Source organism: Pseudomonas sp. GW821-FHT07B01, assembly GCF_059419065.1.
In genome coordinates, this window is the sequence record NZ_JBWKRA010000025.1 from 1 (window position 1) to 57,671 (window position 57,671).

Below are 57,671 nucleotides of genomic sequence, written 5' to 3' on the forward strand. Positions count from 1 at the left end.
CGCTCTGCTGAAAGGGCAAAGCGAATATCAGCCAAAAGTTGGTTGAGGGTTGCCCCTCAACCATAGAATCTCCCACAGGAGATCACCTTTGAGATATCGACTTGTATTTGCCCTGCTGTTCATCAGTGCCAGTGCGAGCGCAGCGCCGCCTACGCTGGAACCCCTGCTCAACAGCATCGCCGAACGCCTGGAGATTGCCGACCAGGTAGCACTGAGCAAGTGGGACAGCCACAAGCCCGTGGAGGACAAGAAGCGCGAGCAGGAGGTGATCGCCAGCGTCACTGCCCAAGCACCTGGCTACAAGCTGGACTCGGCCGCTGCCGAGCAGTTTTTCGCCGCACAGATCGAAGCCAATAAACTGGTGCAATACACCCATCTGTCCGATTGGCAGTTCCAAGGCAAAGCTCCCGACGACCCGCGCCCGGACTTGATTCAGCAGATCCGCCCGCAATTGGACGATCTGCAAAAAAGGCTGCTGCAGCAGTTGGCCGACTTCACGCCCCTGCGCACAGACCCCAAATGCCCCCAATGGCTGGCCGAGGCCGTGCACGAACCGCTGAATGATCCGCTGCGCCAACTGGCGATGATCCGCGCCACCGCCGAGCTGTGCATCTACAAAGGCGAGTGACTGCAACCCCATTCAAACATGCGGGAGCTGGCTTGCCTGCGATAGCGGTGTTGAATCACCACAGCTATCGCAGGCAAGCCAGCTCCCACACTGACTGCGATTTGCCTTAAATCTTCAGTCGCTGAACAACCTTCACAAAACCGCACTATATTGGTGCGATAGCATGCACCCTTCTCAATTGCCCAGCCCATTTTGGTTCGAAACTTCCCGTTGAGGCTGGCAGAACGCCACAGTTTCGCGCCTGAACCCCTTATTTCAGGGCATTAGCGCTTCTTTTCGGAGCCTTGGTTTGGTTTTTGCATTTTCCTTGTATCAGCGTGTGCCTCAAGCCCACGCCTTGCTCCAAAAGAGGTCCCGATGACCATCAGCGATGCACTGCACCGTTTGTTACTCGACAACCTGACCACCGCGACCATCCTGCTCAATGCCGACCTGCGCCTTGAGTACATGAACCCGGCGGCGGAGATGCTCCTGGCGATCAGCGGCCAGCGCAGCCATGGGCAGTTCATCAGCGAATTGTTCACCGAGTCGGCCGAAGCCTTGAGCTCGTTGCGCCAGGCCGTGGAGCAGGCACACCCGTTCACCAAGCGCGAAGCGATGCTCACCGCGCTCACCGGACAAACGTTGACCGTCGACTACGCCGTGACCCCGATCCTGAGCAATGGCGCGACCCTGCTGCTGCTCGAAGTCCACCCCCGCGACCGCCTGCTGCGCATCACCAAGGAGGAAGCGCAGCTGTCCAAGCAGGAAACCAGCAAGATGCTGGTGCGCGGCCTCGCCCATGAAATCAAGAACCCGCTGGGCGGCATTCGCGGCGCGGCACAGTTGTTGTCCCGCGAGCTGCCGGACGAGCACCTCAAGGACTACACCAACGTCATCATCGAAGAAGCCGACCGCCTGCGTAACCTGGTGGATCGCATGCTCGGCTCCAACAAGCTGCCCTCCCTGGCGATGACCAACGTGCATGAGGTGCTGGAGCGGGTCTGCCAATTGGTCGAGGCCGAAAGCCAAGGCTGCATCACCTTGGTGCGCGACTACGACCCAAGTATTCCCGACGTGTTGATCGACCGCGAACAGATGATCCAGGCCGTGCTCAACATCGTACGCAACGCCATGCAGGCCATCAGCAGCCAGAATGAGCTGCGCCTGGGCCGCATCAGCCTGCGCACCCGCGCCCTGCGCCAGTTCACCATCGGCCATGTGCGCCACCGCCTGGTGACCAAGGTCGAGATCATCGACAACGGCCCCGGCATTCCTGCGGAGCTGCAGGAAACCATCTTCTTTCCCATGGTCAGCGGCCGCCCGGACGGTACCGGGCTGGGCCTGGCCATCACCCAGAACATCATCAGCCAGCACCAGGGCCTGATCGAATGTGAGAGCCACCCTGGCCACACCACGTTCTCGATCTTCCTGCCATTGGAACAAGGAGCCCCCACGACATGAGCCGTAGTGAAACTGTCTGGATCGTCGATGACGACCGTTCTATCCGCTGGGTCCTCGAGAAAGCCTTGCAACAGGAAGGCATGACTACCCAGAGCTTCGACAGCGCCGACGGGGTGATGAGCCGCCTGGCACGTCAGCAACCGGACGTGATCATTTCCGATATCCGCATGCCTGGGGCCAGTGGCCTGGACTTGCTGGCGCGCATTCGCGAGCAGCACCCGCGCCTGCCGGTAATCATCATGACCGCCCACTCGGACCTGGACAGCGCTGTCGCGTCCTACCAAGGCGGCGCCTTTGAATACCTGCCCAAGCCATTCGATGTGGATGAGGCGGTGGCGCTGGTCAAGCGCGCCAACCAGCACGCCCAGGAACAACAGAACCAGGAAGCGCCGCCGACCCTGACCCGCACCCCGGAAATCATCGGGGAAGCGCCGGCGATGCAGGAAGTGTTTCGCGCCATCGGGCGCTTGAGCCATTCCAACATCACCGTGCTGATCAATGGCGAATCGGGGACCGGTAAAGAACTGGTGGCCCACGCCCTGCACCGCCACAGTCCACGGGCGGCCTCGCCGTTTATCGCGCTGAACATGGCGGCGATTCCCAAGGATTTGATGGAGTCCGAGCTGTTCGGCCATGAAAAAGGCGCGTTCACCGGGGCAGCCAACCTGCGTCGCGGACGCTTTGAACAGGCGGACGGCGGCACGCTGTTCCTCGATGAGATCGGCGACATGCCGGCCGATACTCAGACTCGCTTGCTGCGGGTGCTGGCTGACGGCGAGTTCTACCGTGTGGGCGGGCATACGCCGGTGAAGGTGGATGTGCGCATCATCGCGGCCACCCACCAGAACCTGGAAACACTGGTGCATGCGGGTAAGTTCCGTGAAGACTTGTTCCACCGCCTCAACGTGATCCGCATCCACATCCCGCGCATGTCGGACCGCCGCGAAGATATCCCTACCCTCGCCCGCCATTTCCTCAGCCGCGCTGCCCTGGAGCTGGCCGTCGAGCCCAAGCTGCTCAAAAGCGAGACCGAGGAATACCTCAAGAATCTGCCGTGGCCCGGCAACGTGCGCCAGCTGGAGAACACCTGCCGCTGGATCACCGTAATGGCCTCCGGGCGCGAAGTGCACATCAGCGACCTGCCGCCGGAGCTGCTGAGCCTGCCGCAGGACTCGGCTCCCGTGACCAACTGGGAACAGGCGCTGCGCCAATGGGCCGACCAGGCCTTGGCACGCGGCCAGTCGAACCTGCTGGACAGCGCCGTGCCAGCGTTCGAGCGGATCATGATCGAGACCGCGCTCAAACACACCGCCGGCCGCCGCCGTGATGCCGCCGTGCTGCTGGGTTGGGGGCGCAATACCCTGACGCGCAAGATCAAGGAACTGGGAATGAAGGTGGATGGTGGGGATGATGATGAGGGTGATGAAGCCTGAACCCCAAGACCGCTGAAGGCCCCGTGTGGGAGCCGGGCTTGCCCGCGATGACGGTGTGTCAGTCACCCGGTATAGGGCTGACACGCCGTCATCGCAGGCAAGCCAGCTCCCACATTGGTTTTGTGCCTGCAGACTGTGCACCGCTTCAATGCACGATGAACCGGCATTGAGCACAGACCAAAAAACTCGCCTATCGCTTTCGCTACAAATTTCTTGGCAGTAGAAACAAACAAAGCCCCGTATTCCGGGGCTTTGCGCTTTTTGGCATTTTTTTCCAGCAGCAATTGCAAGTTTTGGCACGCCCCCTGCAATAACCCCAGTACTACCCAGTTTCGGGGACCTTGGTACAGGCAGGCCGAGAATCCCCTCTTTAACACCGAAGCCTTAGGCTTCACCCCGTTTTGGGAGCCCTGGTACAGGCAGGCCGGGAACTCCCTCTTTTATTGCTCTTGGAGATGGATCTCCAGCCGCCAGCGGCCATCGACCTCTGCACCGCTCCACTCCCCACGCAACGGCCGAGCCGCCACCAGATTCAGCAGCAGGCCAGCGTCGGTCTTGCGGATGCGCCAATTCACGTCCTTGTCATTGACCTTGAGCTGCCCGCTGGCAGCCTTGCCCTGGGCGTCAAACAGCAACGCCACGGTGCCGTCGATATGCTCGCCGTGCAGCTTGGGTTCGTCGTTGAACCACACCACCAAACCATCCGCCGCAGGTTCTACCTGTTGCAGCTCAAGCGGCTCGGGGGTGGTCAAGCGACCGATCATCAAGCCAATCATCAAGCCGACAATCGCCAATGAGCCCAACACCCTCGGCAATAGCTTCGGTCTCGGGTCGTCTTCGGGGGTAGAATGCAGCGCATCTTTGCCTTCGGAGCCGTGCATGTTTCACGTCATCCTTTTTCAACCAGAAATTCCGCCGAATACCGGCAACGTTATCAGGCTGTGCGCCAACAGTGGCTGCCACCTGCATTTGATCGAGCCGTTGGGCTTTGACATGGACGACAAGCGCCTGCGCCGTGCCGGGCTGGACTACCACGAGTATGCCACCCTCAAGCGTCATGCCGACCTGGCCAGTTGCCTGGAGAGCCTGGGCCACCCTCGGCTGTTCGCGTTCACCACCAAGGGCTCGCGGCCGTTTCATGATGCCAGCTTTGCCGAGGGCGACGCGTTCCTGTTCGGCCCGGAGAGCCGAGGCCTGCCGGCCGAGGTGCTTGACGCATTGCCCGATGGCCATCGCCTGCGCTTGCCGATGCGTGAAGGCTGCCGCAGCCTGAACCTGTCGAACACCGTAGCCGTTGCCGTCTATGAAGGCTGGCGCCAACTGGGCTTTAAATAACACCGCATAACAAATGTGGGAGCGGGCTTGTGTGGGAGCCGGGCTTGCCCGCGATGCAGGCACCTCGGTGTGTCAGTCACACCGCAGTGATGCTATCGCAGGCAAGCCAGCTCCCACACAAGCCCGCTCCCACATTTTAGAACGGCATCGCTCAGCAAATTACTGAACGGTTGGCGCGCCTTCCTGTTGCATGCGCTGCAGCTCTTGGGCGTACAGGGCATCGAAGTTCACCGGAGCCAGCATCAGGGCCGGGAACGAACCACGGGTGACCAGGCTGTCCAGGGTCTCACGGGCATACGGGAACAGGATGTTCGGGCAGAACGCACCCAGGGTGTGGCTCATGGACGCTTCGTCCAGGCCCTGGATCAGGAAGATACCGGCCTGTTGCACTTCAGCGATGAAAGCGACTTCTTCACCATTCTTGACGGTGACCGACAGGGTCAGCACGACTTCGTGGAAGTCACCTTCCAGGGATTTCTGACGGGTGTTCAGGTCCAGCGCAACGCTTGGGGTCCACTCCTGACGGAAGATGGCCGGGCTTTTCGGCGCTTCGAACGACAGGTCACGCACGTAGATCCGCTGCAGCGAGAACTGTGGGCCTTGAGCTTCTGCTGCTTCGGTGTTCTGTTGATCAGTCATCGCAGATCCTTCTTTATCTTGGGTTCTTGAGGGTTTAGGCGTCAGGCGGACAGCAGCGCATCAAGTTTACCGGCGCGCTCCAGAGCGAACAGGTCGTCGCAACCACCGATATGCCGGGTGCCGATCCAGATCTGCGGGACCGACGTGCGGCCAGCCTTCTGGGCCATTTCGGCGCGCACCTGGGGCTTGCCATCGACCTTGATCTCTTCAAAGGCAACACCCTTTTTCTCAAGCAAGGCCTTGGCCCGCATGCAGTAAGGGCACCAATCGCTGGAATACACGACAACCTGGCTCATATCACTTCACCAACGGCAGGTTATCGCCACGCCAGCTGCTGATACCACCCGACAGCTTGGCGGCGGTGAAGCCGGACTTGAGCATCTCACGGGCGTGGGTGCCGGAGTGCTGGCCCTGGGCATCGACCAGGATGATGGTCTTGGCCTTGTGCTTTTCCAGTTCGCCCAGACGCGCAATCAGCTTGTCCTGGGGAATGTTCAGGGCGCCAACGATATGGCCGGCGGCATAATCCTTGGCCGGGCGAATATCGACGACGACGGCCTCATCCTTGTTGACCAGCGCGGTCAGCTCCGACGTGCTCAGGCTGCGACCACCGCGGCTCAGTTCGTGAGCGATCAGCAGCGCCAGCAGGATGACGAAGGCGCCCACAAGCAGGTAGTGGGCAGTGGCAAATGCAATCAGGTGATCAACCATCAAGGAGGTTCCAGGGCGTTAAAATGGCGGTAAGTATACACAGCCGCCAGGGGGGGCCAACCCCCGTAAAGCGGTGACGTGGTTGGAACTTCGCTTTAAACTGCCACTCCCTTTTCAATTGTCTTCCTTTATTAGCGCCGCGAGAGGATCTATGACTACCACGCCTAAACCTTTGGTCCTGATAATTCTCGATGGCTTCGGACACAGTGAAAGCCACCACGACAACGCGGTGTACTCGGCCAACAAGCCGGTACTGGACCGCCTGACCGCTACCGTGCCCAACGGCCTGATCTCAGGTTCCGGCATGGACGTGGGCCTGCCGGACGGCCAGATGGGCAACTCGGAAGTCGGCCACATGAACCTCGGTGCCGGACGAGTGGTGTACCAGGACTTCACTCGTGTCACCAAGGCGATCCGCGATGGCGAGTTCTTCGAGAACCCGACCATCTGCGCCGCGGTCGATAAAGCCGTTGCCGCGGGCAAGGCCGTGCACTTCATGGGCCTGTTGTCGGACGGCGGCGTACACAGCCATCAGGATCACTTGGTCGCCATGGCCGAACTGGCGTTCAAGCGCGGCGCTGACAAAATCTATCTGCACGCCTTCCTCGACGGCCGCGACACGCCGCCTAAAAGCGCGCAATCCTCCATCGAACTGCTGGATACCACCTTCGCCGCCCTGGGCAAGGGCCGTATCGCCAGCCTGGTGGGCCGTTACTTCGCCATGGACCGCGACAACCGCTGGGACCGTGTCGCCCAGGCGTACAACCTGATCGTCGACGGCCAGGCCGAATTCAACGCAGCCACCGCCCAGGAAGGCCTGGAAGCGGCCTACGCCCGCGGTGAAAGCGATGAATTCATCAAAGCCACCACCATCGGCGAACCGGTGAAGGTCGAAGACGGCGACGCCGTGGTGTTCATGAACTTCCGCGCCGACCGCGCCCGTGAACTGAGCCATGTGTTCGTCGATGAAGGCTTCAAGGACTTCGAACGCGCGCGCCAGCCGAAGGTCGAGTTCGTCATGCTCACTCAATACGCCGCCAACATCCCGGCCCCGTCGGCATTCGCCCCGGGCAGCCTGGAGAACGTGCTGGGCGACTACCTGGCCAAGAACGGCAAGACCCAACTGCGCATCGCCGAAACCGAGAAATACGCCCACGTGACGTTCTTCTTCTCCGGTGGCCGCGAAGAGCCGTTCCCCGGCGAAGAGCGCATCCTGATCCCGTCGCCAAAAGTCGCTACCTACGACTTGCAGCCGGAAATGAGCGCACCGGAAGTGACCGACAAGATCGTCGACGCCATTGATCACCAGCGTTATGACGTGATCGTCGTCAACTACGCCAACGGCGACATGGTTGGCCACAGCGGCAACCTGGAAGCGGCGGTCAAGGCCGTGGAATGCCTGGATAAATGTGTTGGCCGCATCGTCGACGCGCTGGAAAAAGTCGGCGGCGAAGCACTGATCACCGCCGACCACGGCAACTGCGAACAGATGTCCGACGAATCCACTGGTCAGGCTCACACAGCCCACACCACCGAGCCGGTACCGTTCATCTACGTCGGCAAACGTGACCTGAAAGTGCGTGAAGGTGGCGTGCTGGCGGATGTGGCGCCGACCATGCTCAAGCTGATGGGGTTGGAACAGCCGAAGGAGATGACCGGGACCTCGATCCTGGTCTGATCCAAAGTACGCCACAAAACAGTGTGGGAGCGGGCTTGCCCGCGATAGCGGCTAATCAGTCGACATCTATGTCGCTGACCCACCGCAATCGCGGGCAAGCCCGCTCCCACATTGGTTTTGTGGTGTTTGATAGATGTCTTTTTGCCATACCATCGCCACTCGGCGGCTATCTTGCCCTACCGCCCCAATTGGGCGTTTTTTTTGCAGCGCTTGGCGGGCATACTAGGCCGTCCTTTTCCCCTGGTGTCGCCCGCCTCTATGCTTCGCGCCTTGATAACCCTTGCTCTTGTCTGCCTGCTCCAACCGGCGTTTGCCGATGAGCGCGCACAAACCCAACAACAGTTGGACGCTACGCGTCAGGACATTACCGAGCTGAAAAAGCTGCTCGGCAAGCTCCAGGAAGAAAAATCCGGGGTGCAGAAAGACCTGCGCGGCACGGAAACCGAAATGGGCAAGCTGGAGAAGCAGGTCCAGGAGCTGCAAAAAGAACTAAAGAAGAGCGAGTCGGAACTGGAGCGACTCGACGCTGAGAAAAAAAAACTCCAGAGCGCACGCGTTGAACAGCAACGCCTGATCGCGATCCAGGCCCGTGCCGCGTACCAGAGCGGCCGCCAGGAATACCTCAAGCTGCTGCTCAACCAGCAGAACCCGGAAAAATTCGCCCGTACCCTCACCTATTACGACTACCTGAGCCAGGCGCGCCTGGCGCAATTGAAGGGGTTTAACGAAACCCTGCGCCAATTGGCCAATGTCGAACAGGAAATCGCCGACCAGCAATCGCAGCTGCTCGACCAGAAAACTGCCCTCGACACCCAGCGCGACCAGCTCGATAAAGTACGCAAGGAACGCCAGCAGGCCCTGGCCAAGCTCAACAGCGACGTAAAAGCCCGCGACGCCAAGTTGCAGGCCCGCGAGCAAGACCAGGCCGACCTGGCCAAAGTCCTCAAGACCATTGAAGAAACCCTGGCCCGCCAGGCACGCGAAGCCGAAGAAGCGCGGCAAAAAGCGCTGATCGCCCAGCAGGAAGCTGAAAAAAAGCGTCAGCGTGAGGCCGAACTGGCTGCCACCAGCGACGCTCCGGCCCCGCGCAAACCGGCGCGTGCAGCGCCTGGCCCGTTGGTTTCCAGCAGCGGCGAGTCGTTCGGCGGCCCTTTTGCTTCAGCACGAGGCAAACTTCCATGGCCGGTTGATGGTCGATTACTGGCACGCTTTGGGGAAACCCGTGGCGATGACACCCGCGCCAAGTGGGATGGCGTGATGATCAGCGCCTCTGCCGGCAGCCAGGTCCACGCGGTGCACGGTGGGCGCGTGGTGTTCGCCGATTGGTTGCGGGGCGCCGGCTTGCTGGTGATTCTTGACCACGGTAATGGCTATTTGAGCCTTTACGGCCACAATCAGACACTACTCAAGTCGGCAGGTGATGTTGTAAAAGCCGGTGAATCCATCTCCACTGTCGGTAACAGTGGCGGCCAGGACACCCCGGCGCTGTACTTCGCTATTCGTCAGCAGGGCCGCCCGAGCGACCCTGCACAATGGTGCCGGTCCCAAGGATAGGGTCGCATCTACATTAGGAGTTCGTTCGACATGCTGCATTTGTCCCGCCTCACTTCGCTGGCCCTGACGATCGCCCTGGTGATCGGCGCGCCTCTGGCTTTTGCCGACCAGGCCGCACCGGCTGCACCTGCCATGGCTGCGACGACCAAGGCGCCATTGCCGCTGGACGAGCTGCGCACCTTTGCCGAGGTCATGGACCGGATCAAGGCAGCGTATGTCGAACCCGTAGACGACAAGGCCCTGCTGGAAAATGCCATCAAGGGCATGCTCAGCAACCTCGACCCGCACTCCGCCTACCTGGGCCCGGAAGATTTCGCCGAGCTGCAGGAAAGCACCAGCGGTGAGTTCGGCGGCCTGGGCATCGAAGTGGGCTCCGAAGACGGCCAGATCAAAGTGGTCTCGCCTATTGACGACACCCCGGCGTCCAAGGCCGGTATCCAGGCCGGCGACCTGATCGTGAAGATCAACGGCCAGCCGACCCGTGGCCAGACCATGACCGAAGCCGTCGACAAGATGCGCGGCAAGCTCGGCCAGAAGATCACCCTGACGCTGGTACGCGACGGCGGCAACCCGTTTGACGTGACCCTGGCCCGTGCGACCATCACGGTCAAGAGCGTGAAAAGCCAGCTGCTGGAGTCGGGCTACGGCTATATCCGTATCACCCAGTTCCAGGTCAAGACCGGCGACGAAGTGGCCAAGGCACTGGCCAAGCTGCGCAAAGACAACGGCAAGAAGCTCAACGGCATCGTGCTTGACCTGCGCAACAACCCAGGCGGCGTGTTGCAGTCGGCGGTCGAGGTGGTCGACCACTTCGTCACCAAGGGCCTGATCGTCTACACCAAGGGCCGTATCGCCAACTCCGAATTGCGCTTCTCGGCCACCGGCAATGACCTCAGCGAGAACGTACCACTGGCGGTATTGATCAACGGCGGCAGCGCCTCGGCTTCGGAAATCGTCGCCGGCGCCCTGCAAGACCTCAAGCGCGGTGTGCTGATGGGCACCACCAGCTTCGGCAAAGGCTCGGTGCAGACCGTATTGCCGCTGAACAACGACCGTGCACTGAAGATCACCACGGCGCTGTATTACACGCCGAACGGCCGCTCGATCCAGGCCCAGGGCATCGTGCCGGACATCGAAGTACGCCGCGCCAAGATCACCAACGAGATCGATGGCGAATACTACAAAGAGGCTGATCTGCAAGGTCACCTGGGCAATGGCAACGGCGGCGCCGACCAGCCAACCGGCAGCCGCGCCAAGGCCAAGCCGATGCCCCAGGACGATGACTACCAACTGGCCCAGGCACTCAGCCTGCTCAAGGGCTTGAGCATCACCCGCAGCCGTTGATCATGCGCTTTGCCCTGATCTTCGCTGTGCTGTGCAGCCTGGCAGGGGTCGCTCAAGCGGCCCCTGCCGGCGAACCGCACAAAGCCTACCTGACGCTGATCATCGACGACCTGGGGCAAAACCTGCCTCGGGATCGTCGCGTGCTTGCGCTACCCGGCCCGGTGACCGCCGCCATCATGCCGGACACGCCCCACGCCGCCGAATTCGCTCGTGAGGCCCACAAGGCTGGCAAGATCGTGATCCTGCACATGCCTATGGACCCGGCCACCGGCCCATTCGCCTGGCACCCGGAGCTGTCCATCGAAGAACTGGGCAAGCGCCTGGACGCGGCATTTGAAGCCGTGCCCTACACCGCCGGTATCAACAACCACATGGGCAGCCGCATGACCGCACAACCGGCGGCGATGGCCTGGCTGATGGGTGAGTTGCAACGGCGCCACAAGTTCTTCGTCGACAGCCGCACCAGTGCGCAAACCGTCGCCGCCGCCGAGGCACAGAAGATCGGTTTGGCCCATGTGTCGCGGGATGTATTTCTCGATGACGAACGCACCGAGGCGGCGATTACCACGCAACTGCAGACCGCGATCAAACTGGCGCACAAGCAGGGTTCGGCAGTCATGATCGGGCATCCTTACCCACAGACGCTGGCGGTACTGGAGCGCGAATTGCCCAAGCTCAAGGCGCAGGGCGTGGAGTGGATCGATATCAAGTTGATGATCAGCGTGCGCAGTAATCGGGCGATGAGTGCCCACGGCAAAAACGGCATCTATCGCTGACAGTCACTGTGGCGAGGGAGCTTGCTCCCGCTGAAGCGCGAAGCGCTCCCACGATTTTAGGGCCGCCACGCAGCCCAGCGGGAGCAAGCTCCCTCGCCACAACAGCTCACTTACAGATATTGCGCCATGATTTCGTCTATACGGCCGCTGTTGCGTAACTCATCCAATGCGGCCTGGAGCCTGGCCACCAGCTCATCCGACACGTCTTTGTTCAACGCCAGGTAAAGCTGCGCACTGTTGAAGCGCAATACCGTCTTGAGCCCGTTCACCCCCACCTGCCGCGCCAGGTAACGCCCAGCAGGGTCGCCTGTGGCCCAGAGGTCGATCTGGCCTTCCATAAGCTTTTGCGCATTATCCTGGTCACGCAGGGCGACCATCGGCTTGAGCCCCTGCTTGTCCAGGCTTTCGGCAATGGCATCGCCTTTGTAGGCGCCAATCTTGTAGCGGCGCGCTTGCTCCAGATTTTCCAACTCGATCTTGCTGTCTGCCCTGGCCAGCAACACCCAATCGTCCGGGCCGATAGGGCCGACCCATTTGAACAAGGCTTCACGATCTGGCAACCGCGCCATCACAAACACGCCGTAACCCGGCTGTTCCAGGGCGAGCTTGTAGATTCGCTCCCAAGGAAAACGCAGAGTGAGGTTGTAGGAAATGCCAGCGCGCTTGAAGGTTTCGCGCACGATGTCCACGGCAATGCCTTCGATGTTCTCGTCCTTGGCGAAGTTCTTGCCGTTTTTCGCCATGTTGTAGGGCGGGAAATTTTCCGTCAGCAACACCAGGGAGGCGTCAGACGGTTGTTCGGCGTGTACCGTAGCCACCATGAACATGGAGGAACTGGCGAGGGCGAGCAGCAGGTGTTTGAACATGAAGGCTACCGGAATCCATGGCAAGCGCAGAGAGTGCCGCGAGCCTGCCATGGTGTCCAGCAGCGTTTAGCGCACGACGATACCGCGCGCTGCCATGTAGGCCTTGGCCTCGGGCACGGTGTATTCGCCAAAGTGGAAAATACTCGCCGCCAGCACCGCGCTGGCGTGGCCTTCAAGCACGCCATCGGCCAGGTGTTGCAGGTTGCCGACGCCGCCCGACGCGATCACCGGGATGCCCAGGGCATCGCTGATGGCGCGGGTGACGCCCAGGTCGAAGCCGTTTTTCATGCCGTCCTGGTCCATGCTGGTCAGCAGGATTTCACCGGCGCCCAGGCCTTCCATCTTCATCGCCCACTCCACCGCGTCCAGCCCGGTAGGCTTGCGCCCGCCGTGGGTGAAGATCTCCCAGCGCGGGGTTTCACCCGGGCCGGAGACCTTCTTGGCGTCGATAGCCACCACGATGCATTGCGAGCCGAAGTGTTGCGCGGCTTCGCCGACAAACTCAGGGTTGAACACGGCGGCGGTGTTGATCGAGACCTTGTCCGCACCGGCATTGAGCAGATTGCGGATGTCTTGCACGGTGCGCACTCCGCCACCCACGGTCAGCGGGATAAACACCTGGCTGGCCATGCGCTCGACGGTATGCAGCGTGGTATCGCGGCCATCGACGCTGGCAGTGATGTCGAGAAAGGTAATCTCGTCGGCACCTTGCTCATCGTAGCGACGGGCAATTTCCACCGGGTCGCCGGCGTCACGAATGTTCTCGAACTTGACGCCCTTGACCACGCGACCGTTGTCGACGTCCAGGCAAGGGATGATGCGTTTGGCCAGCGCCATGGTCAGTCCTCAGCCGTTGTAGGCATCGCAGTAAGCCTGGGCTTCGGCGACGTCCAGGGTGCCTTCATAGATCGCACGGCCGGTGATGGCGCCGATGATCCCAGGCGCCTTGGCGTCCAGCAGCGACTTGATGTCGCCCAGGTTGTGGATGCCGCCGGAAGCGATCACCGGAATCTTCGTGGCCGCTGCCAGGGCTGCGGTGAAGGGTACGTTGCAGCCCTGCATCATGCCGTCTTTGGCGATGTCGGTATAAACGATGGCGGACACGCCGTCGGCTTCGAACTGCTTGGCCAGGTCGATCACTTGCACGGTGCTGATTTCAGCCCAGCCATCGGTAGCGACGAAGCCATCCTTGGCATCCAGGCCTACGATCACTTTGCCCGGGAACGCGCGGCAGGCTTCGGCGACGAAGGCTGGGTCTTTCACGGCCTTGGTGCCGATGATCACGTAACTCACGCCCGCTTTCACGTAGTGCTCGATGGTCTCCAGGGAGCGGATACCGCCGCCGATCTGGATCGGCAGGTTCGGGTAGCGCTTGGCAATGGCGGTGACCACCTCGCCATTGACCGGCTGGCCTTCGAAGGCACCGTTCAGGTCCACCAGATGCAGACGACGGCAGCCCCCTTCTACCCATTTGGCAGCCATGCTCACCGGGTCATCGGAGAACACGGTGGAATCTTCCATGCGGCCTTGGCGCAGGCGGACACAAGCGCCGTCCTTGAGATCGATAGCGGGGATAATCAGCATCTGGCAAACCTTATTCGATATTCAGCAATGCTTGGGAAATCAGGGTTTCTCAAGCGACCACAAGTCGCTTTCGATGCTTTCGAACCTTTCTTTAAGGAGCGTCTGCGTGTCGAAAATCGCCCTGTTGTAATAATGCGGCGCCACTTCGGTGGTGAACAACTCAAGAATTTCGGCGACCTCGAACGAGCCCAGCTTGAGCTCGAAGCGGTCTTCCATGAACCGCTTGATCTTGTCGGTAGCCTCACGCTCCTGCTCGGGCGCGAGGTTCAAGATCGGCGGCTTCGGCTTCCTGGCCATTTACCAGCGACCATCCCACGCGGCGAAGTTCTGCAGCAATTGCAGGCCATGGGTATGGCTCTTCTCCGGGTGAAACTGCACGGCAAAGCGCGAACCATCGGCCAGCGCGGCGGCAAAATCGACGCCGTAATGCCCGCCACCCACCACCTGGCGCGGGTTACCGGCGGCGATGTAGTAGCTGTGCACGAAGTAGAAACGCGCCATGTCCGGGATGTCGTGCCACAGCGGGTGGTCGACGGTGCGGCGCACTTCGTTCCAGCCCATGTGCGGGACCTTGAGGTGCTCGCCATCTTCATGCAGGTCTTTGCCGAAGAACTTCACCTGGCCCGGAAACACCCCGATGCAGTCCACACCGCCGTTCTCTTCACTGCTGTCGAGCAAGGCTTGCATGCCCACGCAGATACCGAGGAAGGGGCGGTCCTGGCTGACTTCGCGCACCAGGCTGTCAAAGCCCAGGCGGCGGATCTCGGCCATGCAATCGCGAATCGCGCCAACGCCGGGGAACACCACGCGGTCGGCTTCGCGAATCACGTTGGCATCGCTGGTGATCAGCACCTTGCCGGCACCTACATGCTCGAGGGCCTTGGCCACCGAGTGCAGGTTGCCCATGCCGTAGTCGATAACCGCGACCGTCTGCATTACAGAACGCCCTTGGTCGACGGCATTTGCCCGCCCATGCGCTCATCGACTTCCACGGCCATGCGCAGTGCGCGGCCGAAAGCCTTGAACACGGTTTCGATCTGGTGGTGGGTGTTGGTGCCGCGCAGGTTGTCGATGTGCAGGCTGACCAGTGCGTGGTTGACGAAGCCCTGGAAGAATTCCTGGAACAGGTCCACATCAAAGCCACGGCCCACGTTGGCGCGGGTGTAGGGTACGTGCATCTGCAAGCCAGGGCGGCCGGAGAAGTCGATGACCACCCGGGACAGCGCTTCGTCCAACGGGACATAGGCATGGCCGTAGCGACGGATGCCCTTTTTGTCGCCGATGGCCTTGGCAAACGCCTGGCCGAGGGTGATGCCCACGTCTTCCACCATGTGGTGGTCGTCGATATGCAGGTCGCCTTTGCCGACGATATCCAGGTCGATCAGCCCGTGACGGGCGATCTGGTCCAGCATGTGCTCAAGAAAAGGGACACCGATATCGAATCGGGCCTTTCCGGTGCCATCCAGGTTGATCGAGGCTTTGATCTGGGTTTCCAGAGTGTCGCGCTCGACAGATGCCTTACGTTCGGCCATCACCAGCTCCGCAAAATCATTGGGCGAAAAAGGCAGCCATTATAGGGGCGCAGGCGCTAAACAGAAACAACGAAGGGGATAAGACTGACGAGTTGGAGCGAGGAATGTCGGGGATAGACATGTGCATACATGTGAGCATGGGCTTATGTGGGAGCCAGCTCCCACACAAGCCCGGCCCCACAGGAGCCGGGCCCACCCTTATTGCGGTGTCAGTGGAACAGTACCGCCGTCTTCTGCAGGGTCACCCACACCCCCCACGCCAGTGGAATACCCACTACCAGCCACGCGGCAATCGCCAACGGCTTGCTGGCGGCGGAGGCCTTCCATTCCAGCACGGTGCTCGCATCAGCACCTTTGTCATGGCCCAGCGCCTGTTCGGCGGCAAGTTCCGCGTCGGTCATGAAGTACTTGTCGGCCACCGGGCGCACCAGCAGGTTGCAGATGAAGCCCAGCACCAGCAGGCCGGCGAGGATGTACAAGGTGATGTCGTAGGCCGCGGCGCGTTCAACGCCGATGCTCAACTGGTATTCACGCAGGTAGTTCACCAGCACCGGGCCCAATACGCCCGCAGCGGCCCAGGCGGTCAACAGGCGACCGTGGATCGCGCCAACCATCTGAGTGCCGAACAGGTCGGCCAGGTAGGCCGGAACCGTGGCAAAACCACCGCCGTACATCGACAGGATGATGCAGAACGCAGCCACGAACAGCGCCACGTTACCCAGGTGCCCCAGGTTCGGGATCAACGCATACAGGGCAAAGCCCAGGGCGAAGAACACGAAGTAGGTGTTTTTGCGCCCCAGATAGTCGGAGAACGACGCCCAGAAGAACCGGCCACCGATGTTGAACAGGCTCAACAGGCCGGTAAAACCAGCGGCAATGGCTGCAATGGAGGCCAACTGGCCCGCATCCAATTGACCAAATGGCACATCAACACCCAACAACTTGCCGCCGAACACTTCCTGCAGCAGCGGCGAGGCCATGCCCAGGATGCCGATACCGGCAGACACGTTCAGGCACAGCACCAGCCATACCAGGCGGAACTGCGGGGTTTTCCACGCCACATTCACATGCACGTGACGGTGAGTAATCATCGCATTGCTGGCTTTTTTCGCCGGCGCGGTCCAGCCCTCAGGCTTCCAGCCGGTCGGCGGTACGCGATACAGCAGGGCGCCACCGATCATGAACACGAAGTAAATCGCCGCCATGACCACAAAGCTCTGCCATACGCCCACGCTGGTGGGCGAAGAGAAATGGCCCATCAGTGCCGCAGCCAGGGGCGCACCCACCATCGCGCCGCCGCCGAAGCCCATGATCGCCATGCCGGTCGCCATGCCGCGCTTGTCCGGGAACCACTTGATCAAGGTCGAAACGGGCGAGATATAGCCCAGGCCCAAGCCGATACCGCCAATGACCCCGGAGCCGATCCACATCAGCCAGATCTGGTGGGTATAGATACCCAAGGCCGAGATCAGTAGGCCACCACACCAGCACAGCGCCGAGACAACACCAGCCTTACGCGGCCCGGCGTGTTCCAGCCAACCGCCCCAGATCGCTGCGGAGCAGCCCAGGAAGATGAAGAACAGGGTGTAGATCCAGCCCAGCATGGAGATCGGCCAGTCGCATTGGGACGAAAAGACTTGGGCGATAAAGCTCATGTCCGGCGCGCAGGCCACCGGCGCGGTGATACCCAGCGCCTTGGACAAGGGCAGCCAGAACACCGAGAAGCCGTAGGCCATGCCGATGCACAAGTGGATGGCCAGCGCGGCCGGTGGAACTAGCCAGCGGTTGAAGCCCGGCTTGGCGATGATGCGTTCCTTGGACAGGAACGCAGGCTGTGCGGCGGCATTGCCGGCCACAGTGCTAGTGCTCATTGGTGTTTCCCCCAGTTATTGGTATGCGTCCGTCAGGCGCTCTCTCCCTCGGCCTTGCACGCAAAGCGTGGCCGTTTTGTTGAGTGAAGCTCCCTTTAAGGCGCGACGTTAAGTCGCAGAAGGCGGACGAACGTGCAGAGATTAGCACCAGTGGATGACAGAAAAATCAAACTGCCACTACCTTTTTTGGATTATCTGTATTTTTCTGACGTCAAAATCCCATTTCCGCGCCGGTGGATACAATGTAACGATCCGTGAACTGACGCCGGCCTTCGGGCGTTATACTCTGCGGCTAAATTTTGAAATCGACATACAAGGACTCGCCCATGAAAGCGTTCGGCAAAATCCTGGGTCTGGTACTTCTCGGGCTGTTGCTGATCATTGTGGCGCTCGGCTTTGCCCTGACCCACCTTTTCGATCCCAACGACTACAAAGAAGAAATTCGCCAGATAGCCCGCGACAAGGCCCACATCGAGCTGACGCTCAATGGCGATATCGGCTGGAGCCTTTTCCCCTGGCTGGGCCTGGAACTGCACGAGGCCAGCGTCGCGACCCTGACCGCACCCACCCAACCTTTCGCCGACTTGCAGATGCTCGGCCTGTCGGTGCGCGTACTGCCGCTGCTGCGCCGCGAAGTGCAGATGAGCGATGTGCGTGTCGAGGGCCTGAACCTGCGCCTGAACCGCGATAAGCAAGGCCACGGCAACTGGGAAGACATCGGCAAGAACCTGCCCGACGAAACCGCCGGTGCCCCCGCTCCCGCGCCGGTCGAACCGGTGGCTGAAACCAAGCCGGAAAAACCGCCGCAGCCGATCCGCCTGGACATCGACAGCCTGACCATCAACAACGCCCGCGTCGAATACACCGATGAACAGACCGGCAAGCAATTGAGTGCCGAAAGTATCCAGTTGAGTGCCGGTGCCATCCACGAAGGCGCCAGCATCCCGCTGAAACTCACGGCGTTTCTGGGCAGCAACCAGCCGCTGATGCGGGTCAAGACTGAGCTGAACGGCAACTTGCGCATCCAGCGCGCGCTCAAGCGTTATCAGTTCGAAGACATGCGCTTGAGTGGCGAAGCCACCGGTGAGCCGTTGCAAGGCAAGACCGTGAGCTTCTCCACCCAGGGCCAACTGCTGGTGGACTTGGCGGCCAACGTCGCCGAATGGACCAACCTGAAACTGGCGGCCAACCAACTGCGCGCCTTGGGCGAACTAAAGGCCAATGACCTGGACAAAACCCCGCAGATCAGCGGCGCCCTGTCGGTTGCCCAGTTTGACCTGGCCAAGTTTCTTGAGAGCGTCGGCCACCCACTGCCTGCCATGGCCCCAGGCAGCCTGAGCAAGGTCGAACTGGTGAGCCGCCTCAAGGGCACGCCCACCAGCGTCGCCCTGGAAAACTTGAACCTGAAGCTCGATGCCAGCACCTTCACCGGCCGCATCGCCGTGGATGATTTCGCCAAGCAGTCCCTGCGCGTGCAACTCAAGGGCGATACCTTCAATGCCGACAATTACCTGCCGGCCAAATCCGAAGCCGCCAAAGGCGCAACCGCCGCACGCCAGGCCGAAGTACAGAGCAGCGAAGCCGGCGCCATGGCGGCAGGCGGCAACACACCATTGCCGGAGGCGCCAACCAGAGTTGCCTGGAGCAACGACAAACTGCTGCCGCTGACGCGCCTGCGCAGCCTGGACGTGAATGCAGACCTGGCCTTTGGTGAACTGACCCTGAGCCAGTTGCCCATTCAGAACGCGGTGCTCAAAGCCTCTGGCATTGACGGGCAGCTCAAGCTCGACACCCTCAGCGGCAGTCTCTACAACGGCACATTCCAGGCCAACGGCACACTCGACGTACGCCAGGACACGCCAGTGCTGGCCCTGCAAAGCCACATCAAGCAGGTGCCCGTTGAGCGCATCCTGCAGGCCCAAGGAAAAAACCCGCCGGTCAAAGGCCAGCTCACCCTCGACAGCAACCTCACCGGCCGCGGCAACAGCCAGAAGGCCTTGATCGACAGCCTCAACGGCACCACCAGCATCGTGATCAACAACGGTGTGCTGCTCAATGCCAACATCGAGCAGCAACTGTGTACCGGCATCGCCCTGCTCAACCGCAAGGCCCTGAGCGCCACACCAGGCGGCAAGGACACGCCCTTCCAGGAACTGCGCGGCAACCTCACGTTCCGTAACGGCGTGGCCAGCAACCCCGACCTGAAAGTACGCATTCCTGGCCTGACGCTCAACGGCAACGGTGATGTGGATTTACGCGTGCTGGGCATGGACTACCGCGTCGGCATCATCGTCGAAGGCGACAAGCGCGACGTGCCGGACCCAGCCTGCCAGGTCGGCGCCAACTTCCAGGGCATTGAGGTGCCACTGCGCTGCCGAGGCCCGCTTGAGCTTGGCGCCAAGGCCTGCCGCCTGGACAAGGACGGCCTGGGCCAGGTCGCCCTCAAGGCTGCCGGCAACCGCCTCAACGAGAAGCTGGAAGAGAAACTCGACAAGGTTAACCCCAAGCTCAAAGACGCATTGAAAGGCCTGTTCAACCGATGAGAAACGAGCAGTTTTCACAAGCGGTGCTGGACTGGTACGACCGCCATGGCCGCCACGACCTGCCCTGGCAACAGGGCATCACCCCTTACCGGGTGTGGGTGTCGGAGATCATGCTGCAACAGACCCAGGTCAGCACCGTGCTCAACTACTTCGACCGGTTCATGGCGTCCCTGCCGACGGTCGAAGCCCTGGCCGCCGCGCCGGAAGATGAAGTGCTGCACCTGTGGACGGGCCTGGGCTACTACACACGGGCGCGCAACCTGCAGAAGACCGCCAGGATCGTGGTGGCCGAACACGGCGGCGAATTCCCCCGCGACGTGGAAAAGCTCACCGAGCTGCCGGGCATCGGCCTGTCCACCGCGGGTGCGATTGCCAGCCTGAGCATGGGCCTGCGCGCACCGATCCTCGACGGCAACGTCAAACGCGTGCTGGCGCGCTTTACCGCCCAAGAGGGCTACCCTGGCGAACCCAAGGTGGCCAAGCAGCTGTGGGCCACCGCAGAGCGCTTCACACCCTTTGAGCGCGTCAACGCCTACACCCAGGCCATGATGGACATGGGCGCCACCCTGTGCACCCGCAGCAAACCCAGTTGCCTGCTGTGCCCGCTGGAAAAAGGCTGCGAAGCCCACATGCTGGGCCTGGAAACACGCTACCCGATCCCGAAGCCGCGCAAGACCATCCCGCAAAAGCGCACGCTGATGCCGATGCTGGCCAACGCCGAGGGCGCGATCCTGCTTTACCGTCGCCCGTCTACGGGCTTGTGGGGCGGCTTGTGGAGCTTGCCGGAGCTGGACGACCTGCAAGACCTGGATCACCTCGCCAACCAGCACGCGCTGGCGCTGGGCAAGCATCAGGAACTGCCCGGGTTGGTCCACACTTTCAGCCACTTCCAACTGGCCATCGAACCCTGGCTGGTCCAGGTCGAGGAAACCGCCCATCACGTGGCCGAGGCCGACTGGCTCTGGTATAACCTCGCCACCCCGCCGCGCCTGGGCCTTGCCGCCCCGGTGAAAAAACTGCTGAAGCGCGCGGCCGACGTATTGAACGCAGGAGTTTCGTCATGACCCGCACCATCATGTGCCGCAAGTACAAAGAAGAACTGCCAGCCCTGGAGCGCCCTCCGTACCCAGGTGCCAAGGGCCAGGACATCTACGAGCACGTCTCCGCCAAAGCCTGGGGCGACTGGTTGAAACACCAGACCCTGCTGATCAACGAAAAACGCCTGAACATGATGAATGCCGAGGACCGTAAATACCTGGCCGGCGAAATGGACAAGTTCTTTTCCGGCGAGGAATACGCCAAGGCCGACGGCTACGTTCCACCTGCTCAATAATTGATCAAAAACCGGGGTCTGCACGTAAGCGACGGTAATAATTAAATATTTTTTGAAAACTTGCTTGACGACCCCCTGAAAAACCCGTTTAATGCGCCCCGTTGCCCAGATAGCTCAGTCGGTAGAGCAGGGGATTGAAAATCCCCGTGTCGGCGGTTCGATTCCGTCTCTGGGCACCAAAATACCGAGAAACCCCAAGGAACAATGCGTTCCTTGGGGTTTTTTATTGCCTGCGATTTAATGCGACTCACGCATTTACGGACACGATGTCGCAGCAGGACGATTGAGGGTTATTTTTGGCTGGACTCAATCGTTCAGCCTTTACCCAAATCTCAGTTGTAAGGTTTTTTCATGACCCGCTTCTTGCTTTGCACCCTGTTACTACTGACCGCCCTGCTCAGTGGGTGTGCCACGCAGCTGGACGTAGCGATCAACGCGACGCCTGATCCCGACTATCACTTCGACCGACAGGCAACCGTGCTGGTGACCTCCACCGGCGGCAGCGATGAAAACTCACTCAACGCCCGCTACTACCTGCGTGACATGGTTCGCGCCATGCAGGACCAGGGCTTTCGCAATGTCTTCACCGACACCACCCTGCCCAAGAACCATGCACCAATCAAAATGACCGTCACCCTGGACGTCGACAGCAAGCAGGTGACGTATCGCTATACCGCCACCGAATACGGGCAGGTGGCAAAAAGCACCACCACTCAATGCAAGAAGAACAAGAAAAAGACCGACCAACTGACCTGCACCAGCACTCCAAACACCTCCTACGGCCCGGTAGGGACCTCGGAGCGCACCGGCTACACCACGCTCACCACCTTCCGGGTCACCGCTCGTGATGAAGTGAGCAGGCGCGCTGTCTACCTGCTACGGGCGTCGTCCTATAACGACGACTGCCAAGCCGCCAAGGTCGAAGCCTTCCTGGTACAGCAGGGTTTGCAGAATCTGAATTTCCAGGACCGCGTGCAGCGCAACTATACGGTCACGATGCCTGAAGGCTTCCGTTGCAAGTAATCAGCTGCTCGGCAGGCCCTTGGCTCAAGGGCCTTCTTACCTGAGCAAAAACACCATCAATGGGTTGTCATTCAAGCGCCCTTGATAGCTCGGCGCCAAGTGCTCCACCGGCGACCCCTTCAACAGCGCGGTCTCCTTGCGCGATACGATCACCCACGAGGGCCGGGGCAGCGCCGCCAATTTCTCAAGCTCGTGTCGCCCGACAAACAGCGGCTGTTCATCGTGATCCAGGTTCATCATGTAGCGCACCGCCCAGGTATCCCGTGCCAGGTCGACAAATACCAAAGGGCCCGGCTGCGCCTGGCGCAACGCCTCCACCTGGCTGACAAACCGCCGAGTATCGAATTGCAGGTCCTTGGCCGGCTCTATCACCGTCACCAGCAACAGCCATTGCGCCGCCAGGGCGATCAGACTGAGCCACACCAACCGCCATGCTCGCTGCCAGGCAATCAACGCTGCGGCTTGCAGCACCACCAGCACGCCGATCATCAACGGCAAGGAAATCTCCGGCCAGTAGCCCTGCTTGTGCCAGGCGTGTCGACACACAAACAACACAACCACGCACAACGCCGGCAGCGCCGCGACCAGCCATTCGTAGCCACGACGCACGCCCACCAGCCAGCCTTGCGCATGCAGCAGCCCATAGGCAGCGACAGCCGCAAACATCGGCACCATCGGCAGAATGTAATAAGCGCGTTTGAAATGCGGAACCGACAGGCCGAGCAGAATCATCAAGCCGCAGCCCCCGAACCGCACCAGCAATTGCAGGTGCTCATTGCCCCAACGCTCGGGCCAGCGATGGCGCAACGCAAACAGGGTCGCAAACGCCAGCGGAACCACCGGGAAGTAGCGGTACAAGCTCAGTTGGAAGTAAAAGTAAAACGGTTCACCCGACTCATCCAGACGCCCACCGACTTGCATCTTGAAGACTTCATCGGCAAACGCAGCGCCACCACTGAACCGCGCAAGCTTCATCAGCAGCCACCAGCACGCTGCGAGCAACACCAGGCCGGCAACGCCGTGGATCAGCACCTGCCGGACACGCTCTCCCGGCTTGCCCAATGCCCAATACACACACACCACCCCGCAGACTTCAATCAACCCCAGCGGCCCACGTATGGCGAAACCCAGGATGAACAGCGGGAACACCGCCAGTTGCCTCAACCGTGACCCGTGGCGTTCGCCGGTGTGCAGCAGGTAGAAACTGCCCACGCATAACAATGCAACCATCTGATCCAGGCACACCGAGCGCGACTTTTCGAGTAACTGGGCGGTGAGCAGCGTGAGCAGCACCGTCAGCAGTGACCAGGCACGGCTGTAGGTTGCCAGCAGGCGATACATCAGCGCGATCACCCCCGCCGACGCGAGCGCCGTGGGCAGCACATTCGCCAAGTGGTTCGGCGCATCAAACAATCGGGCGAATAGGTAACTGAAGAAGGTCGCGGTGCCTGGGTAATCCGCATAGGGCTGGCCGTAGGTGGTGGGGAAAAGACTCGCGCCATGGCGATACATTTCCTGCAGGAACAGCGCCCAACGCCCATCAAAACCCTGGGGCTGCTGATCCCAGATGCCTACTGTGAACAACAAGAGAGCGACCAGGAAAATACCCAGTGACTCCAGGCGAAAACGGTTGCGGTGATCCATCGGGTGACCTGTCAGGTGGGAAGCGCTGGCGTATGGTGCCGAACGCGCCCCTGAATGGCGCCTGAACAGACCTGAACATTCACGTGGTTACCGACTGGTGGGCCACACCACTGCCGGGATCAGGCGAACGTAGGCCAACTCGGCAACCAGCTCGATCAGGGTCTGCAGGATCACCACCGTTGCGGCCAAACCGCGCACATCCTCCGGCAGGGCCAGCGCCAATGGCAAAACCACCAGCGAGTTACGGGTAGACGCACTGAACGTCACCGCCCGCGCCGTCACCGCTGGCAGTGCGAACAGGCGCGCAGCCCCAATGCCCAGCAACGGCGCCAACAATACAAAGGCCACGTAGATTGGAATGACCGGCAACAACAAGTTGATATCTCGCACCACCGCAGTGATGTGCGAAGCGAGCACGACAAACAACACCAGCGCCATCGCCGGCACCGGCAACCACGCCCAGGCGCTGCTCCAAAGACCGATAGCGCTCGAACGCCGCGCAAGCGCGCTGGTGAGGACCGCCAGAAGCATCGGCACCACAATCAGCCCCACGAACGCCTCTACAAATGGCCCCGCCGCTACCACCACGCTGGATTGCTCGCCCAACATCAGCCCCAGGTATACCGGCAACAGCAGCAGTTGCAGCAACAGCAACAGCGGGGTTGCCGCCAGCATCGAACGCGAATCGCCCTTGCCGATATGGGTAAACACCACCACGTAGTCGATACAGGGCGTCAGCAACACCAGCAGAGCGCCCACCAGCAACGCCGGGCATTCCACCAGGCCGCGGGTCAACCCCCACACCAGCAAAGGCACCAGGATGAAATTGGCCAGCAGCAAGGCCCCCATGAAGCGCTTGTTGCCCAAGCCTTGGCGCAGCTCAAGAAAGGGGATCTGCAAAAACATCGCATACATCAGCACGGCGATGGCAGGTGTCACCCAAAGGCTGAAGCCCTGCGCCGATAAGGGCCAGAACAGGCCAAACGTGACGGCCAAAAAGACGGCAACAAAATAGATCGGGACCTGATGGTGTTCCAGGGTGTCACGGGTCATGGGTGGGCTCTGGTGGATCATTAGACTGTCAGCCTAAGTACCCGCGCAGATAAGGTCGAGCACTACAGCAATCATTGCCGCCCGAGAAACCCTTGGGATTTACCCCAACCTGCGCTTCAATACACCCTCTAGACCCAGACCCCCAAGGACATTGAGCCCATGGCCTCGCCAAACAAGCAGCAAAAACGCGCCCACCGGGCAAAAGCCAAGGCCAAGCAAAACCGCACCCAGCGCGCCGTGGCGCACAAGCCGGATGCCTTCGCGGGCGACGACAGCCGCATCGACCTTGAGTCGGTGGATTTGACTGAACTGTTCGTCGAAATGCGTACCGCCGGCGAGATCAGCCAGCAGGCGCTGTGTGCGGTGTTCCTGGCGCACCCGTTGCTGGCGTTGGTGCTAGAGCAGGAAGGCGAAGAGGAAGCGACCGACTTCATCCTGGCGGCGCTGATCGAGTATCGGCAGTGGGCGACGGACAGCGATGACGAAGCCGCGGCGTTAGCGTGGATTGAGTCGCCGCAGTTCCAGGCCGATTACGTGGCGGCGTCCCAGGCGCTGGCCAACGCCCCCGACTGACACAAAATAAAAATGTGGGAGCGGGCTTGCCCTAATGCCAGTCAGTTAAGAGCTCGAGCAGACAACCAGTGACTTGTGGCGAGGGAGCTTGCTCCCGCTGGACTGCGTAGCAGTCCCATTTTTGGGGCCGCTTCGCGCCCCAGCGGGAGCAAGCTCCCTCGCCACAGTTACCGATTCTGTCTTAACTGACTGGCATTAGGGCTTGCCCGCGATGGCGGTGTGTCAGGCGACGAATACATCGATTGGCAGTCCGTCACCGCGGGCAAGCCCGGCTCCCACATTGTTGCGCGGTGCGCTACCACCGTCTCTCGTCAGCTAAGCGCCGCAGCCCCCACTCTTTGGGCCTTGCGACGGCTCGCCACCAGCAACCCCGCCAACACCACCAGCAAGCTCAGAACCCCGGTGGCGATGATCTCGACCCGGTGCGCTTCCTGGAACAGCATGATGGTCAACGTACCGACGATAAACACCATCACCGCGTACGTCAGGCCTGGGAACAGCCACATCTTGAAGACGATCTTCTCGCCCGCTGCCGTACGCTTCTGGCGCATGCGCAGTTGCGACACGGCAATCACCAGGTACACCAGCAACGCAGTGGCGCCGGAGCTGGCCAGCAGGAATTCGAACACCGCCGCCGGAGCGACGTAGTTGGCGAATACCGCCAGGAACGCTGCGCCGGTAGACAGCAACACCGCCCAGTAAGGCGTGCCGCTCTTGTTGGTACGCTTGGCCACAGCCGGTGCGTCACCGCGACGGCCCAGGGAAAACAGCATGCGTGACGCGGTGTAGAGCGCTGAGTTGAGGCAGCTGGTCACGGCAACCAGCACCACCAGGTCGACAATCAGCTTGGCATTCGGGATACCCATGCGCTCCAGCACGGTCTGGTAGGAACCTACGGCAGCCAGGGTGGGATCGTTCCAAGGCACCAGAGACACCACGATGAAGATCGACAACAGGTAGAACAAACCAATCCGCCAGATCACCGAATTGGTGGCCTTGGTGATTTGCTGGCCCGGGTTCTTCGATTCGGCGGCAGCGATGGTGACAATCTCGGTGCCCATGAACGAGAACATGGTGGTCAGGATCGCCGCCAGTACCGCGCCCATGCCGTTGGGCATGAACCCTTGGGTATCGAACAGATGTGAAACACCGCTGACCTGGCTGGTGGGCAAGAAGCCGAAGATTGCGGCCAGGCCGAGGATCACAAAGCCGACGATCGCCACAACCTTGATCAGCGCAAACCAGAACTCGAACTCGCCGTAGTTCTTCACACTGAACAAGTTGGTTACGGTGAGCAGCAAGGTAATGACCAGGGTGAACGCCCAGATCGCCACGTCGGGGAACCAGGCGTGCAGGATGGTCGCCGCCGCGTTGGCTTCCAGCGGAATCACCAGCACCCAGAACCACCAGTAGAGCCAGCCAATGGTGAAACCGGCCCAGTGGCCGATTGCCCGGTCGGCATAGGTAGAGAACGAACCGGTATCCGGTGACGCAACGGCCATCTCGGCCAGCATGCGCATCACCAGTACCACCAGCGTACCGGCGGCTGCATAGGCCAACAGTACCGCCGGGCCGGCAGCAGCGATCGCATGGCCGGAGCCGACAAACAAACCGGCGCCGATGACACCGGCAATCGACAGCATGGTGACGTGCCGCGGTTTGAGCCCCTGTTCGAGGTCATTGGAGCTTTGCGTACTACTCATTGACACACCTTTGCGAGGAATTGCGAAAACGGTTCGCCCGGCTTGCAGCCTTTGTCGTGAAAAGAATCCAACAGGGCGTTCTTTATTTTTTACGCAAGATCTGCGCCAAAATATTTCAGAACCACAGTTGGCGGGGGCTGTAGGACAATTCGCTACTCATCGCAACTTATTGAAAACAATGGCATTCCGCTATAGCGTTACCGTGCGACTCACTTTCATGGCATTGCGACGCACCAAAAACACACACAAAAAGTACGTGACGCCCCATAACCGGGCTGATATGGACCGTTTGCCCGGTTAACCCTTCCAACACCCGGCCAAAGCTGGCACCATCGCGCCCTTTTTTACGCGAAGCCTGTGGATATTTCCGGGTCAAACGTCTGTAGGTTGTTGATGGCGCGACACACTGCTGCGCCGATGCGACACCCTGCCGCAGACCACCGGTTAACCGTCCGCAGCGCTGTTGGCTGTCATCCAAACGCTATGCTAGCTTGGCGCCTCGCCAGGAAGGCGGCCCAACAGCGAAGATCGCAACGAACACAATGAGGACCGCACATGGCCGAGGCCACGCCCGCGCTTGAAATCCGCAACTTGCATAAACGCTATGGTGAGCTTGAGGTACTCAAAGGTATCTCGCTGACCGCTCGCGACGGCGATGTGATCTCGATCCTGGGTTCCTCCGGTTCCGGCAAGTCCACCTTCCTGCGCTGCATCAACCTGCTGGAAAACCCGCACCAGGGCCAGATCCTGGTGGCCGGCGAAGAACTCAAGCTAAAGGCCGCGAAAAACGGCGAACTGATGGCCGCCGACGGCAAGCAGATCAACCGCCTGCGCAGCGAAATCGGGTTTGTGTTTCAAAACTTTAACCTGTGGCCGCACATGAGCATCCTCGACAACATCATCGAGGCTCCTCGGCGCGTGCTCGGCCAGAGCAAGGCCGAAGCGATAGAAGTGGCCGAGGCCCTGCTGGCCAAGGTCGGGATCGCCGACAAGCGCCACGCCTACCCTGCGCAACTCTCTGGCGGCCAACAACAACGCGCGGCGATTGCGCGTACCCTGGCGATGCAGCCTAAAGTCATCCTGTTCGACGAGCCGACTTCGGCGCTTGACCCGGAAATGGTCCAGGAAGTACTTAATGTGATCCGCGCGCTGGCCGAAGAAGGCCGCACCATGCTGCTGGTCACCCACGAAATGGGCTTCGCCCGCCAGGTATCCAGCGAAGTGGTGTTTTTGCACCAGGGCCTGGTCGAAGAGCAAGGATCGCCACAGCAGGTATTTGAAAACCCGCTTTCGGCGCGCTGCAAACAATTCATGTCCAGCAACCGCTAACGGAGCAACATGCATGCAGACCTATAAGAAATTCCTTCTGGCCGCGGCCGTCTCGATGGCGTTCAGCGCCACGGCCATGGCAGAAACCTTGAAGATGGGGATCGAAGCGGCTTACCCGCCCTTCAACAATAAAGACGCCAGCGGCAACGTTGTCGGCTTCGACAAGGACATCGGCGACGCCCTGTGCGCCAAGATGAAAGTCGAGAAGTGCGAAGTGTATGTGTCCGACTGGGACGGCATCATCCCTGCCCTGAACGCCAAGAAGTTCGACTTCCTGGTGTCCTCGCTGTCGATCACCGACGAGCGCAAGCAGGCGGTGGACTTCACCGACCCGTACTACTCCAACAAGCTGCAGTTCATCGCGCCAAAAGCCACGGAGGACTTCAAGACCGACGCCGCTTACCTCAAAGGCAAGGTGATCGGTGCGCAGCGCGCAACGCTGGCCGGTACCTACCTGGAAGACAAGCTGCCGGACACCGAAGCCAAGCTCTACGACACTCAGGAAAACGCCTACCTCGACCTGACCTCCGGTCGCCTCGACGGCATCCTGGCTGACAAGTACGTGCAGTACGAATGGCTCAAGAGCAAAGACGGTTCGGCCTATGAATTCAAAGGCGACCCGGTGGTAGAAAGCGACAAGATCGGTATCGCCGTACGCAAGGGCGACCCGCTGCGCGAGCGCCTGAACAAAGCCCTGGCAGAGATCAAGGCAGACGGCACCTACAAGAAGATCAACGACAAGTACTTCCCGTTCAGCATCGAATGACCTGAACGGCCTGCCCGGCGCGCTCCTGCGAGCGCGCTGGCTTTTAGCAATGCCTGCCGCGATATGAAAACACCATGAATTTCGATCTCTACGGATTCGGCCCGGCCCTTGCAGCCGGCGCGCTGATGACCGTCAAACTGGCGCTCACGGCCCTGTGCCTGGGGCTGGTGCTCGGCCTTTCCGGCGCCTTGGCCAAGACCTCCCCATACAAGCCACTGCAATGGCTGGGCGGCGCTTACTCGACCATCGTTCGCGGTATTCCCGAATTACTGTGGGTGCTGCTGATTTACTTCGGCACCGTCAATCTGATGCGTGCCCTGGGTGAGTTCTTCGGCAACCCCGACCTGTCGCTGAGTGCCTTCGCCGCCGGCGTCATCGCCCTGGGCCTGTGCTTCGGCGCCTACGCAACGGAAGTGTTCCGCGGCGCGATTCTCGCCATTCCCAAGGGCCACCGCGAAGCCGGTGTGGCGTTGGGGCTGTCGAAGTTTCGGATTTTCACCCGGCTGATCATGCCGCAGATGTGGCGCATCGCCCTGCCGGGCCTGGGTAACCTGTTCATGATCCTGATGAAAGACACCGCGCTGGTGTCGGTGATCGGCCTGGAAGAAATCATGCGCCACGCGCAGATCGGCGTGACCGTGACCAAGCAACCCTTCACCTTCTTCATGGTCGCGGCATTCATGTACCTGGGCCTGACCGTACTGGCGATGACCAGCATGCACTTCCTGGAAAAACGCGCCGCCCGCGGCTTTGCAAGGAGCACCCAATGAGCGGCGACTACAGCTGGCTATCGCACTTTGACCTGGGCCTGAACTGGGCCGTGATCATCAAGTGGCTGCCGAAGTTGGCCCAGGGCGCAACCCTGACCCTGGAGCTGGTGGCAATCGCCGTGATCGCCGGCCTGCTGCTGGCGATCCCTCTGGGCATCGCCCGCTCTTCGCGCCGCTGGTACGTGAGCGCCCTGCCCTACGGCTACATTTTCTTCTTCCGTGGCACGCCGCTGCTGGTGCAGTTGTTCCTGGTGTATTACGGCCTGGCGCAGTTCGATGCCGTGCGCAACAGCTTCATGTGGCCGTACCTGCGCGACCCGTTCTGGTGCGCCACCGCCACTATGACCCTGCACACCGCCGCCTACATTGCCGAGATCCTGCGCGGTGCGATCCAGGCCATTCCGCCGGGCGAGATCGAAGCGGCGCGGGCCCTGGGCATGTCCAAGCCCAAGACGCTGTTCTACATCATCCTGCCACGCGCCTCGCGCATCGGCCTGCCGGCCTACAGCAACGAAGTGATCCTGATGCTCAAGGCCAGCGCCCTGGCCAGTACCGTGACCCTGCTGGAACTGACCGGCATGGCGCGCACCATCATTGCTCGCACTTACCTGCCGGTGGAGATTTTCTTCGCTGCAGGGTTGTTCTACCTGCTGATGGCCTACGTGCTGGTGCGCGGTTTCAAACTGCTGGAAAAGTGGCTGCGCGTCGATGCATGCCAAGGACGTTGAGGCACGCTTCCAGGCACTGGATGCGTTCCTGACCGAACACCAAGGGCTGTGGCGACCACGGCCCTTTACTCAGTTGCAGCTGCCCTGGGAAACCGAGCATCCCGAGTTATCCCAGTGGCTGCGTCGGCGTTCGTTAGCCGAAGCTGAAGCCAGTCACAACCAACCCCACGACCTGCCCGCGCCCACACCTTTTCCACAGCTGGCCGCTCACGCGCTGCGCCTCGCTACTGTGGATAAGTTACCCACGCACACCCTGGAGCCGGCTCGCCACCGTCTGAACGTCGACGTGCCAGGGCGCAAATGGCAACAGATCGAAGCCTTCGGCGCCGCGCTGTCCTTTATCCAAACGCCAGCCCACTGGCTGGACTGGTGCGCCGGCAAAGGCCATCTAGGCCGCCGCCTGCTGCAACCCGGCCAACAGCTGACCTGCCTGGAATACGACCCCGCCCTGATCGCCTCCGGCCAAGCCTTGAGTGATCGCCACGGCCTGCCCGCAACCCATCATCTGCAAGACGTGATGGCGGATGTCGCGATCCAGCCCGAACACACGCCGGTCGCCCTGCATGCCTGCGGCGACCTGCATGTGCGCCTGCTACAACTGGCCAGCGCCGCCGGCTGCAAACAACTGGCCCTGGCGCCCTGCTGCTACAACCGCATCACCGCCGACCGTTATCAAGCCCTCTCCGCCGCCGGGCGCGCCTCCTTGCTGCAACTGTCGATTGATGACCTGGGCCTGCCCCTGAGCGAAACCGTCACCGCCGGCAACCGTGTACGCCAACAACGGGACACATCCATGGCCCGCCGCCTGGGCTTTGACCAACTGCAACGGCAACTGCGTGGCTGCGACGACTACCTGCCAACACCTTCCCTGCCCGCCAGTTGGCTGGATAAACCCTTTGCCGACTATTGCCAGGAACTGGCAAGCCTCAAGGGCTTATCCACAGGCGAGCAGAACTGGCCGGCCCTGGAAGCCCACGGCTGGCAACGCCTGGCCGAGGTGCGCAACCTTGAGTTAGTGAGAGGCTTGTTTCGACGCCCATTGGAACTGTGGTTGGTATTGGACCGGGCACTGTTCATGGTGGAACAGGGCTACAACGTCGAGGTCGGCAGCTTCTGCGAACCATCGTTGACCCCTCGCAACCTTATGGTGCTGGCCGAGCGCGAATAAAGGGCAAAAAATCCTACAAGTGCCCTGTGGATAACTCTGTTGATGAATACTTTGCAAAGGCCGTAGATATAGGCCCTTCACGCCAAAAGCCAACCTGGTCATTTTTTGTTCACAAAATAAAGTGCACACAAAACAGGCAGTTGCAGCGTGTTGAGAACTGCTGCACAAAATGGCTGTTTCGTGACAACCGTTACCAACCGATTGTGCATAAGCATCTGGCGCCAGGCGCATAACGGGCGCTTTATGCGGTCTGTTTTGGCGCCTTCAGCCACAGGCAAACCTCGCTGATATCATCACTGGCCAGCCGTTTCGCCACGTTATCCAGCGGGTCGGATGAGTAGGCCAACGCCTCGTTGATGGCCATATCGCGATGAACTTCCAACGGGTCTTTGCCCAAGCGATGCTTGAACGCCTCGACCATGTCCAGGCTGAAGGGGTTGCTCTCATCCACCTGGTTAACCACCACCTGCACAACCGGCGGGCGCTCGCCCTCAAGGTGCGGAGCGAGCAGCAGGTCCAGATGATCCAGGGTCCCAAGGCAAGCAGCGTCCGCCTGCACGATGACCAGCACCACATCGGCAACGCTCAACGCTTGATGGAAATAGACGTTGTTACCCGCGGGCGTATCGATGATCACCGTGTGCCGCTCGCTGAGCCCCAGGTACCTAAGACGCTGCGCCAGCCAACCGGGCTCCTGCTTGAGCCAGCGCTCGAGGCTTTCCTGCTGCTGGATATCGATATCGCCGAAGGTCATCACCTGGCAACCGGCAAAGCCCAACTGCTGCAAGGGCGCCCATTGCCCATGCTCCAGACTGGTGCGGCCGATTCCGGCCAAAGTGGAACTGACCCCAAAGTGATGATGCAAGGCATTCTGCGGGTCCAGGTCCAGCGCCACCACCGACTCGCCCAGGCGCTGCAACCCACTGCTCAAGGCCGTGACCAGCGTGCTGCGGCCCACACCGCCATTGATAGACACCAACGCCACTATTTTAGGGCGCAGCTCCGGGGCATCGATGGGCTGTTGGTGGATACTTTCGTCAGGAACACTGCCGAAAAAGTGCATTCTTGCATTGATGCCGTCGGCATCATGGGTAACGTCTTTGCCAAACAACGCCAGAATTTCTTTGCTTAGGCTCATAGCCTGCTCCTCACGACGCAGCTTAAAGACGTGAAGGTCAGCAAGTGCGGGCACTTGCCGCAGGTCTTTTTATAGGCGCCCTTGTTGTGGGCATTCTGTGACAAAGGGCTTGAAGTGTCATTATTTTGCTGTTTTTATGCTCGGATTTTTAGATGGACGGTAGATAGTCAATTTAATGGCTTTTCAGCGTGTGTTTTTCCACAGGCTTGCAACCTGTGAAAACGTGCCCAAGACAGCCTAATCGCAAGAAACCTCCGACTTTGCAAAAATAGTCAGAATTCAGGGGTTTACAGAACCTTTCCAATCGCTATAATCGTCGCCCTAACACGCCGGTATAGCTCAGTTGGTAGAGCAACTGACTTGTAATCAGTAGGTCCCGGGTTCGACTCCTGGTGCCGGCACCATCCAAGGTTCCAGAGAAGGCTTTCAAAATCTCTGAAACCCCCGAAAAACCCGCCTTCTGGCGGGTTTTTTCGTTTTGGCGTTCCATCGGTTTCCGTCAGAAACTGGTGGATTCCAACCGTTTTAGGGGTAGTGTTAGGGGTAAGGTAATTCGATAAAGGGGGAGTACCCTTATGTCGCGCACCACTGCTCCACTCTCCGATTCGGCTTGCCGCTCAGCCAAGCCCACCGACCGCGCCTACAAGCTTTTCGACGGCGATGGCCTCTACCTTCTAGTCCAACCCAATGGCCGTAAAGGCTGGCGTCTCAGGTATGTCAAACCTGATGGACGCGAAGGACTGACCTCGTTCGGCAGCTACCCCGTGGTCGGCCTCGCCGATGCACGCAACAAGCGCCTGGAGGTCAAGCGGATGCTGGCGAAAGGCATCGACCCCATAGAAACCAAACACCAAGCCAAGACGCAGGCCGCAATCAAAGGCCGAACCTTTGAAAGCGCTGCACTGGACTGGCACAAAGCGATGTCTGCCAAATGGGCACCGGGCCATGCCAAGACGGTTCTGAGCCGCCTCAAAACCCACGTCTTCCCGCTGATCGGCGCTCGCTCTATTGTCGATCTGGACACCCATGACCTGATGCAACCTCTGGACGCGATCCAGAAGCGCGGCACGATTGACGTCGCTTTAAGGGTACAAAACTACCTGCAAAGCATCATGCGCGAGGCGAAGCGTGCTCGACAGATCGCGGCAAACCCTGCCTCCGACCTTGAAGGTTTGATCAAAGCCCCGAGGGTGATTCACCGCCCTGCTTTACCCTTATCGCGTCTGCCTGAATTGCAGGAGCGTATCGACACCTACAGAGGCCGCGCACTTACCCGGCTGACGGTCATGCTCTCGCTGCATGTGTTCGTCCGCTCCAGTGAACTGCGCTTCGCCCGCTGGAGCGAGTTCGACCTCAAGCGCGGCACCTGGGAGATACCGGACACTCGACCCGCGTTGGACGGAGTACCCTTTTCAACAAGGGGTACGAAGATGGCCGGGGACATCCACCTTGTACCCTTATCGCCGCAAGCCGTGACTCTGCTTGAACAGATCCACGTCCTCACCGGCAAATTCGACCTGGTGTTTGCAGGCGATGCCAAGCCCTGGAAACCCATGTCTGAAAACACGGTGAACAGCGCACTCAGAAAGATGGGGTACAACACCAAAGCCGAAATATGCGGGCATGGGTTTCGGTCGATGGCCTGTAGCGCGCTGATTGAGTCAGGATTGTGGTCGGAGACAGCCATTGAACGGCAGATGAGCCACAAGGAACGCAACAACGTCCGCGCCGCATACATCCACAAGGCCGAGTTCATTGAGGAGCGCAGGCTGATCATGAACTGGTGGAGCCGGTATCTGGAGGCCAACCAGCAGGAGCATGTCACTCCACACGAGTTTGCAAACCAGACCGGGACGAACGTCACGCGGCTCAAGGCGAAAAACCGCTTGAGGGAGTAGGCCGTTAGCCTACTCCTCGTCCTGCCCACCAATGTACGCTTTGTACGCCTGCCTTTCATGAGTCGGCTTGGACGGAAATGCCAACTGAATCTGCCTACTTTTCACCATTCCATTCAGGTACTGCTGACGGAGGGCATCTGGACTGCGCTTTACCAAATTAGCCAAAACGTTGAGCGTCAGATAGTGCTCCTTGCATAGGGTGATAATCACCTGTTGCATACGATCCTTTTGCATGCGCTCTCGATTGCGCGGCTCCTCAGCCAGTATTTCGAGCTTTTCTCGAAACCTTGCATCAAGCCTGTCCAAAGCATCGATCAGCGGCGCGTCAATATGATCGCTCAACAAGCAGCCATCATCGTTTCGCTGCATATCCAGCTCGACCTTATGTTCGGAGCTACCTGCGTTATGTTCGGAGCTAGCCCCATTATGTTCGGAGCTGCCGGCGTAATGTTCGGAGCTCTGCAGCGGACCTGCGAACACTTGCTCCGGCGTAGGCAGTTGCTCACCCGGCAAGTGATAAATCATGCCCCGTGAGCGCCCGTCGGGCACAAGGAATCCCTCGCGTACCAACCGCGCGAGCAGTTGGCTCAAGTCATGAGCATGAGTATCACAAATCTCAAGGAGACGATTATGGCTGACCACCCGCTCAATCGCGGCCGTGGCCAAAATCAACCTGGCAGTATGTTCCAAGCTCTCGAAACGAACCCCAAATCGCTCTCGTAACTGCTCCACCACCCCATCAGGAAGCAAGTCCAACATGCGAAGCTCAAGAAGGGTTTGCTCGGGCTCGGGCTTTTCATAAAGGGCTGGCGGTCGCCAATGCTGGCTGCGCCACCCGCTGTAGATTTTCGGAACCCCAGAACCACCACGCTCGCCAAGGCCGATAAGAAGAAACATTTGGTGCATTAGCCTGTTCCGGCAATCGCTGGTACCACCTTGCAACACCTGCTCAAGGGGTAGACGTAAGCCGCCAGGATTGCGAAAGCCAAACAAGTCAGGACGCTTCACGACTAACACAGAAACCCGCCCGGTATAGTCGGCATGGACCAAGGTATTAACCAAGGCCTCGCGCAGAGCTTCATGTACCGGCGTGTCATCCTGGCGCTGATCACCTTTGAGAGCGAACGGTACCTTTAAGTCCTCAACCAGCTTGCGATAAACCCGCCGGTAGAAATCAAACAGATTTCCTGACCAGGTTCCATCAGGGACGAGCCTATCCACCCAACGTAGTTCTGTTTTGGCGTGCGGCCGCTCCTGATAGTCCACAAAGTAATGCGGCACACTCTCTTGGATCGAAAGCCAGCGTCCGAACATCAGTAAACCTGCCAGAGTCAGCCCTTCGACTCCGTTCGCTCGGTCCTTTCGCCAGCCGCCTATCTGTCGGAGAAACTCAATCCCTTGGTGCTCCAGCGCTGGATGGCCTGGCTTTATGTCGTTAAGCATCTGGCGGTAGATACGCAGACTGTCCGGCTCAATGTCCGCGAAGTCGTAATTCGGCAAAATCCGCTCGTCCCGACAGTCCTCCACTTGCTCTGCGAACATGCGGCGAACATCTTCCTCAGAGCAACGCCGATCACCCTCATGTAATCGACGATAAGTGTTACCTAGCGGCTGACCATTGAGAAATACCGGCTTCTGCTTACGCGAAGCCGCCGGGATTTTCACTTCAAGTACCTGCTTGCCCTCCAGCTCTCTGACGACCACCTCCCGGTCAGTCAGCAGATTGACACTGACCTTGGCCGGATTGTTGAGGGTATTGAACAGGTCAGTACGTACTTTCTCGATATTTGATAGGCCTGCAACGCTGAACTGCCCATCCTTCTCGCGCACGCCAAGCAGTACTACCCCACCCTGAGTGTTAGCAAAAGCGGAGTAGGTTAACCAGAAATCCTTAGGCAACTCTCCCTTCCCATCCTGCCCCTGAGCGAGCTTGCATTCGAGCTCGACAGATTCAACCAGCGAGGGCAGGTCTTCAAGGGTGTGGGGATTGAGTGACATCAAAGACTTCCTAAATGATCAGCCTGCTTCACGTAGCTGCAAAAGGTCGAAGAAAAGACATACGTGCGGGGATTGTACTCAGTCTTCCATAGTCGCACGCAACTCGACGAGCGGAGACTGATCATCAACTGGTGGAGCCGATTTCCAGTCACCAATCAGCAGGAGGATGTCACTCCTCACGACTTTGCACGAACATCACACGGCCAAAAGCTAATCGCGGCGCAGTAAAGTAAGCGTACGTTCTCGAAATCTCGATGACCCGCTTGTCCACGCGGGTCCATCCAAGCGGGGCTGCAAAGCCGCCCTGCTTGGATGGACCTCACTTAAAAAATCTAAAGCCCACGCAACTGTCTGTGGGAAACCACTGATTTCCACCGGTGGATAATTTCATCCACAGCCGCAGAACTCCCGAAAATTGGAGTCTTGACCCGAATTATCCACAGGCGTAGAAAAGATCGGGCAAAGCGCTGTCGCCGACAGCAACCCAGGTAGCCAGAACCTTTAAGGCTACGCCACACGGTGGTGGTTCTCCCAAAGTGCGATTAGCGTCCGGCGGCTCGCACGGTCACAGCGATGTGATGGATGCCTACTTTTTCCAGTGTGCCCACTGCGGCAACTCATCCCCTTTCATAGCTGCCCTGCAGCAACCTATCCGCTTGGCCATTCCCGTGCGCCAACCTGCGCCCGTCTCTTTCTCCCGGAAAGAGACGGGCGCTCCTACCGCTGCTGCAGCCCAACTCGTACAAGGCTTTGCGGCATTCCCCCTCGTGACAATCGGCGTGACAAACACCGAAGTCACCAGCAACAGCGATGCAGATGATGGTGCCGCAGCCCACGGAATGGACTGCACCTGACTGACAGTCAGGCATGCCCCGGTCATCGAATCACTGCCTTCACCCGACTCAGGATCTCGCGGCGCCGGTCTCGTCAGCCAGCGCAGCCTCCACCCGCCCACTTCCTCGGAAGTGTTCAGGAGGCCAGATCATGAGATGCCCAAGCTCCCGGTCGTAAGGAGTCGCCAGTCCCGCGTTAGTGGACAACCCTCACAGGTCGCAGGGGCCTTGATCCCTGATAACACTCAGCATTCATGGCGGGATGACGTGGGGAAGGTTTTAAAGGTTTGGCTACGAGAGGAGTTTGATCATGGCATTGGTCGGTAGACGGGACGGGCGGAACTTTGGCTATGGACGGCAACTGAGTTATGCCGGGCCACAGGCGCTACGTGATCTGTTTGGCGGCGGGCATTACGGGACGGTCAAAGCGTACAGTGATCGCTGGCAGGCGTTTGTGCGCTGGTGTCGGTCGGAGGATGGGCCAGGGTTTAACGATGCTCGGCAGATTGCTCGGCGGACTTTGCTCGATTACGCCAGATATCTGCGGCAGCAAGTTGAACAAGGTGAGCTCGCCATCGCCACCGCGCAAAACCGATTGTCCAGCGTGAACCGAACCATGGCCGCGCTTCGCGGTGATCTGAATGTAAAAGTACCGAGCCCGAGCAAGGCACTAGGAATGCAGCGCACCAGCGTTCGTTGCTCAGTGCCGCAAGGCCAAGATCGCGAACACGTGAAACGGATCGTCGACGTGCTTTGCGAACACCAGCAGCCGCGCGCCGCGGCCATCGTGCAGTTGGCGCGAGCCACTGGCATGCGCTTGCGCGAGGCCATTTTGGCCGACCTTCCCCGCCTAAAACGTGAAGCCGAACACTACGACAAAATCAACATCCAGGACGGCAACAAAGGTGGCCGCGGCGGCGCAACCGCGCCTCGTTGGATCACGGTGGATGACCATATTCGCAAAGCGCTCAGGTACGCCGAACAGGTCTCACCCGACGGTAGCCGCAACCTGCTGGCACCGAACGAGAGCTACCTCGATTTCCAACGGGAAATCGTCCGCCCCGCCCGAGATATCCTCCATACGCACGACCTCAAAGGCTTCCACGAACTGCGTGCGGCTTATGCGTGCGAACGCTATGAGCAGATCACCCATCACCTAGCCCCCATTAACGGGGGCAGGTGCAGGCGCCTCGATCCACGCCTTGATCGAGAGGCACGCTTACAAATCAGCTATGAGCTGGGACATGGTCGAATCGACGTGGTATCGGCGTATATCGGTGGTCGGGTATGAATAAACCATTCGATATGGAGATCTTCTTGGCTGGGGTACTGACTGGAGCACATGCCACACGCGAACGTCACATCCGCCAGGCCAAGACTATTCAAGCAGCCATTTCTGAACGCTGGAACCGAGATAATCCATGGTCATGGCAAAGAAAACATCTCGCTTGGTTTTTGAACCGCCACATGAACTCAAACTCGAAATCGACGCGCTACTACTACCTGCTGACCACAAGTCTGATCACTCTGCGCCTAGGAAAATCCTGGAGTTTTCAACGCTAGCCAAATGCCAGCAACTGCACGTTCTGCATCCCTCACCGACGGATTCAGCCAGCCAACGATCTGATTGGTATTAGCACAGGCCTCTTGAGCCCCTGAACCTAACCTCTGTTGTTTGATAACCTCTATGTTTTACTGATGGACTGAGGGTTGTAGCTCGAGGCTACGGCTTCACCTGAGACGTAGAGGCTGAAGGCGGTGATAGACACTAGTCTGGTGGCGAAGCTAAGGGCTGAGAATGCAAGATTGGTTGCCTTGCTGGATGCTCATGGCATCGAATGGCGCCCGCCTGCTGAGCCAGTCAAGATAGCGATTGTCCAAGCAGAACAATCACAGCAACTCGATACTGATGGAAAGCTTGCCCTATTCCGAAGCTTGTTTCGTGGTAGGACGGACGTTTATCCCATCCGCTGGGAAAGCAAGGCAGGCAAATCAGGATACGCTCCCGCTTGCGCAAACGAATGGAGGCCTGGCGTTTGTGAGAAGCCCCGAATTAAATGTGGCGACTGCGGTAACCGCCAGCTGCTTCCGCTGACTGATGAGGTGGTCTATCGCCATCTGGCGGGCGAAGTGGTCGTTGGTATCTACCCCCTACTTTCTGATGACACTTGTTATTTTTTGGCGGTCGACTTCGATGAGGCCGAATGGCGTGATGATTCCAAAGCTTTTGCGCAGTCATGCCATGAGCTGAACGTCCCGGTGGCGCTGGAAATATCGCGCTCAGGCCAAGGGGCTCATGGCTGGATTTTCTTTGAGCGTAATGTTCCTGCCTGCGATGCGCGCCGCCTCGGTGCCGCAATCATCAGTCATGCCTGTGAGCGCACCCGGCAGTTGGCGCTCAGTTCCTATGATCGACTGTTTCCAAACCAGGACTATATGCCCAAAGGCGGCTTTGGAAATCTCATCGCGCTCCCTTTACAAAAGCGGGCCAGGGCCCAAAACAATAGCGTTTTTGTAGACGACTCGCTTGAGCCTCATCCTGATCAATGGGCCTTCCTGGCATCGATTCAGCGCATGAGTCCAGAAAATATCCAGCCCGTTATTATCCAGGCGATGGGTAATCGGGACCCTCTAGGGGTCGCCCATGTCGATGACGAAGGTGATGCAGAACCTTGGAAAGATCGTGAATCGAGATCACGTAAATTGACATGCCCGTTGCCTGCTGCTGTCAACATCACGCTGGCTAACTTAATTTACTTTGAAAAGTCGGAAATGCCACAGCCATTGGCAAACCAGCTTGTCCGGCTCGCTGCCTTTCAAAATCCTGAGTTCTACAAAGCTCAGGCCATGCGCAAGTCAGTGTGGAACAAGCCAAGGATTATCGGCTGTGCCCAGAACTTCCCCAAACATATTGCGTTACCACGTGGCTGTTTGGATGCTGCGCTGGAGCTTTTAGAGGAAAACGGGGTTACCCCTATTCTTAAAGACGAACGCTTCGCGGGCGACCCCATCGACGTGAGCTTTCTCGGGACCCTGCGTTCTGACCAAGAGGCTGCCGTCAGCGCAATGCTAAGTCATGACACCGGCATCCTCTGCGCACCGACAGCTTTCGGTAAAACGGTGAGTGCTGCTGCGTTGATTGCCGCACGTGGCATTAACACGTTGGTGCTTGTGCATCGGACGGAACTGTTAAGGCAGTGGCAAGAGCGCTTGCAGGCGTTCTTGGGAGTTGGGAATGGTGTCGTTGGTACTCTGGGGGGCGGAAAAGCGAAGCTTACCGGCATTATCGACATTGCCGTAATGCAGTCGTTATCGCGAAAAGGCGAGATCAGCGATCAGGTAAAAAATTACGGCCAGATCATCGTTGATGAGTGTCATCACCTATCAGCAGTGTCATTCGAGGCACTACTGAGGAGCGCGACCGCGCGGTACGTGCTGGGACTCACGGCAACCCCAGTGCGTCGAGATGGGCAGCAGCCCATTATTTTCATGCAGTGCGGACCGATCCGACATTCTGCTGCTCGACCAGCGAGTGCGCCCCATGACCTCTCTGTCGTGCCTCGATTGCTGCCCAAACCAATAATGGTCCCCGACGGCTTTGGGATTCAGGACGTTTTTCGGCGTCTAGCCGACGACTCTGAGCGGACAGCCAAAATCGTCTCGGAGATTGAGCTGGCGTACAACGAGGGTAGAAAAATTCTAGTGTTAACGGAGCGGACGGAACATGTGGATGCCCTTGAATTAGAATTGAAGCAGCGCGTGCATAACCTTTTCACGCTTCATGGGCGAGTGCCTAAGAAACAGCGAATTTCCCGTGTGCATGAGCTTGAGTCCCTTCCCCCTGATGCTCCACGAGTGCTGTTGGCAACAGGAAAACTAGTAGGTGAAGGCTTCGATCATCCGCCGTTGGACACGCTGGTGCTGGCAATGCCCATCTCATGGAAGGGAATCCTTCAGCAATATGCGGGGCGGTTGCATCGATCACATGCCGATAAGGCCGACGTGCGAGTGATCGACTTCGTTGACGAGGGTAATGTCGCGCTGATGAGGATGTGGGATAAGCGCCAGGCGGGTTACAAAGCGATGGGCTACCGCATGGCTGATTCCATGGCCACCATGGACCTACTCTAACTCTAACGTGGTTGACAGTTGACACATCAACGGCCCCACTTTCATAGACGAATGACCGGCCGCTGTGGGGTCGAATCCGGCCCTTCGCCGCTAGTCACGTCAAGCTAGATCCTCAGGCGCACGAGAACCTTGAGGTAGTTTTAGAGGTAGAGTCGCACAGGCCTTTAAGTATTAATCAGCTAACTCAATAGCTTATGAAATAATTCGACTCCTGGTGCCACCATATAAAACAAAGCCTCCACAGAAATGTGGGGGCTTTGTTGTTTCCGCACGTCCACATCCTGTCCACACCCTGCCATCCGCAGCGCAAGCCTCATCGCGGCGAGGTCGACAAATCAACCGACTACCCGGTGTCGAAGACAACGACTGCCTTTTCGCCCCCTATTTGCAGGAGATGAGCGAGGTGACGATTGAATTGCCTTGAAATATTGAGCAATAGCGAAGTGATGTGGTGCCTGGACTGCCCGCCCGGAGCCCACGGAATAAAATCTCGGCCTGGACACGCCGGGGCGTTTTTACAAATGACGATCCATGCGCCCATCGATACATGGCACTTAGCCACTTTTCCAATTGACACCCCCTCCCCACTCCGTTAAAAACCCCGCCTTGCTTGCGTTTTTATCGAGACATGGATGTTGTCCAAACCCCCGCTGTTCAAATACCGCCGCTATTGGCTGGCGGTCATCATCGTGTTGCTGGCGATTCTTGATCCTTTCGGCCTGGCCAGTTCCAGCGACAAGGCGTCGGCGCAGTGGCTCAATCGTATGTTCGCCAGTCACTACCCGAGCCTTGGGCAGCAGCGGGTGGCGGTGGTGTTGATCGATGATGCCTACCTGATGCGCAATAACAGTTCGTGGCCCATGCCCTATGGCGAGCAGAGCAAGTTGTTCAAGCGCTTGCTGGCGTACAAGCCCCAGGCGGTGTTTGTGGATTTGCTTTATAGCCACGACCACTCGTTTGGCGACCCGACGCGGGGCAGCCAGTTGCTGGCGAATGTGTTTGAGCGTTATCAACGCCAAGGCATCCCGTTGTGGCTGGCCAATACTGGGTTGACTCGCGCAGAGGCGGGCCAGGCGAATACGCTGGCGCCGTTCATGCAGGTGAGCCAGCCGGCGCTGGTTGTATGGGAAGGGGTGGATGACAAGTATCCACTGGCGATGCGCACACAGGCAGGGCTGATGGAAACTCCCGCCCTGTCGCTGTATCGAGTGTTCTGTGCCACGCAGCACTGCAAGCAGCCGCCGGTGGATGTGCAAGCCGCTGCGCAGCGCCAGCCCATTGCAGTGCAGTGGGGATTGAAGCTGGCGCCGGAACAGGCGCGTATCGCCGATATCCACCACTGCGCGCCCGCGCGGCATTTTTTGCTGGATGGGGTGGCGCAGTTCTTCCAGGCGGTGTTCTGGAAACTCGACGACTCGGCCCAGGCGCGCTGCCCTTATACGCTCACGTTGTCGGCCAGTGACCTGGAGGTCAGCGACCCCGACGACCAGGCACTGGTCGCCGAATTGCTGCGCGACCGCCTGGTGTTGGTGGGCGCCAATATCGCCTCGACAGGGGACTTGGTGGAGTCGCCGGTACACGGCCAACTCCCCGGCGTTTACCTGCACGCCATGGCGCTGGACAACCTGATCAATGCGGGCATGGACTACGACCATGAACCGGCCAATTTCCCCCACCTGCCGTTCAATTGGCTGGACCTGCTGGAGCTCGGGCTGCTGGCGTTGATCGCCGTGCTCAAGGCGCTGCACGCGCGTCGCCTGGCGGGCCATCGCACCTGGAGCCGGTGGCGGCGCCAGGAAATCTGGTTTTTTACCTCGCCGTGCCCGTCGTGGCTGTTGGTGATGTCGATGTTGGCGGGGGTCAGTGTGTTGCTGAGCCTCAATGACATCACCCCGGTCAACGTGCTGGGCATTGTGTTGCTGTCGTTGGTGCTGTTCAGCGAGCGGATCGAAGCCGTCTTCGACCGCGATCGCCGAGTGCACCGCTCTGCTATCTGACTCAAGGAAACCAAGGATGAACAGAAGCCTCATCGTCTTGCTCGCCGCCCTCTTCACCCCGGGCGCCTGGGCAGAAACCCACAGTATCAAGGCGTTCCTCGCCGACCCGGTGACAGTGCTGGACGAGCAGGGCAAACAACAACGTGAGCTGGCGAAAAAGGACGCGCCCACCCAGCCCCTGCCGGTGTTGCAGTACAACCAGGCACTGGACCTGGTGCAGGTAGAACTGGCAGGCCAGAAGGTGTGGCTGGACACCATGGATTTGCGCATCGAGCCCCCGCTGAACGTCGTGGACCTGCCCTGCCAGGGCCTGACCAAAAGCCAGGCCAAGGACAGCCGCAACAACTCCACCATCGGTTTTGGTGCCGGCTGCAATCAATAAAAGGAGCGTTGCGGTGAAGGGATATCTAGTAGCAGCCAGCCTGTTGGCCAGTTCGGTGCTCAGTGGTTGCGCCACCTTGAAAGGCGCAGACCAGGCGTTTATGAACCTGGTGGGGCCCTCGACCCAGTCCCGGGTTCAGGGCCATTACGTGGATAACAGCGACGTACGCCAGTATTACAAGCTCGACCCACAGCGCCAGAGCCAGCAGCGTTTGAGCTACGACGGGCGTGCGGTGCCGGCCGCTGAAGCGCGCCAGCAGAACCTGGTGGATATCCCCATGCTGCAAGCCTACCTGCAGGGCATTGTCACGCGCTTGTCCAAAGGCTGGCCGGGGGAGTTGCCGCCGCTGCAGGTGAAGATCACCGACAGCTATGGCTTCGGGCCGTCGGCAGACCCTTACGGCAATCTGTTCGTGCCGCTGGGCATGCTGGACAACGTCGCCAGTGAAGATGAAATCGCCGCGATGCTGGGCCATGAAATGAGCCACGTATTGCTGCATCACCATGACCGCATGGCCGCTTTCCAGCAGCAGAAAGACATGTTCACCACCGTCGCCTCCACGGTCGCCTTGGCCACGATGGCTGCCGATACGGGCGTGGACCGCAGCTCCGGTACGATGAAACTGTTCAGTAAGGACCCAGCCGGCACCCAGAAGACCATCGGTAACACCGTACTGTACACCGCCCTGGCCAATACCTTTTCCGATCAGGTATGGAGCACCGCCTGGGGCCGCAGCCAGGAAGACCAGGCCGACTTGCTGGGCACCGACTTGATGATCCGCGCCGGTTACGCGCCACGAGCCGCCACCCATAGTCTGGAGCGCCTCAACGACTTCCAGGGCAAGCAGAAGCCCTTGCTCACGGGGTTCCTCACGGCGCGCAAGAATGCCATGCAGGATTCGCTGCAGCAGTTCAATCTCAACCAGTTCACCAAAGAGCTGGACGTGCTGGTCAAGGATGGCTTGACCACCGGCATCACCGCGACCAGCCAATACTTCAACCGCTCACATATGTCGGCGATGGACCGCGACACCGAGCTGCGCCAGTACTTGCAACGCGAGTATCGCCAGGAACGCCGCGCCCGGGTCAACCCGCAAAGCTGGTCGAAAATGAAGAATACGCCCCAGGTGGCGAAGGCTTTGCAGGGCTATAAAGACGCGTACTTCGCGATTGATGCCCTGGAGAAAAACAAGGTGCCGCAGGCTGACGCTTTCATCCGCAAGGCCCTGGCTTCGCCGGTAAAAGACCAGCCGAGCATTCGGCGCGCTGCCTATACCGTGCGCCTGGCCCAAGGCAAAAACAGCGAAGCGGTGAAAGAGTTGCAGGCGATCAAGGACTGGTCCCTGGCAGGACCTTCCACCTATGACTTGATGATCAGCTACCACCTCAAACGCGGTGACGGGCAATCGGCACTGGCGATGATCGACAAGGCAGAACGCAACCTGGGCTCGGAGGAACTGTTTATTACTGAGAAGCTGTTGGCCAACCAGCAACTGCAGAATGCGCAGCAGGTGCAAAGCGTGCTGCGCAAATGCGAGCAGTACCCGACGCGCAAAGAGAACTGCAAAAAGCTCGCACCGGTCAAAGCCTGACGCCCCCGCGAGCGGACAATAAAAAACCCCGAACCAGTCGGGGTTTTTTATCGCCTGGCATCAGGCACGACATTCGATCAATTAGAAAACGTTGATCGGGTAGTCGGCGAACAGACGGATTTCGTTACCGCCTACGTTGTAGTTGCTGGCGTTGTTGGAAACGCGCAACCACGAGGCACGGGCACGCAGGCTCAGGTCTTTGGCTGGGCCGCTCTGTACCACGTACTTGAACTGGTTCCAGATTTCACGCTCGGTGCCATCGCCACGGCCAGTGCCGTCGTCGATGTTGGTGCCGCGCACGTAGGCAATGTTGTAGGTCAGGCCCGGTACGCCGAAGGTGGCGAAGTCGATGCCATAACCTGCTTGCCAGGAGCGCTCGTCCTTGCCGTTGAAGTCGGACCAGTAGGAGTTGGCCAGCAAGATGGTATTACCGCCGTCGCCGATACCGCCGGCGTTGCGGTAGCCGCCGTACAGGTAGCCAGTGTCACCGGTGCTGCGCTGGTGAGCGATGGTGAAGCTGTGCGGGCCAACGGCCCACGTGGCGCCCAGGCTCCAGATTTTGTTGTCGCGAGCGTCCGCATCACCTTGGTTTTCCAGGGCGAAGCTGCGGTCCAGCTTGGTTTTGTAGCCGTTGAAGTCAAATGTCAGCGACTGTTGTTCTGGCAGGGCCAGCACGTAGTTGACGTTGACGTATTGCTTCTTCAGCACGTCCTGCATGTCGGAGGCGTACAAAGCAGCCGACAGGCTTTCGGTGAATTTGTAGCTACCACCGATGTAGTTGATGCTCTTCAAACGGCCGCTGTCGCTGCCCTCGGCGCTCTTGCGAGCTTCCTTGGTGAAGTGACCAGCATCCAGTTGCAGGCCGGCGATCTCTTTGGAAACGATCGAGGTGCCCTCGTAGGTTTCCGACAGCAGACGCGAGTTGTCGTATTGCAGGACCGGCACGGCCGGCATCTGCTGACCGTATTTGATCACGGTGTTGGAGATACGCGCCTTGACGGCTGCGCCGCCTTTGGCCAGGTCGTTGGCGGCTTCTCCGCTGTCACCTTGCTTGAAGAAGTCGATACCGCCAGCGCCACTGCGACCTTTACCACCATCCAGGCGGATAGCGTATTGGCCAATCACATCCACACCCACACCGACGGTGCCTTGGGTGAAGCCGGACTCGAACTTGCCGATGAAGCCTTGGCCCCATTCAGCTTTGTCCTGCTTGCCGTTTTTGTAGTCACGGCTGATGTAGGCGTTACGTGCTGCGATGTTCAGGTGGCTGTCTTCAACGAAACCCTTGGATTGCTCCTGGTCGTTTGCCATTGCTGTCGATGCGCTCAAAATCCCCAGAGCGATCAGACTCATCCGTTGCTTCAACATTTTCTTATATTCCTTATTACGGGTTGAGTACGCGCTGTGACACCAGGCTCCTGTTGCTTTTCTGGTGTCGACCTTGCCAGCAAAAAGAAGGCCCGCGGACGACTGAACTGCCGCGGGCCTTTTTTTATTGGATTTAGTCATGGTGGTTAGCCACAGGCGTTGGGCGCAATCCTATGCGGGCGTTGAACTATGTGTCAATTTCGTGAATCGTCTGTATTTAGGCGATATTCGTCTAAGCGGCGGGCTAAAGCGGCGGGATGAAAGCCTTGAAAACACCTTGATCAGCCTTTGGAAACACATTAAGTAACAAATCCGCATGCAATGCGTTAGGGAATAGATAACACGCGCAAATGCAAAGCATTACCATTCGCGCACAATTTTCCTGCCACGTCATTTGGATACACTCCCATGCCTGCCCCTCGCCTGACGCCCCTCTCCCTTGGGCTCTCTGTCCTGCTGTCTGCTGGTTTTGCCGGTGCGGCCACGGTCCTGCCCGAAACCTCGATCAGCGTGGAAGCAGACGAAGACGACCCACGGGTCAAAGAGACCAGCACCGCCACACGCACCGCGACGGCTGTTCGCTACGTGCCCCAGGCGATCGACTCAGTCAAAACCGAAAGCCTGCGCTCCTATGGCACCAACGACCTGGGCCAGGCATTGAGCGGTATCCCCAACGTCAGCAGCGGCGCCGATACACGCTTCGACAGCCTGCGCATACGTGGTTTCGACGCCAGCAATGACTTCTATCTGGATGGCATTCGCGACGACAGCCAGTACGTACGTGACCTGCATAACATCGAGCGTATCGAAGTGCTCAAGGGACCGGCCGCCGTGCTTTACGGGCGAGGCGGCCAGGGCGGGATCGTCAACCGGGTGAGCAAACTGCCAACCCCGGGGCAAAAGTCCAGCATCGAAGCCCAAGGCGGCAGCAACGATCTGCGCAGCCTGTATGCCGACGTGAGTACCGACCCCACCGATAACATCAGCCTGCGCCTGAACATGGGCAACCAGGACAACAACAGCTTTCGCGATGGCGTCAGCGGCAACCGCCAGTTGTTCGCGCCGTCGATGAGTTGGCAGCTCACTCCAGAGCTGAACTGGCTGGTGCAATACGAATACAGCCGCTACAACCGCACCCCAGACCGTGGCATTCCGGGTGTCAACGGGCGCCCGGCGGATGTGAGCCGCAGCACCACTTACTTTGATCACGGCGATTACATCGACGATAAGTCCCAGTCCCTGCGTTCCAGACTTGCCTACGAGCTCAACGCCGACTGGCAGCTGCGCCACACCCTCGGCGTGTTCAAGCTCGACAGCGATTTCGACAATACCTACCAGACCGGCTATGACCCGAAAACCAACACCGTCAGCCGCCAACACTGGCAGCAGGACCTGACCACCCGCAACGTGTTCAACAACCTGGAACTGGAAGGCGGTTTCGACACCTTTGGCCTGGAGCACCGCCTGCTCACCGGTATTGAGCTGGGCAGCCAGCGCCGTGATCCGAAGCTGTACTCCGCTCGCGATGGCAAGACAGTGCCGAGCCTGGACCTCAACCAACCCAATCGCCGCCTGAGCCACACCGGGAGCATGCGACTGTCGAGTAACAACCACACCGAAGTCGAAAGCCGCGCCCTCTACATACAGGACCAACTGCGCCTGAATGACCAGTGGCAACTGCTGGGCGGGCTGCGTTACGACCGTTTCGAAGTGGACACCACCAACAAGCTGCTCGACATCCAACAGAACGTGAAAAGCCACAGCACCAGCCCGCGCGTCGGCCTGGTGTGGACGCCCCTGGAACACCACTCGTTCTATGCTTCGTGGAGCAAGACCTTCACACCAGCCGGCGGCGGCCTGATCGGCATCACGCCGAACGCCACCGGCAACGCCAACGACCTGAGCCCGGAGCTGACCAAGCAAAAGGAAATCGGCGTGAAGAGCGACTGGTTCGACGAACGCCTGAGCACCACCCTGGCCGTGTACGAACTGGAACTCTACAACCGCCGCACCAGCGACCCGCTGGACCGCACCATTACGCTGCTCACCGGCGAGCAACGCTCACGCGGCGTGGAGCTGACCGCCACCGGCAAGATTGTCGACAACTGGTATGTGCGCGGCGGCGTGGGCCTGCAGGACGCCAAGGTCGAGAAGGACAACAATGGCTTTGAAGGCAAACGAATCAGCGACGTGGCCAAGCGCAACGCCAGCCTATTCATCACCTGGAAACCGCAGATGGGCTGGTACGCGGAAACCGGTTTGACCCTGGTGGGTGATCGATATGCCGACAACCTCAACACCGTGGTGTTGCCGGGTTATGGCCGCTGGGACGCGCTGGCCGGGTTCCGTCAGAAAGAATGGGACGTGCGGGCAGCACTGAACAATATCGCTGATAAAAACTACTACGCCTCGGCGACCAGTGCGGCGCAGATTCAACCGGGTGAGCCGCGAAGCCTGGTGGTCACCGGTACCTACAGCTTCTGACACGCCTCATGTGAAACAAAGCCAGCCCCCACACTGGTGAGGCATTGCCCACAACATCAGCGCCTGGCGCAGATACCTGTGGGAGCGGGCTTGCCCGCGAAAGCGGTGTGCCAGTCACTGAATGTTTAACTGAACCACCGCCATCGCAGGCAAGCCAGCTCCCACAGTTGGTTTCAGGTGTTCTTTAGTTGCTCATTACCTCGCACAACGCCTGCACTTCATCCTCCGTGAACAACCCCAACGGGTAGCGCTCACTCATCACACTGCGCAAGTCAGACGCTTGCCTGGCCTGTGGCGAGCCGTTCGCCTTCAACCAAAGGGCCAACGCATGGATGGCGTCTGCGTCGACCCGCAAAGGGTGGAACGTACGCGTGTTCATCAGGTGGACATCGGCATTCATTTCAGCGCTCTCTCCTGCTGCGTGAGCGGCTAACTTACTCAAGGTTTGTGACAGAACTGCACGGTCATCCCCCTTGGGCCACTGTAACCACAGCGATACAAGAGCTATGCCAATGTGCCCTGTTCACCAGCATGCAGGCATGAAAAAGCCCGCGACCGGGCTGGGTCGCGGGCTTGCGGGGAACACTGCAAACGCGCGGTGCTCGTGCGCCATCAAGGCGCTGTTACAACTGCACTCACTTTCGCTGCGGAGCTGGCTGCTGTTGGGTCAGGCAATGGATATTGCCCCCACCCAGTAACAATTCGCGGCCCGGCACCATCACCACTTCATGTTGTGGGAACAGGTTCTGCAGGATTTGCTTGGCCTGATCGTCCAACGGGTCATCGAAACTCGGCGCGATGATGCCGCCATTGACGATCAGGAAGTTGACGTAGGAACCGGCCAACCGCAGGGTCGGATTACGCTCCTGGCTACCGTCAACCAGGTCTACCCCGGCGCATTCCTCCTCAGTGGCATACAGCGGACCCGGGATCGGCATTTTATGCACGATGAACGAGCGGCCCTGGGCATCGGTGCTGCTTTGCAGCACGTCCATGGCTGCGTGGCAGCGTGGGTAGTTCGGGTCTTGCGGGTCATCGGTCCAGGCCAACAGCACTTCGCCCGGGCGCACGTAGCAGCAGAAGTTATCCACATGGCCGTCGGTTTCGTCGTTGAACAACCCATCCGGCAACCAGATGATCTTGTCTACCGCCAGGTTATCGCTGAGTACCGCCTCAATGGCCGCACGATCAAGGTGCGGGTTGCGGTTGCGGTTCAACAGGCATTCTTCGGTGGTGATCAGGGTGCCTTCGCCGTCGACATGAATCGAACCGCCTTCAAGCACAAAGCCTTCAGTGCGGTAACGCGGTGCGCGCTCCATCTCGAGGATCTTGCCTCCCACTTGGGAATCGCGGTTCCACGGGGAATACAGGCCGCCGTCAAAACCACCCCAGGCGTTGAAGTCCCAGTTCACACCCCGTACTTCTCCACTGCCGTTGATAACGAAAGTGGGGCCAGTGTCGCGAACCCACGCGTCGTCATTGGACATTTCCACCAGGCGGATATTGGGTACGTCCAGGCGGGCACGGGCGTTTTCGTACTGGCTGGCGGAGACCGCGACGGTCACCGGCTCAAAACGTGCGATGGCCTTGGCCACCGCCACATGGGCCGCCTGCGCAGGCTTACCGCCCAGGCGCCAGTTGTCTGGGCGCTCGGGCCAGATCATCCAGGTCTGGGTCTGGGGCGCCCATTCGGCAGGCATGTGAAAGCCATCGGCGCGAGGTGTGCTGTGCAAGGTGGTCATGGCGATCAGGGCTCCGAATGGGGTGAAGGGCAACTTTATAATGGATAAAAATCGGCTTTAACAGACTAAAAACATGATAGGTGCTCGCGCCTGCAAAAAATAGCCGATAACAATCGATAAATCACAGTTGCTCATCCAGCACTTTCGACAGCATGTCCACAAAGAAGTCCACGCTGCGTCTGGACGTCACCATCGGCGGCTTGATTTTGAGGATATTCAGATAATCACCGGTAGGTTGCATGAAAATCCCCAGCTCCCGCAGGCGATCACACAACAAGGCGGTTTCTGCCGTCGCAGGCTCCAGGGTGTGGCGATCACGCACCAGTTCAAGGCCCAGATAGAAGCCCGAACCGTGCACGGCACCGACGAGTGGATGGCGATCAATCAATTCCTCCAGTCGTGCCTTGAAATGCCCGCCTACCACTTGGGCGTTTTCCCACAGCTTTTCCTCTTCCATCACGTCCAGCACTGCCATGCCGATCCGGCAACTGACCGGGCTGCCTCCCGATGACGAGAAGAAGTAACCCTCGGCCTCCAGCGCCTCGGCAATCTCTCGGCGGGTAATCACTGCGCCCAACGGCTGGCCGTTGCCCATGCCCTTGGCCATGGTAATGATGTCAGGCACCACACCCTGCTGTTCAAACCCCCAGAAGAAATGCCCCATGCGGCCGTAACCCACCTGCACTTCATCGGCGATGCACACGCCCCCCTGGGCACGCACCAAGCCATACACCTGTTGCAGGTAACCCGCTGGCAGGGAGATGCCACCGGCGTTGCCGTACACCGGTTCACAGATAAACCCGGCCAATTGACGCTGGCTCGCGGCGATTTTCGCCAGGTTATGCTCCACGCTTCGTACATAGTCCGGCGCGCTGTCCGGCCCGCGGAATTCACCGCGGTAGGTATTGGGCGCGGTCACGGGGTGTACCCAATCCGGGCGGCTGCTCAAGGCCTGGGGGTTATCGGCAATCGACGTGGACACGGCATCCGCCGCCACCGACCAGCCGTGATAGGCCTCCAGCACACTGAGCATGTCGCGCCCGCCGCTGTAGGCCCAGGCCAAACGAATCGCCAGGTCATTGGCCTCGGTGCCGCTGTTGACCAGGAACACCCGGTCCATGCCCTGTGGCGCCAACGCCAGCAGGCGCTCGGAGAACTCGGCAATTGCCGCATAGTGAAAGCGCGAGTTGGTGTTGAGCAACGACCACTGCCGAGCCGCCACTTCAGCCATGCGCGGGTGGCCATGGCCCAGCACGGCCACGTTGTTGAGCATGTCGAGGTAGGATCGGCCCTGCATATCAATCAGGTGGTTGCGCCAGCCGCGCTCGATACGCGGCGGGTCGGCGTAGTAGTGCTTCTGGGAGCGGGCAAAGCTGGCATCCCTCCGGGCCAGCAGGGCCTGCGGGTCCAGTTCCGGCTCAGCATCACAGGCCAGGCCCAACAGCGCTGCGGGTGACGGGCACAACGCCTGCCACGCCAACGCCCGGGAAGGTGTGCAGAACAGCGGTGGCTCAAGGTCGGCGCGGCATAACTGCACAGTCAACGGCGCATGAACCTCGCCCAGCACCTGCCCTTTGACCAAGGTTGCGCCCGGCTTGAGTGATGTGCGCACGCCCCACAGGCGCAGGCTCAGGCCGCTGTCGTGCAAACACAGCAAGCCGTCGGTACCTTCGCGCAGCATTCCCGCAAAGGGTGCTTCCAGCACCGTGCCGTGGGGCAGATGCAGTTCGACATGCAGGGGGAAGGTCTCGGGCTCTAGCGCACTGTCGGGGCGGGTGCGCGACAAGCGGTATTGCCCATAACGACTGGCCGCCAGCCCATGCACCGTCGCCGCTTGATCCAGCAAGCGCCGATCGATGCCGGGAGTCTCCCAATTGCCAGCCTCGAAATGCGGGCTGAGTACGCCCAGGTCGATCAGCGCAAACTCGCGGCCCACCAAGCCTGGCAATAAAGGCGCGAAGTCTTGGTTGGCGACGGCCGGTAATGGTTTGCCGACGCTGCGCAGAATCGCCGCTTGCATGAGTTCGAAGGGCACCGACGTGGCGATATGGAAGATTTCCCACTCGTGTTCGGCGTTTTTCTTTAGATAAACGTTGTCCGGGTCCAAGCGTTGCTGCTGCTCACTGCTGAGCACCAACACCGCCGCGCGGGCGACGATCAACGGCCACAACACCTCCAGCTCTTCACGCTGCAACGGCGTGACCGCGTGGCAGGCCTGGATCGCCGGCAAGAGAGCAAACGGATCACCGTCGGCATGGTGCAACAGCGCCGCGCAGGTCACCGACAGATCGGCAATTCGCCAGGTGTGCACCAGATCGCCGAAATCGATCACGCCTTGTATGCGCCAGTGCCGCTGGGCATCACGCTGCCACATCACGTTGTCGTCGGTGATGTCCATGTGCACCGCTTGCCAAGGCAGGTGTGCCGCCAACGGCTGGACATGCGCCTCGACCTGCCTGGCCACCTGCTCCAAAGCAGCACGCTGCGGCAGGTCGGGCAAGGTTGCCAGCAGGTGGGTGATCAATGCTTGCGCGTGGCGCGGGTCCCATTGCAGGGTGCGCGCAAGGCCTGGGTGCTCGAAATCCGCCAGCGCGAGGCTCATCTGCCCGCACAGCTCACCAAAGCCTTCGATCACGGTGCGGCTCAGGTGGGGTAAATGCGTCAGGGGCTGGCCGTCGATGTAGTCCAGTAGCCGCAGGTGCAGGGTTTGGTCATCGACGTTGACCGTCAGCAACTCCTCACCCGCCAAGGTCTGGATGACCTTGGGCACACGCAGGCCGGCATGCGCGCCCAGGCTGTTGAGCGCTGCGTGCTGGGCCTGGAGTTCAACCGCGGCGTAGTCACCCCGGCAGATTTTCAAAACGAAGCGGCCCCGCGTGCTGTCAATTCGATAGTTGAGGTCTTGCTGACTGCCCAATGAGTGTAATTTGCCCGCCATACCATAGTGCCGCTCGAGCAGGCATGCTGCTTGCTCGGGGGTTACTTGAGGGCAAGGCAAGCTGGCACGGTGGGTCAACGTGGCTAACGACATTGTGACGACCTTTGTTTTTTCAGGCGTCTATATCGCCATTGTTCAGGGGCACAAGGCAACCCCCCAGTAATACAGCGCTTGCACCACCCGGCTCGCACCACTCAAGCTATGCTTCATCCGCATAATGTCTATCTAAGGAAAGGGCCCTCCGATATGCGCATTCTCGTTACTGGCGGCGCTGGCTTTATCGGCTCAGCCCTGATCCGCCACCTGATCCAGCACACCGAGCACGAGGTGCTCAACCTGGACAAGCTGACTTACGCCGGCAACCTCGAGTCGCTGACCAGCATCGCGTCCAACAGCCGCTATGAGTTTGTCCAGGCCGATATCATCGACCAGGCCACCGTCAGCGCCTTGCTCGCACGCTTCGAACCCGATGCGATCATGCACTTGGCGGCCGAGTCCCATGTCGACCGCTCCATTGACGGCCCGTCGGATTTTATCCAGACCAACATCGTTGGCACCTACAGCCTGCTGGAAGCCACGCGAGCCTATTGGCAGAAGCTGGCAGAGCCGGCAAAAAGCGCATTCCGTTTCCACCACATCTCCACTGATGAGGTGTATGGCGACCTGCACGGCGTGGACGACCTCTTCACCGAGACCACGCCTTACGCACCGAGCTCGCCGTATTCCGCGAGCAAGGCAGCGTCCGACCACCTGGTACGCGCCTGGCAGCGCACCTATGGCCTGCCGGTGCTGTTGACCAACTGCTCGAACAATTACGGGCCGTTCCATTTCCCCGAAAAATTGATCCCGCTGGTGATTCTCAACGCCCTGGCGGGCAAGCCACTGCCGGTGTATGGCGATGGTCTGCAGGTGCGTGACTGGCTGTTCGTCGAGGATCATGCCCGTGCGCTGCTCACAGTGGTCACCACTGGGGCTGTGGGCGAAACCTACAATATCGGCGGCCACAACGAACAGAAGAACATCGACGTGGTACGTGGCATCTGCGCCCTGCTGGAAGAACTGGCGCCGCAACGCCCAGCCGGTGTGGAGAAATTCACTGACCTGATCACCTTCGTCAAGGATCGCCCAGGCCACGACCAACGCTACGCCATCGACGCCAGCAAGATCGAACGCGAACTGGGCTGGGTCCCGGAAGAAACCTTCGAGACCGGCCTGCGCAAAACCGTACAGTGGTACCTCGATAATCTGGAATGGTGCAGCAGGGTCCAGGACGGCAGTTATCAGGGAGAACGATTGGGCAACACCGACTTGAAGGATCTAATCGCATGATGAAGGGAATTGTATTGGCTGGCGGCTCCGGCACTCGCCTACACCCCATTACGTTGGGAGTGTCCAAACAGCTGTTGCCGGTGTATGACAAGCCGATGATCTACTACCCGATATCCGTGCTGATGCTCGCAGGCATCAAGGACATTCTGGTGATCTCCACTCCGGTAGACCTACCGCAGTACCGAAACCTGCTGGGAGACGGCAGCCAGTTTGGCGTGCGTTTCACGTATGCCGAACAGCCTTCCCCGGACGGGCTGGCTCAAGCATTTATCATTGGCGAAGAGTTCATCGGTGATGACGCGGTGTGCCTGATTCTGGGGGACAACATCTTCCACGGCCAGCATTTTGGCGATCAGTTACGCACCGCAGCCGAGCGCTCCTCGGGCGCTACTGTTTTCGGCTATTGGGTGAAAGACCCGGAGCGCTTCGGTGTGATTGATTTCGATAAAGAGGGCCGCGCCCTTTCCATCGAAGAAAAACCGGCAAAGCCCAAGTCACCGTATGCCGTGACCGGCCTGTACTTCTACGACAACGACGTGATCAAGATCGCCAAGGCGGTCAAGCCTTCGCCACGCGGCGAGCTGGAGATCACCGACGTCAACAATGCCTACCTTCAGCGTGGCGATCTTCACGTTGAACGCTTCGGCCGTGGGTTCGCCTGGCTCGACACCGGCACCCATGACAGCCTGCTGGAAGCCTCGACCTACGTTCAGACCATCGAGCACCGCCAGGGCTTGAAAGTGGCATGCCTGGAAGAGATCGCCTATGAAAATGGCTGGATCGATCGTGATTATCTGCTGGAGCGCGCCAAGTACTTTGGCAAGACCGGCTACGGCCAATACCTCTACTCGCTTGCCGGAGAGACCCAGTGAATGTAGTTGAAACCACACTACCCGGCGTACTGATCCTCGAGCCAAAGGTATTCGGCGACGAACGCGGTTTCTTCTACGAAAGTTTCAATGCGCGCGCCTTTGAAACGGCCACCGGGCTCAAGCGTAATTTCGTGCAGGACAATCACTCACGCTCGCAAAAAGGCGTGCTGCGAGGTTTGCACTATCAGCTTGAACACACTCAAGGCAAGCTGGTGCGTGTTACCTACGGTGAAGTGTTGGACGTAGCGGTCGACATCCGTCGCAGCTCACCCAACTTTGGCCAGTGGGTGGGTGTCCGCTTGTCGGCACAGAACCATCGCCAACTCTGGGTGCCGGAAGGCTTCGCCCATGGTTTCGTGGTGTTGAGTGAGTACGCAGAGTTCCTGTACAAAACCACCGACTACTACCAGCCAAGCGCCGAGCGCAGCATTCTCTGGAATGATCCGACGCTGGCCATCGACTGGGAGCTGGCCGAACCGCCGCAACTCTCCGCCAAGGATCAGGTCGGCAAACTGCTGATGGAAGCTGACTTGTTCCCATGAAAATCCTCATCACCGGCCAACACGGCCAAGTCTCCCAGGAGCTGCAACAGCGGCTCAAGGGCCTGGGCGAACTCCTCGTCCTGGGCCGCGACCAGCTTGACCTGGCAGACGCAGACCTTATCCGCCAGCAAGTACGCACCCATCGCCCTGACCTGATCATCAACGCGGCGGCCCACACCGCCGTCGATCTGGCCGAGAGCGAGCCGGACGCTGCGTTCGCCATCAATGCCATCGCCCCCGGCATCCTCGCCGAAGAGGCCAAGGCGTTGGGCATCCCGCTGATTCACTACTCGACCGACTACGTGTTCGACGGCACCAAACCTGCCCCGTACACCGAAAGCGACACGCCGAACCCATTGGGTGTCTACGGCCAGAGCAAGCTGGCGGGCGAGCAGGCGATT

At 59.7% G+C, this 57,671-nt stretch carries 51 protein-coding genes and 2 tRNA genes (1 of these 53 running past the window's edge); 32 read left to right on the forward strand and 21 right to left on the reverse strand.

Going from position 1 to position 57,671, the window contains the following annotated elements; genetic code table 11:
- Window positions 1–88: 88 nt before the first annotated feature.
- From AC07S6_RS22570 to ntrC, 3 genes are all read left to right on the forward strand, one after another.
- Window positions 89–628, forward strand: a complete 540-nt coding sequence (locus AC07S6_RS22570) for a chorismate mutase (protein ID WP_197901283.1) — start codon at window positions 89–91, stop codon at window positions 626–628.
- Between the two features lie 357 nt (window positions 629–985).
- Entirely contained in the window at window positions 986–2,071 is a 1,086-nt protein-coding gene (gene glnL, locus AC07S6_RS22575; RefSeq protein ID WP_014716523.1) for a nitrogen regulation protein NR(II), read from the forward strand.
- Window positions 2,068–3,504 carry a nitrogen regulation protein NR(I) gene (ntrC, locus tag AC07S6_RS22580; RefSeq protein WP_003187806.1) on the forward strand — a complete coding sequence of 479 codons (1,437 nt, stop codon included), beginning with the start codon at window positions 2,068–2,070 and terminating at the stop codon, window positions 3,502–3,504. Before glnL ends, ntrC begins: the two co-directional genes overlap by 4 nt.
- A gap of 62 nt (window positions 3,505–3,566) precedes the next feature.
- Here ntrC and AC07S6_RS22585 read toward each other — a convergent pair whose 3' ends face one another.
- Window positions 3,567–3,794, reverse strand: coding sequence for a hypothetical protein (locus AC07S6_RS22585; RefSeq protein ID WP_495113089.1), 228 nt, complete (start codon window positions 3,792–3,794; stop codon window positions 3,567–3,569).
- A gap of 150 nt (window positions 3,795–3,944) precedes the next feature.
- Window positions 3,945–4,385, reverse strand: a complete 441-nt coding sequence (locus AC07S6_RS22590) for a hypothetical protein (RefSeq protein ID WP_019819992.1) — start codon at window positions 4,383–4,385, stop codon at window positions 3,945–3,947.
- Here AC07S6_RS22590 and AC07S6_RS22595 point away from each other — a divergent pair.
- A complete protein-coding gene (locus AC07S6_RS22595) occupies window positions 4,384–4,839 on the forward strand; it encodes a tRNA (cytidine(34)-2'-O)-methyltransferase (RefSeq protein ID WP_003171120.1) in 456 nt (151 codons plus the stop codon). The two genes, AC07S6_RS22590 and AC07S6_RS22595, sit on opposite strands and share 2 nt — an antisense overlap.
- Before the next feature lie 159 nt (window positions 4,840–4,998).
- Here AC07S6_RS22595 and secB read toward each other — a convergent pair whose 3' ends face one another.
- The 3 genes from secB to AC07S6_RS22610 are packed head-to-tail and all read right to left on the reverse strand — an operon-like array spanning window position 4,999 to window position 6,189.
- Window positions 4,999–5,478 (reverse strand): protein-export chaperone SecB, encoded by a 480-nt coding sequence (secB, locus tag AC07S6_RS22600; protein WP_032894017.1) that lies wholly within the window; start codon window positions 5,476–5,478, stop codon window positions 4,999–5,001.
- A 41-nt stretch (window positions 5,479–5,519) separates the two neighbouring features.
- Window positions 5,520–5,774, reverse strand: a complete 255-nt coding sequence (gene grxC, locus AC07S6_RS22605; RefSeq protein ID WP_003171118.1) for a glutaredoxin 3 — start codon at window positions 5,772–5,774, stop codon at window positions 5,520–5,522.
- Window position 5,775: 1 nt separating this feature from the next.
- On the reverse strand, window positions 5,776–6,189 hold the full coding sequence (locus AC07S6_RS22610) for a rhodanese-like domain-containing protein (protein ID WP_032901811.1): 414 nt from the start codon (window positions 6,187–6,189) through the stop codon (window positions 5,776–5,778).
- A 151-nt stretch (window positions 6,190–6,340) separates the two neighbouring features.
- On the opposite strand from AC07S6_RS22610, the gene gpmI reads away from it, so the two are divergent.
- From gpmI to AC07S6_RS22630, 4 genes are all read left to right on the forward strand, one after another.
- A complete protein-coding gene (gene gpmI / locus AC07S6_RS22615; RefSeq protein ID WP_495113090.1) occupies window positions 6,341–7,867 on the forward strand; it encodes a 2,3-bisphosphoglycerate-independent phosphoglycerate mutase in 1,527 nt (508 codons plus the stop codon).
- Between the two features lie 258 nt (window positions 7,868–8,125).
- Window positions 8,126–9,421, forward strand: a complete 1,296-nt coding sequence (locus AC07S6_RS22620; protein WP_019819986.1) for a murein hydrolase activator EnvC family protein — start codon at window positions 8,126–8,128, stop codon at window positions 9,419–9,421.
- Window positions 9,422–9,451: 30 nt separating this feature from the next.
- The gene (locus AC07S6_RS22625; RefSeq protein WP_034125537.1) at window positions 9,452–10,765 is read left to right on the forward strand and encodes a S41 family peptidase; all 1,314 of its coding nucleotides are present in this window, start codon (window positions 9,452–9,454) and stop codon (window positions 10,763–10,765) included.
- Window positions 10,766–10,767: 2 nt separating this feature from the next.
- Window positions 10,768–11,541 carry a divergent polysaccharide deacetylase family protein gene (locus tag AC07S6_RS22630; RefSeq protein ID WP_490615223.1) on the forward strand — a complete coding sequence of 258 codons (774 nt, stop codon included), beginning with the start codon at window positions 10,768–10,770 and terminating at the stop codon, window positions 11,539–11,541.
- Between the two features lie 110 nt (window positions 11,542–11,651).
- On the opposite strand, the gene AC07S6_RS22635 is transcribed toward AC07S6_RS22630, so the two are convergent.
- From AC07S6_RS22635 to AC07S6_RS22665, 7 genes are all read right to left on the reverse strand, one after another.
- On the reverse strand, window positions 11,652–12,407 hold the full coding sequence (locus AC07S6_RS22635; RefSeq protein ID WP_495113091.1) for a substrate-binding periplasmic protein: 756 nt from the start codon (window positions 12,405–12,407) through the stop codon (window positions 11,652–11,654).
- 66 nt (window positions 12,408–12,473) lie between these two features.
- Complete coding sequence (gene hisF / locus AC07S6_RS22640; RefSeq protein WP_003187786.1) at window positions 12,474–13,244, reverse strand: imidazole glycerol phosphate synthase subunit HisF; 771 nt, start codon at window positions 13,242–13,244, stop codon at window positions 12,474–12,476.
- 9 nt (window positions 13,245–13,253) lie between these two features.
- A complete protein-coding gene (gene hisA, locus AC07S6_RS22645; protein ID WP_003187784.1) occupies window positions 13,254–13,991 on the reverse strand; it encodes a 1-(5-phosphoribosyl)-5-[(5-phosphoribosylamino)methylideneamino]imidazole-4-carboxamide isomerase in 738 nt (245 codons plus the stop codon).
- Between the two features lie 39 nt (window positions 13,992–14,030).
- Window positions 14,031–14,288 (reverse strand): DUF2164 domain-containing protein, encoded by a 258-nt coding sequence (locus tag AC07S6_RS22650; protein ID WP_032894032.1) that lies wholly within the window; start codon window positions 14,286–14,288, stop codon window positions 14,031–14,033.
- Window positions 14,289–14,927, reverse strand: a complete 639-nt coding sequence (hisH, locus tag AC07S6_RS22655) for an imidazole glycerol phosphate synthase subunit HisH (protein WP_034125534.1) — start codon at window positions 14,925–14,927, stop codon at window positions 14,289–14,291.
- Entirely contained in the window at window positions 14,927–15,523 is a 597-nt protein-coding gene (gene hisB / locus AC07S6_RS22660) for an imidazoleglycerol-phosphate dehydratase HisB (protein WP_003187781.1), read from the reverse strand. Before hisB ends, hisH begins: the two co-directional genes overlap by 1 nt.
- Before the next feature lie 209 nt (window positions 15,524–15,732).
- Entirely contained in the window at window positions 15,733–17,394 is a 1,662-nt protein-coding gene (locus AC07S6_RS22665) for an OFA family MFS transporter (RefSeq protein WP_054897552.1), read from the reverse strand.
- Window positions 17,395–17,720: 326 nt separating this feature from the next.
- On the opposite strand from AC07S6_RS22665, the gene AC07S6_RS22670 reads away from it, so the two are divergent.
- The 5 genes from AC07S6_RS22670 to AC07S6_RS22690 all read left to right on the forward strand — a co-directional run bounded on the left by AC07S6_RS22670 (window position 17,721) and on the right by AC07S6_RS22690 (window position 22,293).
- Window positions 17,721–19,937 (forward strand): AsmA family protein, encoded by a 2,217-nt coding sequence (locus AC07S6_RS22670; protein ID WP_495113092.1) that lies wholly within the window; start codon window positions 17,721–17,723, stop codon window positions 19,935–19,937.
- Entirely contained in the window at window positions 19,934–21,001 is a 1,068-nt protein-coding gene (gene mutY / locus AC07S6_RS22675; protein WP_072434757.1) for an A/G-specific adenine glycosylase, read from the forward strand. The genes AC07S6_RS22670 and mutY overlap by 4 nt, the downstream gene beginning before the upstream one ends.
- Window positions 20,998–21,270: an oxidative damage protection protein gene (locus tag AC07S6_RS22680; protein WP_034125530.1), complete on the forward strand. Its 273-nt coding sequence runs from the start codon at window positions 20,998–21,000 to the stop codon at window positions 21,268–21,270. Before mutY ends, AC07S6_RS22680 begins: the two co-directional genes overlap by 4 nt.
- A gap of 103 nt (window positions 21,271–21,373) precedes the next feature.
- A tRNA-Phe gene (locus AC07S6_RS22685) sits at window positions 21,374–21,449 on the forward strand.
- A 172-nt stretch (window positions 21,450–21,621) separates the two neighbouring features.
- Window positions 21,622–22,293, forward strand: a complete 672-nt coding sequence (locus AC07S6_RS22690) for a hypothetical protein (protein WP_072434755.1) — start codon at window positions 21,622–21,624, stop codon at window positions 22,291–22,293.
- A gap of 36 nt (window positions 22,294–22,329) precedes the next feature.
- On the opposite strand, the gene AC07S6_RS22695 is transcribed toward AC07S6_RS22690, so the two are convergent.
- Window positions 22,330–23,937: an ArnT family glycosyltransferase gene (locus tag AC07S6_RS22695; RefSeq protein ID WP_495113093.1), complete on the reverse strand. Its 1,608-nt coding sequence runs from the start codon at window positions 23,935–23,937 to the stop codon at window positions 22,330–22,332.
- An 87-nt stretch (window positions 23,938–24,024) separates the two neighbouring features.
- Window positions 24,025–24,990 carry an arsenic resistance protein gene (locus AC07S6_RS22700; protein WP_495113094.1) on the reverse strand — a complete coding sequence of 322 codons (966 nt, stop codon included), beginning with the start codon at window positions 24,988–24,990 and terminating at the stop codon, window positions 24,025–24,027.
- A gap of 159 nt (window positions 24,991–25,149) precedes the next feature.
- Here AC07S6_RS22700 and AC07S6_RS22705 point away from each other — a divergent pair, with 159 nt between their 5' ends.
- Window positions 25,150–25,563, forward strand: coding sequence for a hypothetical protein (locus tag AC07S6_RS22705; protein WP_014716505.1), 414 nt, complete (start codon window positions 25,150–25,152; stop codon window positions 25,561–25,563).
- A 311-nt stretch (window positions 25,564–25,874) separates the two neighbouring features.
- Here the strand turns inward: AC07S6_RS22705 and gabP are convergent, their stop codons facing one another.
- Entirely contained in the window at window positions 25,875–27,266 is a 1,392-nt protein-coding gene (gene gabP, locus AC07S6_RS22710; protein ID WP_197883127.1) for a GABA permease, read from the reverse strand.
- Between the two features lie 555 nt (window positions 27,267–27,821).
- On the opposite strand from gabP, the gene AC07S6_RS22715 reads away from it, so the two are divergent.
- From AC07S6_RS22715 to AC07S6_RS22735, 5 genes are all read left to right on the forward strand, one after another.
- Window positions 27,822–28,595, forward strand: coding sequence for an ABC transporter ATP-binding protein (locus AC07S6_RS22715; RefSeq protein WP_010213906.1), 774 nt, complete (start codon window positions 27,822–27,824; stop codon window positions 28,593–28,595).
- Between the two features lie 13 nt (window positions 28,596–28,608).
- A complete protein-coding gene (locus tag AC07S6_RS22720; RefSeq protein WP_197883125.1) occupies window positions 28,609–29,361 on the forward strand; it encodes an ABC transporter substrate-binding protein in 753 nt (250 codons plus the stop codon).
- Between the two features lie 74 nt (window positions 29,362–29,435).
- Window positions 29,436–30,131 (forward strand): ABC transporter permease, encoded by a 696-nt coding sequence (locus AC07S6_RS22725; RefSeq protein ID WP_495113095.1) that lies wholly within the window; start codon window positions 29,436–29,438, stop codon window positions 30,129–30,131.
- 38 nt (window positions 30,132–30,169) lie between these two features.
- Entirely contained in the window at window positions 30,170–30,859 is a 690-nt protein-coding gene (locus tag AC07S6_RS22730; RefSeq protein ID WP_032803763.1) for an ABC transporter permease, read from the forward strand.
- Window positions 30,840–32,027: a methyltransferase gene (locus AC07S6_RS22735; protein ID WP_495113096.1), complete on the forward strand. Its 1,188-nt coding sequence runs from the start codon at window positions 30,840–30,842 to the stop codon at window positions 32,025–32,027. Before AC07S6_RS22730 ends, AC07S6_RS22735 begins: the two co-directional genes overlap by 20 nt.
- 241 nt (window positions 32,028–32,268) lie before the next feature.
- Here the strand turns inward: AC07S6_RS22735 and bcsQ are convergent, their stop codons facing one another.
- Window positions 32,269–33,165: a cellulose biosynthesis protein BcsQ gene (gene bcsQ / locus AC07S6_RS22740; protein WP_495113097.1), complete on the reverse strand. Its 897-nt coding sequence runs from the start codon at window positions 33,163–33,165 to the stop codon at window positions 32,269–32,271.
- 328 nt (window positions 33,166–33,493) lie between these two features.
- Between bcsQ and AC07S6_RS22745 the strand changes: the two genes are divergently transcribed.
- Both AC07S6_RS22745 and AC07S6_RS22750 read left to right on the forward strand, forming a co-directional pair.
- Window positions 33,494–33,569: transfer RNA gene (locus tag AC07S6_RS22745), tRNA-Thr, on the forward strand.
- A gap of 171 nt (window positions 33,570–33,740) precedes the next feature.
- The gene (locus tag AC07S6_RS22750) at window positions 33,741–35,063 is read left to right on the forward strand and encodes a tyrosine-type recombinase/integrase (RefSeq protein WP_495113098.1); all 1,323 of its coding nucleotides are present in this window, start codon (window positions 33,741–33,743) and stop codon (window positions 35,061–35,063) included.
- A 9-nt stretch (window positions 35,064–35,072) separates the two neighbouring features.
- Here AC07S6_RS22750 and AC07S6_RS22755 read toward each other — a convergent pair whose 3' ends face one another.
- Window positions 35,073–37,061, reverse strand: a complete 1,989-nt coding sequence (locus AC07S6_RS22755; protein ID WP_495113099.1) for an RNA/DNA-binding domain-containing protein — start codon at window positions 37,059–37,061, stop codon at window positions 35,073–35,075.
- Window positions 37,062–38,204: 1,143 nt separating this feature from the next.
- Here AC07S6_RS22755 and AC07S6_RS22760 point away from each other — a divergent pair.
- From AC07S6_RS22760 to AC07S6_RS22785, 6 genes are all read left to right on the forward strand, one after another.
- Window positions 38,205–39,185 (forward strand): integrase domain-containing protein, encoded by a 981-nt coding sequence (locus AC07S6_RS22760; protein ID WP_495113100.1) that lies wholly within the window; start codon window positions 38,205–38,207, stop codon window positions 39,183–39,185.
- Window positions 39,182–39,457 (forward strand): hypothetical protein, encoded by a 276-nt coding sequence (locus tag AC07S6_RS22765; RefSeq protein ID WP_495113101.1) that lies wholly within the window; start codon window positions 39,182–39,184, stop codon window positions 39,455–39,457. The genes AC07S6_RS22760 and AC07S6_RS22765 overlap by 4 nt, the downstream gene beginning before the upstream one ends.
- A gap of 195 nt (window positions 39,458–39,652) precedes the next feature.
- Entirely contained in the window at window positions 39,653–42,025 is a 2,373-nt protein-coding gene (locus AC07S6_RS22770) for a TOTE conflict system archaeo-eukaryotic primase domain-containing protein (RefSeq protein ID WP_495113102.1), read from the forward strand.
- 632 nt (window positions 42,026–42,657) lie between these two features.
- Window positions 42,658–44,022, forward strand: a complete 1,365-nt coding sequence (locus AC07S6_RS22775; protein WP_495113103.1) for a CHASE2 domain-containing protein — start codon at window positions 42,658–42,660, stop codon at window positions 44,020–44,022.
- 16 nt (window positions 44,023–44,038) lie between these two features.
- Window positions 44,039–44,404: a hypothetical protein gene (locus AC07S6_RS22780; RefSeq protein ID WP_181124537.1), complete on the forward strand. Its 366-nt coding sequence runs from the start codon at window positions 44,039–44,041 to the stop codon at window positions 44,402–44,404.
- Window positions 44,405–44,417: 13 nt separating this feature from the next.
- Window positions 44,418–45,995 (forward strand): M48 family metallopeptidase, encoded by a 1,578-nt coding sequence (locus AC07S6_RS22785; RefSeq protein ID WP_495113104.1) that lies wholly within the window; start codon window positions 44,418–44,420, stop codon window positions 45,993–45,995.
- A gap of 81 nt (window positions 45,996–46,076) precedes the next feature.
- On the opposite strand, the gene AC07S6_RS22790 is transcribed toward AC07S6_RS22785, so the two are convergent.
- Window positions 46,077–47,363 (reverse strand): OprD family porin, encoded by a 1,287-nt coding sequence (locus AC07S6_RS22790; protein ID WP_495113105.1) that lies wholly within the window; start codon window positions 47,361–47,363, stop codon window positions 46,077–46,079.
- 408 nt (window positions 47,364–47,771) lie between these two features.
- Here AC07S6_RS22790 and AC07S6_RS22795 point away from each other — a divergent pair, with 408 nt between their 5' ends.
- A complete protein-coding gene (locus tag AC07S6_RS22795; protein ID WP_495113106.1) occupies window positions 47,772–49,847 on the forward strand; it encodes a TonB-dependent receptor in 2,076 nt (691 codons plus the stop codon).
- 184 nt (window positions 49,848–50,031) lie between these two features.
- Here the strand turns inward: AC07S6_RS22795 and AC07S6_RS22800 are convergent, their stop codons facing one another.
- From AC07S6_RS22800 to AC07S6_RS22810, 3 genes are all read right to left on the reverse strand, one after another.
- Window positions 50,032–50,247: a hypothetical protein gene (locus AC07S6_RS22800; RefSeq protein ID WP_197883111.1), complete on the reverse strand. Its 216-nt coding sequence runs from the start codon at window positions 50,245–50,247 to the stop codon at window positions 50,032–50,034.
- A gap of 235 nt (window positions 50,248–50,482) precedes the next feature.
- Window positions 50,483–51,589 carry an agmatine deiminase gene (gene aguA / locus AC07S6_RS22805; protein ID WP_495113107.1) on the reverse strand — a complete coding sequence of 369 codons (1,107 nt, stop codon included), beginning with the start codon at window positions 51,587–51,589 and terminating at the stop codon, window positions 50,483–50,485.
- A 121-nt stretch (window positions 51,590–51,710) separates the two neighbouring features.
- Window positions 51,711–54,620, reverse strand: a complete 2,910-nt coding sequence (locus AC07S6_RS22810) for an aminotransferase (RefSeq protein WP_495113108.1) — start codon at window positions 54,618–54,620, stop codon at window positions 51,711–51,713.
- Between the two features lie 153 nt (window positions 54,621–54,773).
- On the opposite strand from AC07S6_RS22810, the gene rfbB reads away from it, so the two are divergent.
- The 4 genes in view from rfbB to rfbD are tightly spaced (each overlapping or abutting the next) and all read left to right on the forward strand, a layout consistent with a single transcriptional unit that may run on beyond the window.
- On the forward strand, window positions 54,774–55,856 hold the full coding sequence (rfbB, locus tag AC07S6_RS22815) for a dTDP-glucose 4,6-dehydratase (protein ID WP_495113109.1): 1,083 nt from the start codon (window positions 54,774–54,776) through the stop codon (window positions 55,854–55,856).
- Window positions 55,853–56,728 (forward strand): glucose-1-phosphate thymidylyltransferase RfbA, encoded by an 876-nt coding sequence (gene rfbA, locus AC07S6_RS22820; RefSeq protein WP_003187717.1) that lies wholly within the window; start codon window positions 55,853–55,855, stop codon window positions 56,726–56,728. The genes rfbB and rfbA overlap by 4 nt, the downstream gene beginning before the upstream one ends.
- Entirely contained in the window at window positions 56,725–57,270 is a 546-nt protein-coding gene (gene rfbC, locus AC07S6_RS22825; protein ID WP_054922633.1) for a dTDP-4-dehydrorhamnose 3,5-epimerase, read from the forward strand. Before rfbA ends, rfbC begins: the two co-directional genes overlap by 4 nt.
- Window positions 57,267–57,671, forward strand: partial view of a dTDP-4-dehydrorhamnose reductase gene (rfbD, locus tag AC07S6_RS22830; protein ID WP_495113110.1) — the start only. The gene runs 465 nt beyond the window's last position; the window shows 405 of its 870 coding nt (coding positions 1–405); it begins with the start codon at window positions 57,267–57,269; the stop codon falls past the right edge of the window. Before rfbC ends, rfbD begins: the two co-directional genes overlap by 4 nt.

Bases quoted from the DNA above. Each gene is read 5' to 3' on its own strand.
- AC07S6_RS22780 (WP_181124537.1), top strand. From the start codon at position 44,039: ATGAACAGAAGCCTCATCGTCTTGCTCGCCGCCCTCTTCACCCCGGGC.
- AC07S6_RS22735 (WP_495113096.1), top strand. From the start codon at position 30,840: ATGCATGCCAAGGACGTTGAGGCACGCTTCCAGGCACTGGATGCGTTC.
- rfbA (WP_003187717.1), top strand. From the start codon at position 55,853: ATGATGAAGGGAATTGTATTGGCTGGCGGCTCCGGCACTCGCCTACAC.
- AC07S6_RS22790 (WP_495113105.1), bottom strand. From the start codon at position 47,363: ATGTTGAAGCAACGGATGAGTCTGATCGCTCTGGGGATTTTGAGCGCA.
- hisB (WP_003187781.1), bottom strand. From the start codon at position 15,523: ATGGCCGAACGTAAGGCATCTGTCGAGCGCGACACTCTGGAAACCCAG.
- AC07S6_RS22665 (WP_054897552.1), bottom strand. From the start codon at position 17,394: ATGAGCACTAGCACTGTGGCCGGCAATGCCGCCGCACAGCCTGCGTTC.
- AC07S6_RS22795 (WP_495113106.1), top strand. From the start codon at position 47,772: ATGCCTGCCCCTCGCCTGACGCCCCTCTCCCTTGGGCTCTCTGTCCTG.
- secB (WP_032894017.1), bottom strand. From the start codon at position 5,478: ATGACTGATCAACAGAACACCGAAGCAGCAGAAGCTCAAGGCCCACAG.
- AC07S6_RS22680 (WP_034125530.1), top strand. From the start codon at position 20,998: ATGACCCGCACCATCATGTGCCGCAAGTACAAAGAAGAACTGCCAGCC.
- AC07S6_RS22800 (WP_197883111.1), bottom strand. From the start codon at position 50,247: ATGAATGCCGATGTCCACCTGATGAACACGCGTACGTTCCACCCTTTG.
- gpmI (WP_495113090.1), top strand. From the start codon at position 6,341: ATGACTACCACGCCTAAACCTTTGGTCCTGATAATTCTCGATGGCTTC.
- AC07S6_RS22625 (WP_034125537.1), top strand. From the start codon at position 9,452: ATGCTGCATTTGTCCCGCCTCACTTCGCTGGCCCTGACGATCGCCCTG.
- AC07S6_RS22695 (WP_495113093.1), bottom strand. From the start codon at position 23,937: ATGGATCACCGCAACCGTTTTCGCCTGGAGTCACTGGGTATTTTCCTG.
- AC07S6_RS22715 (WP_010213906.1), top strand. From the start codon at position 27,822: ATGGCCGAGGCCACGCCCGCGCTTGAAATCCGCAACTTGCATAAACGC.
- AC07S6_RS22595 (WP_003171120.1), top strand. From the start codon at position 4,384: ATGTTTCACGTCATCCTTTTTCAACCAGAAATTCCGCCGAATACCGGC.
- AC07S6_RS22610 (WP_032901811.1), bottom strand. From the start codon at position 6,189: ATGGTTGATCACCTGATTGCATTTGCCACTGCCCACTACCTGCTTGTG.
- mutY (WP_072434757.1), top strand. From the start codon at position 19,934: ATGAGAAACGAGCAGTTTTCACAAGCGGTGCTGGACTGGTACGACCGC.
- AC07S6_RS22690 (WP_072434755.1), top strand. From the start codon at position 21,622: ATGACCCGCTTCTTGCTTTGCACCCTGTTACTACTGACCGCCCTGCTC.
- AC07S6_RS22810 (WP_495113108.1), bottom strand. From the start codon at position 54,620: ATGTCGTTAGCCACGTTGACCCACCGTGCCAGCTTGCCTTGCCCTCAA.
- AC07S6_RS22750 (WP_495113098.1), top strand. From the start codon at position 33,741: ATGTCGCGCACCACTGCTCCACTCTCCGATTCGGCTTGCCGCTCAGCC.
- AC07S6_RS22635 (WP_495113091.1), bottom strand. From the start codon at position 12,407: ATGTTCAAACACCTGCTGCTCGCCCTCGCCAGTTCCTCCATGTTCATG.
- AC07S6_RS22765 (WP_495113101.1), top strand. From the start codon at position 39,182: ATGAATAAACCATTCGATATGGAGATCTTCTTGGCTGGGGTACTGACT.
- AC07S6_RS22700 (WP_495113094.1), bottom strand. From the start codon at position 24,990: ATGACCCGTGACACCCTGGAACACCATCAGGTCCCGATCTATTTTGTT.
- hisH (WP_034125534.1), bottom strand. From the start codon at position 14,927: ATGCAGACGGTCGCGGTTATCGACTACGGCATGGGCAACCTGCACTCG.
- AC07S6_RS22670 (WP_495113092.1), top strand. From the start codon at position 17,721: ATGAAAGCGTTCGGCAAAATCCTGGGTCTGGTACTTCTCGGGCTGTTG.
- AC07S6_RS22755 (WP_495113099.1), bottom strand. From the start codon at position 37,061: ATGTCACTCAATCCCCACACCCTTGAAGACCTGCCCTCGCTGGTTGAA.
- hisA (WP_003187784.1), bottom strand. From the start codon at position 13,991: ATGCTGATTATCCCCGCTATCGATCTCAAGGACGGCGCTTGTGTCCGC.
- aguA (WP_495113107.1), bottom strand. From the start codon at position 51,589: ATGACCACCTTGCACAGCACACCTCGCGCCGATGGCTTTCACATGCCT.
- AC07S6_RS22590 (WP_019819992.1), bottom strand. From the start codon at position 4,385: ATGCACGGCTCCGAAGGCAAAGATGCGCTGCATTCTACCCCCGAAGAC.
- hisF (WP_003187786.1), bottom strand. From the start codon at position 13,244: ATGGCGCTGGCCAAACGCATCATCCCTTGCCTGGACGTCGACAACGGT.
- gabP (WP_197883127.1), bottom strand. From the start codon at position 27,266: ATGAGTAGTACGCAAAGCTCCAATGACCTCGAACAGGGGCTCAAACCG.
- AC07S6_RS22705 (WP_014716505.1), top strand. From the start codon at position 25,150: ATGGCCTCGCCAAACAAGCAGCAAAAACGCGCCCACCGGGCAAAAGCC.
- AC07S6_RS22720 (WP_197883125.1), top strand. From the start codon at position 28,609: ATGCAGACCTATAAGAAATTCCTTCTGGCCGCGGCCGTCTCGATGGCG.
- AC07S6_RS22775 (WP_495113103.1), top strand. From the start codon at position 42,658: ATGTTGTCCAAACCCCCGCTGTTCAAATACCGCCGCTATTGGCTGGCG.
- glnL (WP_014716523.1), top strand. From the start codon at position 986: ATGACCATCAGCGATGCACTGCACCGTTTGTTACTCGACAACCTGACC.
- grxC (WP_003171118.1), bottom strand. From the start codon at position 5,774: ATGAGCCAGGTTGTCGTGTATTCCAGCGATTGGTGCCCTTACTGCATG.
- AC07S6_RS22760 (WP_495113100.1), top strand. From the start codon at position 38,205: ATGGCATTGGTCGGTAGACGGGACGGGCGGAACTTTGGCTATGGACGG.
- ntrC (WP_003187806.1), top strand. From the start codon at position 2,068: ATGAGCCGTAGTGAAACTGTCTGGATCGTCGATGACGACCGTTCTATC.
- AC07S6_RS22620 (WP_019819986.1), top strand. From the start codon at position 8,126: ATGCTTCGCGCCTTGATAACCCTTGCTCTTGTCTGCCTGCTCCAACCG.
- AC07S6_RS22630 (WP_490615223.1), top strand. From the start codon at position 10,768: ATGCGCTTTGCCCTGATCTTCGCTGTGCTGTGCAGCCTGGCAGGGGTC.
- AC07S6_RS22725 (WP_495113095.1), top strand. From the start codon at position 29,436: ATGAATTTCGATCTCTACGGATTCGGCCCGGCCCTTGCAGCCGGCGCG.
- bcsQ (WP_495113097.1), bottom strand. From the start codon at position 33,165: ATGAGCCTAAGCAAAGAAATTCTGGCGTTGTTTGGCAAAGACGTTACC.
- rfbB (WP_495113109.1), top strand. From the start codon at position 54,774: ATGCGCATTCTCGTTACTGGCGGCGCTGGCTTTATCGGCTCAGCCCTG.
- AC07S6_RS22650 (WP_032894032.1), bottom strand. From the start codon at position 14,288: ATGGCCAGGAAGCCGAAGCCGCCGATCTTGAACCTCGCGCCCGAGCAG.